Source organism: Streptomyces noursei (assembly GCF_016917755.1).
Lineage (GTDB): Bacteria > Actinomycetota > Actinomycetes > Streptomycetales > Streptomycetaceae > Streptomyces > Streptomyces yunnanensis.
In genome coordinates this window covers 230,686-288,356 of sequence record NZ_CP070326.1, presented here as the reverse complement: position 1 = coordinate 288,356, position 57,671 = coordinate 230,686, and the positions used below count along the sequence as shown (strand labels likewise).

The 57,671-nt window shown below is 70.9% G+C and carries 47 protein-coding genes, 1 pseudogene and 1 riboswitch (2 of these 49 only partly in view); of the genes and pseudogenes, 21 read left to right on the top strand and 27 right to left on the bottom strand.

Annotated features, from left to right (window positions below; all coding sequences use genetic code 11):
* The 12 genes from JNO44_RS00970 to JNO44_RS00915 form a co-directional block, all read right to left on the bottom strand.
* On the bottom strand, positions 1–1,138 hold the 5' portion of the coding sequence (locus JNO44_RS00970; RefSeq protein ID WP_205360495.1) for an AMP-binding protein. The gene continues 362 nt to the left of window position 1, outside the view; only the first 1,138 of its 1,500 coding nucleotides appear in the window; its start codon is at positions 1,136–1,138; its stop codon lies beyond the left edge, outside the window.
* The gene (locus JNO44_RS00965) at positions 1,135–4,437 is read right to left on the bottom strand and encodes a non-ribosomal peptide synthetase (RefSeq protein WP_205360492.1); all 3,303 of its coding nucleotides are present in this window, start codon (positions 4,435–4,437) and stop codon (positions 1,135–1,137) included. The genes JNO44_RS00970 and JNO44_RS00965 overlap by 4 nt, the downstream gene beginning before the upstream one ends.
* Positions 4,434–6,668: a class I tRNA ligase family protein gene (locus tag JNO44_RS00960; protein ID WP_205360490.1), complete on the bottom strand. Its 2,235-nt coding sequence runs from the start codon at positions 6,666–6,668 to the stop codon at positions 4,434–4,436. Before JNO44_RS00960 ends, JNO44_RS00965 begins: the two co-directional genes overlap by 4 nt.
* Complete coding sequence (locus JNO44_RS00955) at positions 6,665–7,732, bottom strand: NAD(P)/FAD-dependent oxidoreductase (RefSeq protein ID WP_205360488.1); 1,068 nt, start codon at positions 7,730–7,732, stop codon at positions 6,665–6,667. Before JNO44_RS00955 ends, JNO44_RS00960 begins: the two co-directional genes overlap by 4 nt.
* A 1-nt stretch (position 7,733) precedes the next feature.
* Positions 7,734–9,038, bottom strand: a complete 1,305-nt coding sequence (locus JNO44_RS00950; RefSeq protein ID WP_205360486.1) for a lysine N(6)-hydroxylase/L-ornithine N(5)-oxygenase family protein — start codon at positions 9,036–9,038, stop codon at positions 7,734–7,736.
* 184 nt (positions 9,039–9,222) lie between these two features.
* Positions 9,223–10,329, bottom strand: coding sequence for a cytochrome P450 (locus tag JNO44_RS00945; protein ID WP_205360484.1), 1,107 nt, complete (start codon positions 10,327–10,329; stop codon positions 9,223–9,225).
* On the bottom strand, positions 10,326–11,510 hold the full coding sequence (locus JNO44_RS00940) for an acyl-CoA dehydrogenase family protein (RefSeq protein ID WP_205360482.1): 1,185 nt from the start codon (positions 11,508–11,510) through the stop codon (positions 10,326–10,328). Before JNO44_RS00940 ends, JNO44_RS00945 begins: the two co-directional genes overlap by 4 nt.
* Positions 11,510–13,681, bottom strand: a complete 2,172-nt coding sequence (locus tag JNO44_RS00935) for an iron-containing redox enzyme family protein (protein WP_205360480.1) — start codon at positions 13,679–13,681, stop codon at positions 11,510–11,512. Before JNO44_RS00935 ends, JNO44_RS00940 begins: the two co-directional genes overlap by 1 nt.
* A gap of 35 nt (positions 13,682–13,716) precedes the next feature.
* Complete coding sequence (locus tag JNO44_RS00930) at positions 13,717–14,604, bottom strand: beta-ketoacyl-[acyl-carrier-protein] synthase family protein (protein ID WP_205360478.1); 888 nt, start codon at positions 14,602–14,604, stop codon at positions 13,717–13,719.
* Entirely contained in the window at positions 14,601–14,762 is a 162-nt protein-coding gene (locus tag JNO44_RS00925; RefSeq protein ID WP_205360476.1) for a hypothetical protein, read from the bottom strand. The genes JNO44_RS00930 and JNO44_RS00925 overlap by 4 nt, the downstream gene beginning before the upstream one ends.
* 28 nt (positions 14,763–14,790) lie before the next feature.
* Positions 14,791–15,510 carry a thioesterase II family protein gene (locus JNO44_RS00920; RefSeq protein WP_235091904.1) on the bottom strand — a complete coding sequence of 240 codons (720 nt, stop codon included), beginning with the start codon at positions 15,508–15,510 and terminating at the stop codon, positions 14,791–14,793.
* A gap of 576 nt (positions 15,511–16,086) precedes the next feature.
* A complete protein-coding gene (locus JNO44_RS00915) occupies positions 16,087–16,926 on the bottom strand; it encodes a patatin-like phospholipase family protein (RefSeq protein WP_205369313.1) in 840 nt (279 codons plus the stop codon).
* Positions 16,927–17,204: 278 nt separating this feature from the next.
* Here JNO44_RS00915 and JNO44_RS00910 point away from each other — a divergent pair, with 278 nt between their 5' ends.
* Positions 17,205–17,726 (top strand): hypothetical protein, encoded by a 522-nt coding sequence (locus tag JNO44_RS00910; RefSeq protein ID WP_205360473.1) that lies wholly within the window; start codon positions 17,205–17,207, stop codon positions 17,724–17,726.
* Between the two features lie 325 nt (positions 17,727–18,051).
* On the opposite strand, the gene JNO44_RS00905 is transcribed toward JNO44_RS00910, so the two are convergent.
* Positions 18,052–19,398, bottom strand: coding sequence for an NAD(P)/FAD-dependent oxidoreductase (locus JNO44_RS00905; RefSeq protein ID WP_275695728.1), 1,347 nt, complete (start codon positions 19,396–19,398; stop codon positions 18,052–18,054).
* A gap of 309 nt (positions 19,399–19,707) precedes the next feature.
* Between JNO44_RS00905 and JNO44_RS00900 the strand changes: the two genes are divergently transcribed.
* The 6 genes from JNO44_RS00900 (at position 19,708) to JNO44_RS00880 (ending at position 27,393) form a co-directional block, all read left to right on the top strand.
* A complete protein-coding gene (locus JNO44_RS00900; protein WP_205360469.1) occupies positions 19,708–20,463 on the top strand; it encodes an alpha/beta fold hydrolase in 756 nt (251 codons plus the stop codon).
* A gap of 191 nt (positions 20,464–20,654) precedes the next feature.
* Complete coding sequence (locus JNO44_RS00895) at positions 20,655–20,864, top strand: cold-shock protein (protein ID WP_205360467.1); 210 nt, start codon at positions 20,655–20,657, stop codon at positions 20,862–20,864.
* 667 nt (positions 20,865–21,531) lie between these two features.
* Positions 21,532–22,050 (top strand): helix-turn-helix transcriptional regulator, encoded by a 519-nt coding sequence (locus tag JNO44_RS00890; RefSeq protein WP_205360465.1) that lies wholly within the window; start codon positions 21,532–21,534, stop codon positions 22,048–22,050.
* Between the two features lie 234 nt (positions 22,051–22,284).
* The gene (gene lanKC / locus JNO44_RS00885; protein WP_205360463.1) at positions 22,285–24,957 is read left to right on the top strand and encodes a class III lanthionine synthetase LanKC; all 2,673 of its coding nucleotides are present in this window, start codon (positions 22,285–22,287) and stop codon (positions 24,955–24,957) included.
* 6 nt (positions 24,958–24,963) lie between these two features.
* Positions 24,964–25,068, top strand: a complete 105-nt coding sequence (norA, locus tag JNO44_RS45440) for a noursin family copper-binding tricyclic lanthipeptide (RefSeq protein ID WP_434060590.1) — start codon at positions 24,964–24,966, stop codon at positions 25,066–25,068.
* Positions 25,069–25,323: 255 nt separating this feature from the next.
* Positions 25,324–27,393 carry a prolyl oligopeptidase family serine peptidase gene (locus JNO44_RS00880; protein WP_205360461.1) on the top strand — a complete coding sequence of 690 codons (2,070 nt, stop codon included), beginning with the start codon at positions 25,324–25,326 and terminating at the stop codon, positions 27,391–27,393.
* Positions 27,394–27,466: 73 nt separating this feature from the next.
* On the opposite strand, the gene JNO44_RS00875 is transcribed toward JNO44_RS00880, so the two are convergent.
* From JNO44_RS00875 to JNO44_RS00860, 4 genes are all read right to left on the bottom strand, one after another.
* Entirely contained in the window at positions 27,467–28,333 is an 867-nt protein-coding gene (locus JNO44_RS00875) for a dioxygenase family protein (protein WP_240167352.1), read from the bottom strand.
* Between the two features lie 235 nt (positions 28,334–28,568).
* Positions 28,569–29,972, bottom strand: coding sequence for a xylulokinase (xylB, locus tag JNO44_RS00870; RefSeq protein ID WP_205360457.1), 1,404 nt, complete (start codon positions 29,970–29,972; stop codon positions 28,569–28,571).
* A gap of 40 nt (positions 29,973–30,012) precedes the next feature.
* The gene (locus JNO44_RS00865) at positions 30,013–31,011 is read right to left on the bottom strand and encodes a zinc-dependent alcohol dehydrogenase family protein (RefSeq protein WP_205360455.1); all 999 of its coding nucleotides are present in this window, start codon (positions 31,009–31,011) and stop codon (positions 30,013–30,015) included.
* Between the two features lie 74 nt (positions 31,012–31,085).
* Positions 31,086–31,886, bottom strand: a complete 801-nt coding sequence (locus JNO44_RS00860; protein ID WP_235091900.1) for a DeoR/GlpR family DNA-binding transcription regulator — start codon at positions 31,884–31,886, stop codon at positions 31,086–31,088.
* 145 nt (positions 31,887–32,031) lie between these two features.
* Here JNO44_RS00860 and JNO44_RS00855 point away from each other — a divergent pair, with 145 nt between their 5' ends.
* Entirely contained in the window at positions 32,032–33,354 is a 1,323-nt protein-coding gene (locus tag JNO44_RS00855; RefSeq protein ID WP_205360453.1) for an MFS transporter, read from the top strand.
* Positions 33,355–33,505: 151 nt separating this feature from the next.
* Here the strand turns inward: JNO44_RS00855 and JNO44_RS00850 are convergent, their stop codons facing one another.
* The 3 genes from JNO44_RS00850 to abc-f all read right to left on the bottom strand — a co-directional run bounded on the left by JNO44_RS00850 (position 33,506) and on the right by abc-f (position 37,209).
* Complete coding sequence (locus JNO44_RS00850; RefSeq protein WP_205360451.1) at positions 33,506–34,813, bottom strand: erythromycin esterase family protein; 1,308 nt, start codon at positions 34,811–34,813, stop codon at positions 33,506–33,508.
* A gap of 56 nt (positions 34,814–34,869) precedes the next feature.
* Positions 34,870–35,502, bottom strand: coding sequence for a CatB-related O-acetyltransferase (locus JNO44_RS00845; RefSeq protein WP_205369311.1), 633 nt, complete (start codon positions 35,500–35,502; stop codon positions 34,870–34,872).
* Positions 35,503–35,589: 87 nt separating this feature from the next.
* Positions 35,590–37,209, bottom strand: coding sequence for a ribosomal protection-like ABC-F family protein (abc-f, locus tag JNO44_RS00840; protein ID WP_205360449.1), 1,620 nt, complete (start codon positions 37,207–37,209; stop codon positions 35,590–35,592).
* Positions 37,210–37,365: 156 nt separating this feature from the next.
* On the opposite strand from abc-f, the gene JNO44_RS00835 reads away from it, so the two are divergent.
* Positions 37,366–38,010 (top strand): TetR/AcrR family transcriptional regulator, encoded by a 645-nt coding sequence (locus tag JNO44_RS00835; RefSeq protein ID WP_205360448.1) that lies wholly within the window; start codon positions 37,366–37,368, stop codon positions 38,008–38,010.
* Between the two features lie 109 nt (positions 38,011–38,119).
* Here JNO44_RS00835 and JNO44_RS00830 read toward each other — a convergent pair.
* Positions 38,120–38,572, bottom strand: a pseudogene (locus JNO44_RS00830) (SDR family NAD(P)-dependent oxidoreductase); the annotation flags it as partial.
* A gap of 474 nt (positions 38,573–39,046) precedes the next feature.
* On the opposite strand from JNO44_RS00830, the gene JNO44_RS00825 reads away from it, so the two are divergent.
* Entirely contained in the window at positions 39,047–39,487 is a 441-nt protein-coding gene (locus tag JNO44_RS00825; RefSeq protein ID WP_205360447.1) for an FAD-dependent oxidoreductase, read from the top strand.
* Between the two features lie 82 nt (positions 39,488–39,569).
* Here the strand turns inward: JNO44_RS00825 and JNO44_RS00820 are convergent, their stop codons facing one another.
* Positions 39,570–40,037, bottom strand: a complete 468-nt coding sequence (locus JNO44_RS00820; protein ID WP_205360446.1) for a MarR family winged helix-turn-helix transcriptional regulator — start codon at positions 40,035–40,037, stop codon at positions 39,570–39,572.
* A 168-nt stretch (positions 40,038–40,205) separates the two neighbouring features.
* Here JNO44_RS00820 and JNO44_RS00815 point away from each other — a divergent pair, with 168 nt between their 5' ends.
* The 8 genes from JNO44_RS00815 (at position 40,206) to JNO44_RS00780 (ending at position 47,062) form a co-directional block, all read left to right on the top strand.
* Positions 40,206–41,414 (top strand): MFS transporter, encoded by a 1,209-nt coding sequence (locus tag JNO44_RS00815; protein WP_205360445.1) that lies wholly within the window; start codon positions 40,206–40,208, stop codon positions 41,412–41,414.
* Positions 41,415–41,475: 61 nt separating this feature from the next.
* Positions 41,476–41,892 (top strand): GlcG/HbpS family heme-binding protein, encoded by a 417-nt coding sequence (locus JNO44_RS00810; RefSeq protein ID WP_073447090.1) that lies wholly within the window; start codon positions 41,476–41,478, stop codon positions 41,890–41,892.
* A 44-nt stretch (positions 41,893–41,936) separates the two neighbouring features.
* Complete coding sequence (locus JNO44_RS00805; RefSeq protein ID WP_205360444.1) at positions 41,937–42,761, top strand: aldo/keto reductase; 825 nt, start codon at positions 41,937–41,939, stop codon at positions 42,759–42,761.
* 98 nt (positions 42,762–42,859) lie between these two features.
* Positions 42,860–43,654, top strand: a complete 795-nt coding sequence (locus JNO44_RS00800; protein WP_205360443.1) for an SDR family NAD(P)-dependent oxidoreductase — start codon at positions 42,860–42,862, stop codon at positions 43,652–43,654.
* A 240-nt stretch (positions 43,655–43,894) separates the two neighbouring features.
* Positions 43,895–44,908, top strand: coding sequence for an aldo/keto reductase (locus tag JNO44_RS00795; protein ID WP_205360442.1), 1,014 nt, complete (start codon positions 43,895–43,897; stop codon positions 44,906–44,908).
* Between the two features lie 50 nt (positions 44,909–44,958).
* The gene (locus JNO44_RS00790; RefSeq protein ID WP_205360440.1) at positions 44,959–45,381 is read left to right on the top strand and encodes an SRPBCC family protein; all 423 of its coding nucleotides are present in this window, start codon (positions 44,959–44,961) and stop codon (positions 45,379–45,381) included.
* 212 nt (positions 45,382–45,593) lie between these two features.
* Positions 45,594–46,274, top strand: a complete 681-nt coding sequence (locus tag JNO44_RS00785) for an ABC transporter ATP-binding protein (protein ID WP_205360438.1) — start codon at positions 45,594–45,596, stop codon at positions 46,272–46,274.
* Positions 46,271–47,062 carry an ABC transporter permease gene (locus JNO44_RS00780; protein ID WP_205360429.1) on the top strand — a complete coding sequence of 264 codons (792 nt, stop codon included), beginning with the start codon at positions 46,271–46,273 and terminating at the stop codon, positions 47,060–47,062. Before JNO44_RS00785 ends, JNO44_RS00780 begins: the two co-directional genes overlap by 4 nt.
* Before the next feature lie 194 nt (positions 47,063–47,256).
* Here the strand turns inward: JNO44_RS00780 and JNO44_RS00775 are convergent, their stop codons facing one another.
* The gene (locus tag JNO44_RS00775) at positions 47,257–47,520 is read right to left on the bottom strand and encodes a hypothetical protein (protein WP_240167351.1); all 264 of its coding nucleotides are present in this window, start codon (positions 47,518–47,520) and stop codon (positions 47,257–47,259) included.
* A gap of 354 nt (positions 47,521–47,874) precedes the next feature.
* Here JNO44_RS00775 and JNO44_RS00770 point away from each other — a divergent pair, with 354 nt between their 5' ends.
* On the top strand, positions 47,875–48,291 hold the full coding sequence (locus JNO44_RS00770; protein WP_205360427.1) for an ArsR/SmtB family transcription factor: 417 nt from the start codon (positions 47,875–47,877) through the stop codon (positions 48,289–48,291).
* A 104-nt stretch (positions 48,292–48,395) separates the two neighbouring features.
* Here the strand turns inward: JNO44_RS00770 and JNO44_RS00765 are convergent, their stop codons facing one another.
* A complete protein-coding gene (locus JNO44_RS00765; RefSeq protein ID WP_205360424.1) occupies positions 48,396–49,766 on the bottom strand; it encodes an ABC transporter ATP-binding protein in 1,371 nt (456 codons plus the stop codon).
* Between the two features lie 45 nt (positions 49,767–49,811).
* Entirely contained in the window at positions 49,812–51,569 is a 1,758-nt protein-coding gene (locus JNO44_RS00760; RefSeq protein WP_205360422.1) for an ABC transporter permease, read from the bottom strand.
* A 486-nt stretch (positions 51,570–52,055) separates the two neighbouring features.
* A riboswitch (M-box (ykoK) riboswitch) is annotated at positions 52,056–52,229 on the top strand.
* A gap of 589 nt (positions 52,230–52,818) precedes the next feature.
* Between JNO44_RS00760 and JNO44_RS00755 the strand changes: the two genes are divergently transcribed.
* Positions 52,819–53,085, top strand: coding sequence for a hypothetical protein (locus tag JNO44_RS00755; RefSeq protein WP_205360420.1), 267 nt, complete (start codon positions 52,819–52,821; stop codon positions 53,083–53,085).
* A 41-nt stretch (positions 53,086–53,126) separates the two neighbouring features.
* Complete coding sequence (locus tag JNO44_RS00750; protein ID WP_205360418.1) at positions 53,127–53,804, top strand: winged helix-turn-helix domain-containing protein; 678 nt, start codon at positions 53,127–53,129, stop codon at positions 53,802–53,804.
* 324 nt (positions 53,805–54,128) lie between these two features.
* Here JNO44_RS00750 and JNO44_RS00745 read toward each other — a convergent pair whose 3' ends face one another.
* Positions 54,129–56,072: a CASTOR/POLLUX-related putative ion channel gene (locus tag JNO44_RS00745; protein WP_240167350.1), complete on the bottom strand. Its 1,944-nt coding sequence runs from the start codon at positions 56,070–56,072 to the stop codon at positions 54,129–54,131.
* Positions 56,073–56,229: 157 nt separating this feature from the next.
* Positions 56,230–57,671, bottom strand: the 3' portion of a protein-coding gene (locus tag JNO44_RS00740) for an LCP family protein (protein ID WP_205360416.1). It continues 124 nt past the right edge of the window; the window shows 1,442 of its 1,566 coding nt (coding positions 125–1,566); the start codon falls outside the window, past its right edge — the gene reads right to left on this strand; the stop codon is at positions 56,230–56,232.

The following is a 57,671-nucleotide window of genomic DNA, read 5'->3' as shown; positions in this document are numbered from 1 at the left end:
CGTGCACGAACAGATAGCCGTCCTCGTCGAGATGGCCGACGTCACCTGTGCGCACGACCCCGCCGGGCCGGAACATCTTCTCCGAGTCGCCCGCTTCCGCGTGCTCGTAGCGGGTGGCCACCGGATGTTCGCTGCGGACGTGGATCACGCCGTCCGCGTCGATGAGGACCTCCTTTCCCGGCAGCACCCGGCCGACGCTGCCCGGCCGGTGCCCGCCGGGATGGTTCTTGGTCACGATGCAGGTTTCGTTGAGCCCGTAGCCCTCGAAGATCGGCAACCCGGCGTCGGTGAAGTACCGCAGGGTGGCCGGGTTCGCGGGCGCCGAGCCGGTCCAGAGGTAGCGGATCCGGTCGCCGAAGACCTCGGTGGCCAGGTCGGCGGGCGAGGCCCCGGTGCGTGCGGCGCCGGCCTGCATGTGGGCGCGCACCGTCTCGTAGAAGCCGGGCACGCCCATCACCACCGTCGGCCGCGTCGTGCGCAGGGTGGTGAATGCCGCTTCGTAGGTGCTGATCGTGATGTCGTGGCCGAACACGAGCGCCGAGTACACCCAGTAGCGCTGCTGGAGCAGGGAGAGCGGGAGGAAGACGAAGAGGTCGTCGCCGGGGCCGTGGGCGAAGATCTCCTGCACCGCGGCGAGCGAGCTGTCGATGCTTCCCGCACTGGCCAGCAGCGACTTGGCGGGGCCGCTGCTGCCGGAGGTGAACTTCAGCGCCGGGGCCTCGCCGGGTTCCCACCGCACCGTCGGCAGCTCCGCCTTCGCGGGGGCGAGCCCGCGCAGCTCGGTGATCGGACGCACCCGCTCGGCCGTCTCGTGCTGGTCGGTGAAGAGCACCGCGAGGCCGTAGCGGGCGGCGAGTTCGGCCCCGGCCGAGTCGAACTTGCCCGGGTCGAATCCGGCGGTCACCGCCTTGATCCGCAGCGCGGCCAGATCGAGCAGCACCCACTCCAGCGAGTTCGCCGCGAGGACGCCGATCCGGTCACCCGGCCGGACGCCCAGGTCGAGCAGGTGCCCGGCGACCCGGCCCGACATCTCCCAGACCTCGGTCAGGTCCCATGACTCCAGGGCACCGAGCCGGGCCACGGACAGGCGGTTGCCCGGCTGCGGGGGACCGCTGATCACCTGGTTGACGACGCTCATGCGGCCCGTCCGATCCGCGCGGCCATGGCCCGCACCGTGTTGAGCCGGACCAGCTCCGAGAGGGGAATGGTGACCTTGTACCGCTTGCGCACCCCGGCCAGGATGCGTGCCGCGGCGAGCGAGTCGGCGCCGAGTTCGGTCAGCGGGGTCAGCGCGTCCACCTCGGGCAGCTTGAGCACGCCCGCCCACAGCTCGGCCAGTTCCTGTTCGACGCCCTCCGCCAGTGCGGTGTCGCCGGACGGGGCGGGGTCGGCGGGGAGCGCCTCGTCCGTGGCCAGCTGCGACCGGTCGACCTTGCCGTTCGCGGTCAGCGGCAGCCGCTCGTGCCACACCACGACGGACGGAACCATGTACGCGGGCAGTTGCTCGTGCAGCGCCGCGCGCAGCTCGTCCTCCAGGCGTCGCCGCTCGCCGTCGGGCACCGGATGATCCCCCTCGCCCGGCACCAGGTGCGCGACCAACTGGTCGCCGCGGCTGCCGGGCCGGCGGACCACCACCGCCTGCCGGACGCCGGGCAGCGCGACCAGGCGCGTCTCGATCTCGCCCGGTTCGATGCGGTAGCCGTTGAGCTTGATCTGGAAGTCCGCGCGGCCGAGGATGTCGATCTCCCCGGACGGCAGATAGCGACCGCGGTCGCCGGTGCGGTACAGCCGCACCCCCCGACGCCGGTCGTGGTGGAACTTCTCGCCGGTCGCCCGCTCGTCCTTCCAGTACCCGCGGGCCAGGCCGGTGCCCGCGGCGAAGATCTCGCCGGGTACCCAGTCCGGCAGGTCCAGGCCGTCCTCGTCGAGTACGTACGCCGTGTTGTTGTCGTTGGGCCGCCCGTAGGGAATCGGCTGCGAGCCGTCGTCGTCCGGGCCGATCGGGTGGACGACGTTCCAGATCGTCGTCTCGGTCGGGCCGCCGAGCGCGACCACGTCGAGATCCGGCAGGGTCGCGCGCAGGGCCGCCGGGAGTTCCGACGGGATCCGGTCGCCGCTCATCATCACCAACCGCAGGTCGGCGAGGGGCGCGAGGCCGTCCGCGCGTGCCTGGTCGTGCAGCAGCGCCACGATCTGTGGCACCGAGTTCCACACCGTGACCCTTCCGCGCTCGCACATCGCCAGCCAGTGCGCGGGGTCGGCGGCCCGGTCGTGGTCGGGCATGACCAGCGCGGCACCGGCGGAGAGCGCCCCGAACACGTCGTAGACGGAGAGGTCGAAGCTGAACGCGCTGATCGCGAACAGCCGGTCGTGCGGACCGACGCCGAAACGGCGGCTGCAGTCCGCGACGACGTTGGCCACGCTGCGGTGGCTGACCATGACGCCCTTGGGTGTGCCGGCCGTGCCCGATGTCGGCAGTACGTAGGCGAGGTCGTCGGGGTTCGCCCCGGGGAGGGGGGAGGGGGCCGGCCCGTCGCCGGGTGCGGTGTCGCGGTCCAGCGCCAGCACCGGGCGGCGGTCGGCCGGGTCGCTCCAGCCGGCGTTGGTGAGCACGCACCGCACCTCGCCGCCGTCGAGCAGCTCCTGCTGCCGGCGCGCGGGCAGATCTGCGTCGACGGGCAGATAGGCCGCGCCCGCCAGGAGGGTGCCCATGATGCCGACTACCTGCTCGGGGCCGCGCGTCATGACCAGGCCGACGAGCTCCTCACGGCCCACGCCGTGGTCGCGCAGCCAGGCCGCCACGGCACAGGCCCGCCGATACAGCTCGGCGTAGCTGAGCTCGCCGGTCGAGGTGATCACCGCCGGCGCCCGGGGAGCGCGGCGCACCTGGGCGGCGAACGGCGCGTGCAGCAGCTCCAGCGGCCGTGGCCGGTCGGTGTCGTTGGCGGCGTGCCGGCGCGCCCGCTGCTCGGCGGGGAGCAGGTCGAACCAGTGGTTGTGCCACGCGCCGCCGTCGGCGAGCCGGTCGAGCAGGCACTGGTACCCCTGCGCCAGATCGTCCAGCAGGCCCGGCGGGAACAGCTCGTCGACGCCGTCGAGTTGGACGACCACGCCGCCGTGCTGCTCCATGGCGAACACGTTCAGCCAGGTCTGCGGTGTCTGGCTGACGGTGTGCACCTCGGGCCCGAACAGCTCCAGCGCGGAACCGTCCACGTCCGCGAGCGGATAGCCGATGGCGCTGTTGAAGGTGAACGGCATGCGTGGCTGCCCGCCGCTGCGCAGGCCCAGTTCCCGCAGCACCTCGACGCCGGAGAAGTGGCGGTTGTCCACGTCGGTGCGCAGCCGCTCCTGCAGTGCCTTGGCCCGCTCGGCGAACGGCACGCCGCGGTCCAGTTCGACCGAGACGAGGACCGGGTCGCTGTACTGCCCGATCGACTCCAGGATGCGCGGGTGGATCGGCGGCCGGTTGGCCACCGTGGTGGTCAGCGTGAACCGCGGGCCGGCGCCCCAGCACGCCAGCGTCTCGGCATAGGCGGCGAACAACAGCCCGGACGGGGTGACACCGGCCGCGGCGGCGTGTTCCTTGAGGACCGTCCAGCGGGGCGCCGGCACCCGCACGACCCGCTGGGTGAAGCGCGGTGTGGTGATCGCGGAGGGGCTCTTGGCCAGCGGGAGTTCCGGGTGCCCGTACAAGGTGCCGCTCTCCAGCCGCTCCAGCCAGTACGCCTTGGCCCGGGCGTAGGGCTTGCGGGTGCGGGCGGCCTCCAGCGCGGCCACATAGGACTCGAAGGAGGCTTCCTCGTCGACCGGCGGCCGCTCCTGCCGGTAGTGCGCCCACCACTCGCGGAAGAACAGGAACATGCTGATCCCGTCCATGACCAGGCCGTCGTGCCCGACATGCAGCAGCATGCGGTCCCCGGCCAGCAGCGACACCTCGGCCGCCAGCAGCGGGGCCTGGACGGTCGGCAGCATCCGGTGGGTCCAGCGCGCGCGTTGCGCGGCCAGTCCGGTGCCGTCGTCGTCCCGCAGGTCGACCTGGTCGATGCGGACCCGCACCGGCGGCTGCCGGACCTGGGTCTGCGCCGGGGTGAAGCGGGAGCGCAGGCAGTCGTGCCGCGCGACCACGGCGTCGAGCGCCTCCTGGAGCCGGTCGACGTCCCAGCGCCCCTCGATCTCGTGGTAGACGTAACTGGCCACGTTGCCCAGCTCGAACACCTCGTCGCGGCCGGCGAGATAGCCCCGTTGCAACGGCGTCAGCGCGAACCCGGGGTCCGGGGTGAGATGGGCCAACAGCTCGGCCTTGACGGCCTTGATCCGGCCGACGAGATCGGCGTCCACGCGCTCGCGCGGCCCCTGCAGCCGCAGGTCCTGACCGGCCGCGACGAGGTTCAGACCGCGGGCGCCGACCTCCTCCAACACCGCCAGGTAGTCGCTCATCGGGCCACCTCCTGGGCCAGGTCGCGGCCGAGCGTGCCGATGTTCCGCTCGGAGAGCAGCTCCGCCATCGGTATGTCGAGGTCCAGTCGTTCCAGGATCTGGTACTGCACCGCGACCGCCTGCAACGAGGACGCGCCGAGTTCGAGCAGGGTCTTGTCGGCCACCACGGCCTCCGCAGGCAGGCCGAGCGTCGTGCGGACCAGGTCGGCGAGCCAGGGCAGCGGGTCCGGCGCCGCCTCCGCCGGCTGCGCGGAGGTCGGCTCGGCGGCGAAGAACACCTGCCCGCTCAGGTCCACTGCGGTCCCGGCCGGAACCAGGTCCACAGTGGTGGGCCAGGCCGGCTCGCGCTCGCCGAGCAGCGCGGCGAGGCGCTCGGCGAAGCGCGGCATGACCGGTGTGGCGACCTTGGACAGCAGCCGGGCCGCGGCGACTTCCAACGCCATCGCCGTGCGGTTCTCCGACTGCCAGCCGGCCGCGTCGGCGAGCCCCGCCTCACGCCCGGCGAACGCCCGCGCGTCGGTGACGATGCCCTCCAACTCGGCGGTGGCCGCCCGCAGGGAGAACCCGTCCTGGCCCAGGTGCGCGGTCACGGCTGCCAGGCGCCTGCCGAGCAGGGCGTAGAACGCGGTGTGCTCGGGCGTCCAGGTCCCGGCGTCCGGCACCACACCGCCGTAGCGCGCCTTCAGCCGCCGGTCGAGGTCGTCGAGCCAGCCCTGCCACCCCTCGATCAGCACCTCGCGCACGGTCGCGGTGTAGGCGTCCCGTTCGAAGTTGGTGCGCTCGCCCTCCGGGCGCGTACGGGAGAGGTAGAACCGCACCGCGTCCACCGTCTCCGGGCACAGCAGGTCCTTGCCCCACACCGCGTGCCGCCGGCTGGTGGAGAACTTCTGGTCGTCCAGCAGATAGAACTCGTTGACGTGGTAGTCGATGTCCGGCTGCCAGTGCGGGAACGCCAGCTGGTACAGCACCGGGTAGAGGATCGCGTGGTAGAAGCTGTTGTCGTAGCCGAAGAAGTGGACGATCTTCCAGTCCTGCTCCGGCTTGTGCGCCTGCCACTGCTCGCCGATCCGGGCGCCGAGCTGCCCGATGCCGTGCAGGAAGCCGTACGACATCTCCGGCCACACCCAGATCACCTGGTCATCGGCGTCCCGCGGGGGGACGCCCCACTGCGCGGGGTGGGTCAGCGGCAGATCGAAGGTCTCCCGGGCGAAGACCCGTTGGGCCAGTTCGCGCAGCCGGGCGGGGACCCGGCCGAGTTGGTGGTGCCGGGCGACGTCCTCGCGGAACTCGTGCAGCGCCAGCGCGTGCCGGGCCAGGCCCTCGGCCCGCACCGTGTCCGAGTCCCGGCTCCGTGCCTCGACGAGGTCGGCGACGGTGTTGGGCTCGCCGCACTCCTCGCAGATGTTGCCGTTGGTGCCGGCCTTGCAGGACGGGCAGGTCCCGGACACATCGACCTCGTAGAGGTAGCGGCCGGTCTTCCCGTCGAACAGCGCCGGCAGCTCGCGCCGGGCCACCTGGCCGGACGTCTCCAACGCGGCGAAGAAGTCGCGCAGCCCCTGGCGGTATCCGGCGTCCGTACGGGTCACCGTGAACTGGTCGGGCCGGATGTCCATCGACTCCAGCGTCCTGGCGATCTCGGCGCCGTAGTGCGCGGCGACCTGCTCGGGAGTGCTCCCCTCCTGCGCCGCCTTGGCCACCACATAGCTCTGGTGGTCGTCGCTGCCGGTCAGATGCCAGGCCCGCACCCCGTTCATGCGCTGGAACCGGACGAACGCGTCCGCGCCGAGGTACGGCCCGGACAGGTGCCCCAGGTGCAGATCGCCGTTGGGGGTCGGCGGGGTGGAGAAGACGAACACCGGACGCTGCCCGAAACGCCGCCGGCCGGGACGCGTGGCCACCTCGCCGGCATGCCGGGGCTCGCGCCAGTAGCAGGTCACGAACACCACGTCGCCGTCACCGGTGTTGTCGATCACGTGGGTCTCGAACGGGTCGAACTTGACGACGGTGCCCGGACCCACCGGATGGCGCGCCCCGTCCACCACGATCTCGCCGGTGCCGGACACGATGACGAACATCTCGATCTCGTCGTGCTGGTGCGGCTCGGAGCGCCCGCCCGGCGGCACCCGGCCCCACCCCGCACCCAACCCGGCGACACCGGGCAGGTCGATCGTGCTCATGTCGATCCCGAAGGCATCGCTGAGCGTCGCGGGGTCGAAGGTGTCGATTCTCAACGCAGACTCCCCTTCACACTCTGGTCGATCAACTGGACCGCCTCGGCGGCGATGGCCGGGGCGAGGCGATATCCGGATCCGTTGGCCGCGCCTGCGAACACCACCCGGCCGTCCGGGTCGAGTCGGCGCAGCAAGGGCTGCCGGGACGTGCTGTAGGCGTCGCAGAAGACGCGACCGGTCGTGCAGCGCGAGGCGAGCGAGGGCGCGTAGCGGCCCAGGCATGCGCGGGCCTGCTCCACGTCGTGCGCGGCCAGACCGACGCCGACCCGGTCGGGATCGACGTCCCAGTCCTGACAGGTGTAGCTGAACAGCCAGTGCCCGCGGTAGGCCAGCGGGAGCAGGAAGGCGTCCTCGTCGTGGAGGACGACCGCCCGGTCCTTCTCGTCCGCGGGGTGCTCGATGTGCAGGGCGACGATCCGCTTGACCCGGGCTCCCAGCGGTGCCACCCGCTCGGCCCACGCGGGCTCGCCCAGCCACGGTCCCGGCGCCAACACCACCCGGTCGACCGCCAACCGCTCACCCGTGCCGAGTCCGAGCCGCACACCGCCGTCGTCGGGCTCCAACGCGGTGACCCGGACCCCCTCGCGCACGTCGACGCGCGGGCGCAGCTCGGAGACCAGCGCCTGGACCAGGCGGTGCACATCGGCGTACTGCGCGCCCGGGACGTCCCACACCGACGTACTCGGTGGTACGCGGACCTCGGCGCCACAGGCGTCGAGCGCGGCCGGGGCGTCGTCCCGGCGGACCGGTCGGGCGTAGATCCTCTCCAACTCGTCGCGGTCGGCCCGCGACACCAGCGACATGCCGACCGGATGGATCGGCACGGCGGGCCGGTCGGCCCTGAGCTTCTCGTAGAACTCCTGGCTGTATTCCGACATGCGGCGCACGCGCTCGGTCGTGCCGCGGGGGAAGTGCAGTCCGGCCGAGCGTCTGCTGGCGCCGCAACCCACCTGATCCCGGTCCAGGAGCAGCACCGTGCTCGCCGGGTGCTCGTGGACGATCCGTCGGGCCACCAGGCAGCCGATGATGCCGCCGCCGATCACCGCGACCGTGCCCAGACTCATCTCACACCCTCCCTCGCAACTCGCCCTCCTCGCTGCCTTCGTCCGCCCATGCGACGAAGGAGGAGAGTTGTTCTTCCCGCTGCACACCGCGCAGACGGTCGACGATGCGCTGGCTGCGCCACGCCAGCAGGCTCAGGTTCTTGTCGGCGAGACCGCGTTGGGCGGGGGTCGCGTTCTGGACGAAGATGTTGCGGTCCGGCGGGCCGTCCCAGCGCACCGCGAAGTCCCGGTCCACCTGGTACTCGCCGTTGTCGCACTCCAGCCGGTCGGTCAGGGGGGCCAGCAGGTCCAGCAGCCCGGAGCGGAAGCCGGTGGACCAGACGATCACGTCGGCGGTCACGCGCTGCGGCTGGTCGGGGCGGTCGCTGTTGACCACCGTCAGCTCCCAGCCCGCACCGGTCCTGGCCACGCGGGTGATCTCACGGTTCGGGTACAGCCGGACCAGGCCGGGCGAGCGCGCGATGAACCGGTGGTGGTAGATGCGCTGGTAGATCGCGCGCAGCGTCGGCTCGGAGATGCCGTCGCTGGACAGCACGTTCTCCTGGTTGATCCGCTCACGGGTCGCGCGTTCCAGGCCGTAGAAGTACTCCGAATAGCACGGCATGTAGTAGTCGTTGGTGAACGGCGAGTCGTCGATCGGCAGGAAGTTGCGGCGTCGGGAGAACCACGAGACCCGGCTGGGCAGTTGGTCGCCCTCGCGGGAGATCAGGTCGAGGTACGCCTCGGCGCCCGACTGCCCGCCGCCCACCACCACGACGCGCTTGCCGCCGAGGTCGACGGCCCGCTCGACGAAGTCGCACACGTGGAACTGGCTGCGGGAGTGCCCGGCTTGTGCGGCCGGCGGGATCCAGGGCCGGTTGCCGACGCCCACGGCGATGTTGTCCGCGGTCAGCACCCGCTCGTCGGTGTGCACCCGGAAGACACCGTCGAAGTCGATCGACTGCACCTCCTGCCCGAAGACGATGTTCTTCATCCGCCAGCTCGCCCACTCCAGGTAGTTGCGGAACTCCTGTCGCGGCACGGCGTCGAACTGGGCGTTGACGAAGTGGTAGATCCGCCCTTGGTCGTGCAGGTAGTTGAGGAAGGAGAACTTGCTGGTCGGATCGGCCAGGCTGACCAGGTCCTTGAGCATCGTGACCTGCAGCGTGGTGCCGGGGATCTGCTGACCGTCGTGCCAGCTGAAGGCTTCCTTGCGGTCGAGGAACAGGCTCGGCAGGTCGCGGTGCGGATAGAGCAGCGCGGCCAGGCTGAGGTTGGCCGGTCCGACACCGATGCCGAGCACACTGTGGTGGTCCTTGTCGATCATGGTGCGTCGCCCCCGTTTCCGGTCGAGGACTTCGTGAGTCCGGTGGCGCTCCCGCTGGCGTGTGGGGAGGACGGCCGACGGAGCGCCGGGCAGGCGCCGGGCCACGGCTTCGCGGGCACGTCGGCCGGTGTCCGCGGCGCTCTTCGTGCGCTGCCGCGCACCGCGTGCCTGAGCCGTAATCGGGTCATGGGAACTGGCCTTTCAGGACGGGGATGCGGGCGTTGAACGAGGGATGGTGACCCTCGTGGACGGGCGCCGCGGTCACCGTGGAGGCCACGCCGACGGTGATCGCGGTGGCCAGGGCGCGGCCGGGGCACCGGTGGGCTCCCCGACCGAAGGTGAACACCTGCGGATCCGCCCTGCCGGGGCGGAAGGCGTGCGGATCGGGATTGGCCAGCGGGTCGCGGTTGGCCGCAGCGAGCAGCAGCACGATCGTCGAGCCCGCCGGGACGTGGTGACCGGCGACGGTGGTGTCACCGGCCGCGAACCGACGCGTGTTCTGGATGGGCGCGTCGTGCCGGACCACCTCCGCGACGAAGGCCGCCAGATCGTCCGGTCGGCCGTGCCGGGCCAGCGCGAGCAAGGTGTTGCCGACCAACCCCGCCGTGGCGTCGTAGGTCTGCGAGAGCAGACCGATCACATTGGCCAGGAGCGGGGCGGGCTGCGGCCAACCATCACGCGCGGACAAACGGACCAGCGCGCCGAGCAGACCGCCGCCCCCGGCACGCAGGTGCGGGCCGAGCAGGTCCAGCAGATGCCCGGCCGCTACGGCAGCGGCGGCCTGGTCCTCGCCGGTGGCCGAGGCCGGAATGCAGCGGACGAAGTCACCGATCAGCCGGGCCGCCTCGACCGGGACGTCCCCGCCCGCGCCCAGCAGCGCGGCCACCACCCGTACGGGAACGCCGAACTGCAGGTCCCACCAGTCGGTCGCACGGGCGGCCTGCTCCCCGGCCAGTGCGACGACCTGCTCCTCGGTGACCGCGTCCAGCGCCGTGATCAGGCTCCGCCGGCGCTGCGCCTGCGCGGCGCCGTCGGTCATCCGGACCAGCTCGCCGAACACGTCGCCGGCCGGGGTGCCCACGATGCCGCGCGGCACCGGCTCGGCGCTCGGCCGGACCCGGAGGACCGGATCGGCGAGCACCTCGGACACCGCCGCCGCGCCGGCCGCCACCCACAGCCCGCTGTCGGCGTCACGGCCGAAGGGCCGCTCGGCCACCAGATCGGCGTAGAACGGATAGGGATCGGGATGGGTGGCCGCCGCGCCGAGCGTCGCCGGACCCGGCCGCGTCACGATTCGCCCCGGGGCGTCCGGTCCGGATCGATCGCCGCCGCGATGATCGCCCGCTGGACCTCCGACGAGCCCTCGTAGATCCGCAGCGACCTGATCTGTCGGTACAGCCGTTCCAACAGGCTGTCGTGGACCAGTCCGGCCGCGCCGAAGACCTGCACCGCGCTGTCCACGATCTGCTGCGCGGCCTCGGTGGCGTAGAGCTTGGCCACCGAGGAGTGCCGGGCATAGCGGGGACTGCCCCGGTCGATCTCCCAGGCGGACCGGGCCACCAGCAGCGCGGCCGCGTCGAGCTTGACCTCCATCTCGGCGAAGGCGGCGCGCACGGTCGGCAGATCGAACAGCTTCCCGCCCTGCATGGGCCGCTCCCGCGACCTGGCCAGCGCCGCGTCGGCGGCCCGGCGCGCGAAGCCGAGCGCGGCGGCGCCGACCGTCATCCGGAACCGGCCCAGCACCTCCATCGCGATCGGGTACCCGCCACCGCGGGCGCCGAGCAACGCCTCCGGCGGCAATGCACAGTCGTCGAAGACCAGATGGCCGAGGGCTCGCGGGGCGATCATCGGCACCGGCTCGACGTGCAGACCGGGGGTGTCCGAGGGGACGAGGAACGCGCTGAGTCCGAACGCGCCCGGCCCCGGGCCGGTCCGCGCGATCACCGTGTACACATCGGCGATGCCCGCGTTGGCGATCCATGCCTTGGCACCGTTGAGCAGCCAGCCGGATGCGGTCTCGCGCGCCGCCAGCCCGATCGCGGCGACGTCCGAACCCGCGGCCTGCTCCGACACCGCGAAGGCGCCGCACAGGGTGCCGGCGGCCAGTCCCGGCAGATACCGGCGGCGCTGCTCGTCGGTGCCGAACCGGCGGAGCGGGGTGGCCGACAGTGCCTGGATGGAGAACGCGTAGTCGGCGAGGTCGTCGGCGTAGGCCAGCGCCTCCCGGGCCAGGCACAGTGCGCGGTAGTCGTCGGGGCCACCGTCGAGGAACGCCAGCCAACCTCCGTCCCCGAGCGCGCGCAGGATCCGCCGGCCGACCGCTTCCGGCCGCCCGGCGCCGGCCAGCACCTCCCGCTGCTCGGCGCACCAGGTCACCAGGCGTTGGGCCAGCTCGCGGTGGTGGTCCTCGTACAGGGGCAGGGCGAGGAGATGGGTGTCGAAGGTGCTGGGGACGGTGGTGGGGGAGGGCATCAGATGATCACGTCCGCGGACTCGTGCCGGGCGAGGCCGGCCACCAGTTCGTGCTCGATGAAGTAGGCGAAGGAGGCGTAACCGCGCCAGATGCGCCGCCAGTGCGCAGGCACCGCGTCGGCCCCGGACAACTGCGCCACGTCGTGCAGATAGGCGATGATGAGTTCGGCCGACTGGCGCGCGTGACCGGCGGAGACGTTGTCGATGGACAGATGCGCCTCCTCGTAGCCGACGTCGAAGCCGTGGTGGCGCAGCTTCTGCATCTCGTGCATGCGCATGGTGCCCAGTCCGAACATCTCGATGCCCAGGTTGTAGCCGAGGATCTCGTCGTAGCGGGAGTCCGGGAACAGCGCGAGACTGAGCTGGAACAGCGAGAACCCGTAGAGGTGGTCGGGCAGTTCGTCCTGGTCGAGGAAGGCGGCCTCGCGCAGGTGCGGCACCTCGATCCCCATGCTCGCGAGCACCTGGTAGATCAGCGTGATGTGGTTCTTGGTGACGTCGCCGCGGCCCATCTCGTCGGCGTAGATCGAGTACAGCATGCCGTCGCTGCGGCGGGTGAAGCGGCCCGTTGCGCCGATGCGGTGCGCCCACGCGCCGTCGATCATGCTGCCGAGCGCGAAGGTCTTCTGGCCGAAGACGACCTCGTCGCGGTCCGGGATCTCGGTCAGCGGCCGGTACGGGTCGACCAGCTTGTCCCAGTAGATGCGGTCGACGCGTGCGTTGAGCGCCGAGGGCGAGTAGTCGAACCAGCTCGCGTCGGTGAGGACGCCGTCGCCACCGTGGGTGAACAGCAGCTCGGCGCGGGCCAGTTGCTCATCGGCGTGGGTGCGCGCGAGGGCCAGGGCGTTGGGGAAGTTCTCGATGTTGACCAGCCGGTGCAGGAAGTCGCGGTCGTCGTTGCGGACCGCGGCCTTCAGACACACGTCGGGCGGGGGCGCGCCGATCGCTGCCGTAAGCGCGCGTGCGGCATCGTCACCGGCCGTGTTCGGGGTGAGTGCGACGCCGGGCAGCTCCCCGGCCGCGATCGCCGTGGCCCACTGCTCGAAGGTCGCCGCCTCCCGCGCGTCGAAGATGCCGAACATGGGGCCGCCGAACTTGATGGCCCGCAGGAAGCGGCAGCCACCCGCACGCGGCTGCAACTGGCGTGAGCTCCGGAAGTCGTCGACGAACGCGGCCAGGTCGAAGTCGGGATCGGCGAAGTGCTCGGTCAGCGGCCGGCCGCCGACGCGGACGTTGCGGTGCTGCTTGCCCGCGAACGGGGCATGCCTGGCCACGATCCGCGCGACCTGCGCGTCGAGCGAGAGGCCGGCATGCCAGGCGGCGACATCGACGAGCAGCCGTGCGTGCTCCAACTCCCTGGCCAGTGCCTGTGCGACCGCGGCCGCCACTCTGGCTCTGACCGGCGCCTGGGCCAGTGCGAGGTAGTCGGCGAGGGCGGCCCGCAGATCCGCTGCGTCGAGCATGGGCCGGGTGCCGAGCAGCAGTTCGTCGATGCCGAGAGCCGCCACGACGTAGTGGGTGCCGACCACCTCGGGCAGGAACGTCGCGGGCAGCCTGGCCAGGCTCAGGTAGTAGGCGCCGTGCCATGCGGTGAGCGGGCGCGACTCGGCCCGCTGCAGGAAGTCCGGGGCCGTGACGTCCGGCAGGTAGACGCCCAGTTCCTCCATGGCATGCCCGCGCACCTGGTGCAGGGCGCGCCGCGGATTGCCCTCGCCGCGCCAAGCAAACTGATGGCGTATCAGGTGGTTGACCGCGGCCGAAGGCTGGGTGGCGGGCTGGGACACCGAGTCCAGCCAGCAGCCGCCGATCAGCGCCAGGGGCGCCCGCTGGGCCACCACGGCCTCGCGCACCCGGGGTTCGGCGTCGCGCAGCGGTTGCAGCATCGTGGTGATCTGCTGACGCACCTGGGCCGTCCGCTCGGCGATCCGGTCGGCCTCGTGCGCCTCCGCTACGTGGTCGGAAGGCCCCCGGGCACAGGTGGAGAAACCATTCAGCACATGCCGGGCGAGGAGGAACGCCACCTCCGACTCCTGGTCGCCGACCAGTCGGTGGTAGACGGCCTCGGGGCCCGCGGCGATCACCTCGCCGGCCGCCGCGACGGCAGCCGGGTCGAACTCGGAAGTGGACAGGGGCGCTACGACGAACGTGTCGGGCAGGGCGAAAGCAGACATGGATACCTCCGGACACTGGCCTCGGACGGTGCGGATCAGGGCCGTGGTGGGGTCTTGCGCAGCAACATGGCGGCGCGGGACCCCGGCACGCTCGCGGCGAGCAGGTAGTAACCGCCCGGCTCGGTGCGGCGGTCGACGAGATTGATCAGCGGGTCGGCGGCGAAGCAGTGGCCGGTCCTGGCGGTGTTGGTGGTGTCGAGTTGCGCGGGAGTGAATCCGGCCAAACGTTCCTTCATCACGACGATCGGCACGTAGAGGTTGTTGTGCAACACGCCGGCCAGGTCGCCTGGGACCAGTCCGTGCGGAGCCAGCAGAAGCTCGTTGACCTGCCGCGACAGGTCCGCGCTGATCTCGTTGTGCCACTCCAGCGCCCCGGGGTCCTGTGCACTCGCCGAGCCGAGGACCTCGTACTCGCCCGGGTGCGCGGTGACCAGGCACCCGGCGGCACCGTCGCTGAAGAGGGCGAAGTTCTCCATCCGGGCGGACTCCGAGGCGCAGCGGTCCGCGGTGATCACCAGGACGTTGCGGTACGCGCCGCTTCGGACCAGGGCCTCGGCCACACCGAGCCCGCTCACCAGATTGGTGCAGCGGTTGAGGGTCAGGCCGAGGAACGGGCAGTCGAGGCCGAGGCCGTTCAGGACCGTCTCCATGAACCCGCCATGGGTGTGCGCGTCGCCGGGGAACCGCGTCGAGCACACCACCAGGAAGTCCACGTCCGCCGAGCCGGCGACCGCCTTGCCGGCCTCGACGACCAACTCCTCCAACGCTCTCTCGGTGCGATGGACCGTGCCCCAACCCCACAGCCCGGCGTCCGGCTGCATGCCGTACTCCCGGGCACGCGCGGCGAAGCCGGGAATCTCGTGATGTGCCTGCTCGATCTCGCCGAGCACATAGCCGGGGGAGACGAGGTGGACGGGGGTCATGACCCGCTCGGCAGCACGTTGGATTCGGCATGGCCCGCCTGGGAGCCTGCCTGGGGGCGGTGGGCGGCGTCGTCGAGGTCGGCGCGCCCCTGGAAGAAGTGGTCCGCTAATCGCTGCAGTTCGGCAAACGCGACGGCACTACTGTGTTGGTCGGTCATGCTTCCCTTTCTCACTCGCTGCCGGGACCTAGATCAGTTCGACCGGCAACGCCTCCGCCGCGCGGCGGATTGCTTCGGTGACCGCTTCGGGGTGGTCTTCGAAAAAGAAGTGCCCACCCGTCGCCCAGCGCGTTTCAGGCTTCCCCGTGCACTCCCGCGACCAGTCCACCAGGTCATCGCGGTGGACCAACGGATCGTCCTCACCATTGACGAGCGAGACACCGAACGGCAGCGCGGCGGCGGGGCGATACCGATACCTCGCGACCATTTCGAAGTCGGCGCGGATGTCGGGGAGTATGAAGTCCTGCAGTTCCGGGTCGGCCAGAATCTCCGGCCGCAACCCGCCGTAGACGGCGAGCGCTTCGGTGAGGCTCTGTCCGCTGAGCCCCGCCACCTCGACCATCCGCGCCGTCGGATGCAAACTCGGCGCCACACAGCCGGAAGCGATCAGATGCGCGGGCCGGTTGCCGAGCCTGCGGGCCACCTCAAAGGCGATCAGTCCCCCGAGGCTGTGCCCGAACAGCAGGAACGGGCCGGTGCGTTGCGCGGCGATCAGCTCGGCGACCCTGTCGCATACGGTGTCGATGTCGGTCCGCTCGGGCGGAGTCACCGCGACCAGTGCGGTCACTCCGGCCAACGCCTCCTGCCATTCCACAAACGCCTGCGCCCGGCCACCGGCATGCGCAAAGCAGTAGGTGCGGGGCCACCCCGATGGCACGGCACGGGCCATGTCGAACCACGATTCCACCGGTGTTCCTCGCTTCTGTCGCACAACAAGGTCGTGGTCAGTGCAGCGAACTCTGGCGCACACTCATCGGTCGACCGGGGGTCGACTGGCGGATGATCCGGGCACCGATTATTGATGGCCGCAGCACGTACGTGTCAAGACGTAGCAACCGTGTTTGTAAAGCTTCGGAGAAGACTCCAAGTCAGCAAATTCCGGCCACGGAGAGGAATGCGCAACCGGAATCCAGGAGTGAAGATCAAGCCATGATCAAAACGCTCACAGACGAACCGCAAGACGAAACATCCGCCGACGATCGACGTGGACCCCGCAGGTCGATGGCCGGCGGACGGCCGCCACCCGGCCAGTCACCCCGTGTTCCCCTGTGGTTCCCCCGCCACGCGAGCCGGCAGGGCGGCGCCCGCACAAGTCCACAAGATGGCTTGGTCGTTCGCTTGACAGCCTGGCGACGACGGAGCGCGGCCAGTGCGTACCGCCTGCGGCGGTGGCATCCACCGAAGCGTCCAAGTCACCTCGCCCACTGCCTGCACGCGTTGCGCGAGCCGCCCCCAGGCGCCGTCCGTTGCCTTTGGACGCGACCTAACGCCAGAACGCGCCTGCCGACGCCGCCACACGCAGCCCCTGCTCGTGACCGGCGCGAGCCGACGCCTCCCGCACTGCCGGGTCGAGCACGTCCGGGCCGATCGCCAACGCCGCGGCGTCGTCCGGGCGGATCACCGTGACCCTCGCCCCCCGCTCACGCAATGCGGCCACTTGCTCGTCGAGGTCGGAGTTGCCGGGAATCTGCATGACCTGGAGCACGAGGATCCGCTCGCATCCCGCAGCGACATCAGCGTTCTCCGCCGTGCGGGTACTGCCGTCGATGTAGCGACGCCCGTCGATCGTGACTGGCGGCCAGGCTCCGGGAACCGCGGAACTCGCCGCCACGGCATCCACGAGATCGACGCCCGAAGCCGCGTCAAACACCCGCTCCACACCGGTCTCCCCGTCCACGGCCACGATCCTCAGCCCGGACTCGGGCCAACGGCGGGACGGCAGCCGGGCCTCGATCACGGCACGCCGTTCGGCTTCCGTGATGGTCGGCGCCGCCAGTGCCATGGCTCCGATCCGACGCCGCACGTCGAGGGCGTCCGTGGCGCCGTCGTGCGCATCGAGCAACAGCATCAAGCGGTCGTCGGCGTCGAGGACGGGCGACAGTTCGGGAGCCTGAAGGGCCGGATCGACCTGGCGGGCGAGCAGATCTCCGAGCGGGAGTCCGCTGGTGATCTGTGCGGCCACCGTCGACCCGGCAGAGGTGCCGACGACCACATCCGCATCCAGGACCTCGACGCCACCTTCGAGAAGCCCGGCCAGCAGTCCCGTTTGCCACGCCACTCCCGCCACACCGCCGCTGCCGAGTACCAGCCCACGTCGAGTCATCCGCCGATGATATGCCTGGAATGCGGGAGTGGGAATGGCGCACACGACTGGCATGGATCACGCCCCGTCAGCTTTGCTGCCGGTCGAGTTCGATCTGATTCGACGCGAAAACATCTTACGTAGGGCATGAGTTGGCCAACAGTCGGCCACCAGACGGTCAGAAAACGGCATGGACATCTTTTGTTCATCACTAGCATCTACCCGCATAGACCGTGCGGCTGCTGCCATGGCGCCACGTGCCCGGGACCCTGCCGGGCCATCCCCCACATGGAGCACCCATGCGATCGAAGAAACGACTCTCCTCTGCGATAACGGCCGTCGCGCTCACCGTCGCCGGATTCACCCTCACCACCGGCAGCGCCCACGCGGCCACCTGCTCCCAGGCGTACCTGCCGCTGCCCGACGCCGCCTGCCAGCCCGGCGCCTACAACCCCGACGTCACCCAGTCCACGATCCAGTCGACGATCTGTGTGCCCGGTTGGACCAAGACGGTTCGCCCGCCGGTCTCCTACACCACCCCCCTCAAGATCAAGCAGATCGGCGAGTACGGCTACTCCGACACCAACACCGCCGACTACGAGGAAGACCACCTGGTCCCCCTCGAACTGGGCGGCGCACCGCGCGACCCGAAGAACCTGTGGCCCGAGCCCCGCTACGGCGATGAGCCGGCGGCCAGCAAGGACTCCGTGGAGAACCAGCTGAAGACGGCGGTGTGCAACGGCACCGTCCAACTCGACGCCGCACGCAGCGCCATCGCCACCGACTGGACCACCGCCCTGTCCAAGGTCGGCATCGGCTGACCCGGGATCGACGGGTAGGACCTCCGTCCGGCGCTGACGGCCGCGGAAGGCGGCCGTCAGCGCCAGACGCGACAACGCGGCGTCGGGCCGAAATCACCGTCCTGGCAACGGTGTTGTGGATTCGGCCGGTTCCGCGGCGAACCGCAGCCTATTGGTCAGCGAGGTCGGCAGCGCGGCCACCGGCGGCGCTGCCACAGCCCGCCGGTGCCGGACAGCCTGCCACGCCACCACGACCACCACCTCGCTTTCGATCGCTGCGCCGATCTGAGCGGACAACTGCCCGCCCGGATCCAGGACGCCGACCGCTCCACCTTTGGCAACGGATTCAGGCCGTGGCTGCGCGCAGGCTTGTGCCCGGGCGCGGGCCGATGAGCACCCGGGACAGTAGGCGCGGGTCGGCCAGTGTCAGGGGCCCCGCAGTCATGTGGAAGAGGCCGGAGAAGGCGGTGTAGAGCTGCGGATCGTGAGGGACGGTGTCGATCAGGCGGTTCATGAACCAGTTGCCGGCCTTGACGGGCCAGGCGGTCCGTGACCTTTCCCAGGCACGGTCGGGGATGGTTGCCATCAGCCATGAGGAGGCGGTGATGCGAGCCAGCCGCTGCTGGAAGACCCGCCCGTCGAGCGGAGTTCGGGTGCGCCGCCCGCGGAGCATCTGCTCCAGGAGGCGAGCTTCGAGGGCGGCGACGGTCATGCCTTGCCCGTAGGCGGGGTTGAAGGCGCACACCGAGTCCCCCAGGGCGATCAGCCCGTCAGGCCAGCGGGCAAGGCGGTGGTAGGCGACCCTGCGGTTGACCGTACGGGCGTAGCGGCGCACGGCGGAAGTGGGGGTGAGCGGGGCGATGACGTCGGCGATGGGGCCGCGCAACGTCTTGGCGTAGGCGAGGAAGTCCTCGTCGTCGCGCGGAAGTTGAGTCCCGTTGGCGCCGTGCAGAGTGACGTGGAGTGCCTTGTTCTCGATCTGGATCGCGTAGCAGCCCTTGTGGAAGTCGGGGGCGCGCAGGGGTTGCAGCACACCCATCCATGAGGGCAGGGCCTGTCCTTCCGGGAAGGAGTAGGTGCGTGAGGCGTAGCCGACCTGGGCGTCGACGGTCGTCGCACGGGGGCTGGGCAGACCGAGGGCGGCCAGCCAACGCGGCAGATGGGAGGAACGACCCGAGGCGTCCACCACGAGGTCGGCGGCGATCTCCTCCTCGACGTCGCCGTCCTTGACGCGCACGCCGACGACCTTGCCGGGGCCGGCGGTGCGCAGCCCGGTGACGGTCAGCCCGTCTCGTAACGTGACGGGCTCCAACGCCCTCACCCGGCGACGCAGGGCGTGCTCCAGGAAGGGGCGGGAGAACGTCTGGATCGGCATGCCCATCGGTGTGGGTGGCGGGGTTCCGTTCGGCAGCACGGCGCACAGACCTTCGCCCCAGTCCCACACCGGCGCACCGGCCTGCTCCAGCTCGGCTCGGAGTCCGGGGAAGTACCCCTCGAACACCTCGGCCCCAAGGGCCAGCAGGCCATGGACGTGGTGTCCCTGCGGCGCCCCGGCCCTGGGTGCGGACCCGCGGGGAAACGTGTCGCGTTCGATGACGGTGACGGCCTCGCAACTGTCGGCCAGGACACGGGCCGCGGCAAGACCCGCCATGCCCGCCCCAATCACCACCGCATGTCGAACGCCCCTACCCATGCGCATGCTGCTCCCTTCCCGCCACGGGGCGAACCCCACTGTTCCCAGGGGCCTTCCCTGCCCCGATGGGCCGACGGATATGCCGAAAGGCGTGAGCGTCTGGGCACGTTCCGTCAGCGCGGAAGCAAAGGGGCGCAGTCTCGGCGCCGTGAGCGCCGTCGCGCCCGGCAGCCTGGGTTCTGTCGCACGGGCCGCAGACCGGCCCGCGCCGACTCCGGCAGCAGGTCGGGCATCCGGGGGAGCGGCCGCGTAGCGGTGCGCTGAGGGGGAAGATATCGGCCGCCACTCCACGCGACGGGAGCTCTCGACATGACGATCAGTCACCGCGCCATCGGTTCCGGCGCGCACAAGGTCCTGGTGCTGCACGACTGGTTCGGCACCAGTGCGGCCTGGGGCCCGTTCCTCGATTACCTGGACCCGAAGGAGTTCGCCTACGCCTTCCTCGACTACCGCGGCTACGGAGACCGGCGGGACGTGGACGGTCGGTTCACCCTCGCCGAGATCGCCACGGACGCGCTCAACCTGGCCGACCAACTGGGCTGGGACACGTTCTCCGTGATCGGGCACTCGATGGGCGGCAAGGCAGCACAACGCATCCTGGTCGAGGCCCCGCGCCGGGTCCGCAAACTGGTCGGGGTCGCCCCGGTCCCGGCGAGTGCCTACGTACTGGAGGGCGACGCGTACGACCTCTTCCACGGTGCGGCGCAGAACCCGCCCAACCGGCGGGCCATCCTCGACCTGGTCACCGGCCACCGGGCCTGTGACCGCTGGCTGGACGCCATGACGACACGCTCGGTCGACGTCTCCCGGCCGGAGGCCGTCGCCGCCTACCTGACCGACTGGACCACCCAGGACTTCGCAGCCAAAGTCGCCGGCAACACCCTCCCGGTGAAGGTCTTCATCGGCGAACACGACCTCGCCCTCAACGCCGAGGCGATGCGCCGCACCTGGCTGACCCACTACCCGCAGGCCGAACTGGAGACGCTGCCCAATTCCGGCCACTACCCGATGTACGAACTCCCCGTGGCCTTCGCAACCGCCCTGGAAGCCTTCCTGCGCGCCTGATCACCAGGCGCGGCACGACCCCGCCGGGCTCATCGGGCAGCGGGCCCCCGACGAATCCGGCGAGGGCTGCAGCTGCCATCCCTTCTCGGGTGGTTTATGGGCTGTTCTGCCGTCTCGGGGGCAGTCGCGTGCCATGCTGCCTTTTGGCTTTGCCGATGCCGATGACTGCTTACTCGTGATTGGGGAAACCCGTGGCCGAACGCCAGAACGGAACCGTGAAGTGGTTCAACGATGACAAGGGATATGGCTTCATCACGCCGGAATCCGGGCCCGATCTGTACGTTCATTTCCGGGCGATCGAGGGAAACGGCTTCAAGTCCCTGAAGGACGGGCAGAAGGTCTCTTTCGAGGCCGTTCAGGGGCACAAGGGGATGCAGGCCGACAGGGTCCGCTCGGAGTAGGCGTCCCTCTGGGGCGGTGACGGGCCCGTACGGGGGTCAGCTGATCGGCTGGCCCCGGTGCGGGCCCGCTGTTCTGCTCATGTCCGACCGCGGTCGCGGAAGCGCGTGGTCACCGGCGACCTCCTCGACGGATTCGGGCCGGCATCGGTGACCACGTAGGTGATCGGGCGGGGTGCTGCGCCACGCGACAGCTCCGGGAAACGGGGGCGGGGCGCACGAAAGCCCGCCCCACCCCGGCTGCCACGAGACCTTGATCACCCATGCGGGTGAGATCCCCGGGAACGCCGGGCCACGTGGCCCGAGTCTTTGGTGAAGTGTCGACCGCAGGGCGTCTCTGCCTGTTGGCGCAGTGGGCCGGGAATTCCTTGAAAGTCATTCGCTTTCACCGACCCCTGACGAAGTAAGGAATTGCCACCGAGGAGCGGCCGGCCGATGGGACTCCGATCTGCCCCGCATGCCCCGGGGCGGTCGTGAATTCATCGCAAGGGAGCATGAGATGGTAGTGGAGCACGAGTCTTTTGGCTTACCTCGTCCGAGGGATCGGCAAGCCTGCCGGTACGCGGGAATCTCCGTCGCGGTGGTGGACGAGGCCCCGGTCATCCGCCGCGGAATCCCGCCGATGTTCGCATCCACTCCCGAGATCCGGTCGATACGGTGTTTCTCGGAGATGCCGGCGGTCGACGAGCTGTCCGGTTACGACGTGCTCGTCCTCGGCCTCCACTCGCGGCGGGACCTGGGCCTGCTGCGACTGGCCCATGACCTGGCCGTTGTCTGCCGTTTGGTGCTGCTGTGCACATCGGTCACCACGGCGGCTGCCCTGGCCCTGCTCGATGCCGGAGCCGACGGCTATCTGACCACGGACGCCGACGCGAAGGCATTCCGGGAGGCTGTGCTGCGCGTGGCCCGAGGCCGCACCTATCTGCACCGGCCGGTAGCGGACCTGATCCGCGGCAACAGCAGCCCGGTCACCCCCAAACTGGCGCCGCGGGAGGCGGAGTTGCTCGGCTATCTGGCCATCGGGCTCACCCACGCGCAGGCGGCACGTCGGATGGGCGTGGCCGTCGGCACGGTGGAGACATACGTCCGCCGGATCCGAACGAAGTGCGCCATCTCCGGACCCATGCGCCTGGCCCGCGTCGCCAGAGAGGCGCGGCTGCAACTGATGCTCGGCTGCCAGCCGAACTGACGGCGGTCAAGTCCCCGATTCCAGGACGTCGGGCGCGACATCATCTCGGGGCTTTCGTCCCACCGTTCTCATGCGCCCCGGACGGCAGTCGCGTTGTAGGGGCAACGGACACTCGACAGTGGCCGGACCGACCGGATTCGGCCACTCCGGTCCGTCGTGTGGGCACTGGCAAGTCCTCAGTTGTGTGGACTCACCCTTAGTCGGACGTACCGATAATCATGATTACTCCCGGCCGTGACTTCCGCGACCTTTGGGGGGCTGATTCCGATGGAGCTGGCGGCGTTCTACCTCGCCCACTGTCTGGCCGATCCGGACTTCTACGACACCGCGCAGCGCTGGGACGACTCGACAAGCCGATTCACGAGGGCCGGTGCCGAGCCGCCCGTCGGTTGGCAGCGGAGCGAGCAGGGGCTCTGGGTGCTCCAACTCCCGCCCGACCACCGCCTTCCCGAGCAAGGCTGGAAGGTCCATGTCTCGGCGGGCCTGGACAATGCCGAGGAGGTGTTGGACGTGGTGTGGGACCACTGCGTCGAGCGCCGGATCGCCTTCAAGTTCCTGCGCAGCCGGCAGGTTCTGCAACTGACCAACGCCAAGTACGCCGACCGCGGATCCAGCGGCAAGTTCTGCACGATCTACCCGGACTCCGCCGAAGAGTTGTCGGGGGTGCTCACCGAGCTGGGCGAGGCGCTCGACGGCCGGCCCGGTCCGTACGTCCTCAGCGACCTCCGGTGGCGCAACGGCCCCCTGTTCGTGCGGTACGGCGCCTTCCAGCACCACACCTGTCGCGGCCGGAACGGCGAGCCGGTCCCGGCGCTGACCGATCCACGGACCGGGCAACTGGTGCCGGACACCCGCGGGCCGGCCTTCCGCGTGCCGCCGTGGGTCGAGCCGCCCCCCTTTCTGGCCGAGGCGCTGGCCGCGCGCCACAACGGCGCCGGCACGTTCCCGTACCAGGTGCAGAAGGCGTTGCACTTCTCCAACGCGGGCGGCGTCTATCTTGCGACCGATCCGGACACCGGGCGGAGCGTGGTACTCAAGGAAGCCCGCCCGCTGGCCGGGTTGGACACCGACGGGGTGGACGCGGTGGCGCGGCTCCGGCACGAGCACGCCATCCTCGACCGGCTCGCCGGACTGGCCGTGGTGCCCCGGGTGCTCGGGGACTTCACCTGTTGGGAACACCACTTCCTGGTCCAGGAGCACATCGAGGGGGAGACCCTGACCCAGGCGGCGGCCGGCCGGCATCCGCACGTCACGCCCGAGCCGTCGGCCCGGGAGATCGCGGAGTTCGCCGCCTGGGCGGTGGAGGTCGTCGGGAAGGTACGCGCCGCGCTGAGCGCGATCCACTCCCGGGGCGTCGTGGTGGGCGACGTCCACCCCTCCAACATCCTGTTGCGTCCGGACGGCAGCGTCGTGCTGGTCGACTTCGAGCTGGCGCTGCCCATCGGTGCCGCGGACCGTCCGACATTGGGCGCGCCGGGGTTCGTTCCCCCGGAGGGCTGCACCGGCCCGGCCATCGACCACTACGGGCTCGCCGCCACGGCGTTGTGGGTGTTCGTGTCCGTCGCGCCCGTGCTGCAGACCGGGAACCCCGGCAAGTCCGAGCTCTTCCTCCGAGTGCTGGCCGACCGCTTCGGAGTCCCCGAACCCTTCGTCGCCGCCCTGCGCCGCGACCTTCGGCCTCAGCATCAGTACGAGACCTCCGGAACGACGGTCGACCACCGCAACCACCCCGTTCTTCAGGCACTCGGCGACCCGAAGCCGGAGGACTGGCCGCAGCTGCGGCGGTCCATCGCCGAGGGCATCCTGGCGGCGGCCACTCCGCAGCGATCCGACCGGCTGTTCCCGGGGGACGTCGAGCAGTTCCGCACCGGTGGATTCAACATCGCGCACGGCGCGGCCGGTGTGCTGCTCGCCCTGGCCGAGGCCGGTCTGCCGGCCGACCCCGAGCATGTCGACTGGCTGATCCGCGCGGTGAAGCGCTGGGAGGCGCCCCAGCCCGGCTTCTACGACGGGCTGCACGGAATCGCCTACGTCCTCGACCGGTTGGGGCACCGCGTCCCCGCACTGGCCGTCCTGGACCGGGCGGTGGATCTGATGGATGCCGAACCGCCCCTCGCCGGCCTCCACTCCGGGCTCGCCGGAATGGGGCTGAACCTGCTGTACTTCGGCACCGCGGACGCCGACTGCCGACGCCGGGCACTGACGATCGCGGAGCGGCTGGCCGACACAGTGCGCACCGGCACACTGCGGCCGGACCGGCCCACCGCCGCCGGGCTGATGTACGGGTCGACCGGCGTCGCCCTGTTCTTCCTGCACTGCTTCCGCGCCACGTCGGACCCCGAGTTCCTCGACCTGGCGTGGGCCGCGCTGCACCGGGACCTGGCAGACTGCGAGACCGGCCCGGGCGGCACCTTGCAGGTCCGCGAGCAGCACCGGTTGATGCCCCATCTGGGCATCGGTACCGCGGGCATGGCCCCGGTGCTGGGCGAACTGCTCCGGCAGCGTGACGATGCCCGACTCGCCCACGCGTACGAGCGGATCCGCCATACCTGCCGGGCCGAGTCCGGGATCTTCCCAGGGCTGTTCACCGGCCACGCCGGGGTGCTGGCGTCTCTGGCGGCCACCGGCTCCCGTCCCGCCCTGGACGACCCCGCCGTGCGCACGCACCTGCACCGGCTGTCCTGGTACGCCGAGATCCGCCACGGCCGGCTGCTCTTCCCGGGCGAACAGCTCTACCGGCTCTCCACGGACCTGGCGACCGGGGCGGCAGGCGTGCTGCTCGCGCTCACCGCGGTCTTCGACGGCCGCCACGACTTCCTGCCCTTTCTGCCGGCGGACACCGCCGCGCGCCGGCAGACCCCGACCTGCGATCCCGCAGGAACGACTAGAGGAAAGGAGAGGAGGTGAACTGCCATGGCCATGATCCTGGAGCTTCAGGAGCTCGAGACCCCGCACGGTCCCTCGCTTGCCCCGAGCAACGTGCTGAGCACGCTTCTCCACGGCCGCGCCTGTGTGTGACACATCGCGCGACGCCTGACGCAACGCCCTACGTCACACACCGCGTGACGCGTCGCTGATCACAGGACCGCTGGGTGGGGCAGGCCATCACATCGCCCCACCCAGTGGCTGCGGTCGCCACCGGAACGCAGCCGGTGGCCCGCACCAGCCGCCCCGCCCGATCCGGTCGATTCCCCCTTTCCCGATGGCCTCGATCTCCCGATGGCTCCGCTCTCCCCGATGGCTCCGCTCTCCCCGATCCGTACGGAGGCCGCAGTGCCTGACCGGTTCCGGTTTCCGCCCACACCGACCTGCCCGGAGTTCAACGAGATCGGCGGGATCGGCTTCACCGACCCGTACCAGTGGCTGGAGGAGGACAGCGGCGCAACGCTCGCCTGGGAGGCGGCCCAGGACCGGCTCGCCCGCGACCTGCTGCACACCGACCCACCCTGGAGCCTGGCGCTCGCCACCGCCCGACGGTTCAACGCAAGTGCGCTGCACCACCGCCCGCCGGAACTCCACGGGCGCCGCTGGTTCGTGGAGCACGTGCCCGAGGGCCACCCGCTGCCGGTGCTCGACGTCGCCGATTCCCCTGATGTGTCGACGACTTCAGCATCGGCCCGCCGTGTACTGGATCTCGCCGTGGAGACCGCGGGACTGCCCCTGCACGAGCCGGCCACCATGCAGTGGCAGCCGTCGCCCGACGGCGGGTTGCTCGCCTACCAGTTCTCCGGCCCCGGGCGGGAATCGCTGTTCCGTGTCCGCGACGTGGATTCCGGTGAGGTCCTGGTCGACGGGTTGCCCGAGGCAGGCGTCTACCGGGTCGGCTGGCTTCCGGACGGTCGGCGGTTCTTCGTCGTGGTCATCGACGCGGAGCGGCCGCAACGCTGCCCGGGCCTCTTCCAGGTCACCCTCGCCGCGTCCGGCTCGCGGCCGACCGTCTGCCGCCAGGACCTGCCGTCGGAGTTCCCGGCCCGCGGGGTGAGCGTCTCCGCCGACGGCCGGTGGGCGCTGGCCCATGGCCCCGGCAGGCCGTACTACGTACGCGACCTCGCGGCGTCCGACGCGGAGTGGCGGCCGTTCCTCCCAGGTTCCCGCTCGGTGTTCCGCGGTGGGATCGTCGGCGACGAGTTCATCGCGGTCACCGACGACGGCGCACCGCGCGGAAGGGTCGTCGCCCTGCCGCTGCCCGGCCCGGGCCGGGACCGCAGCGGCTGGCGCGAGCTCCTCCCACCGGGCGACACGGTGTTGTTCTCGATCACCCCGGTGGGCCGGGAACTGGTCCTGGCCGAGCTCGCGAACGGCGCGACCCGGCTGCGCCGGATCTCCTGCCAGGGCGCACCCCTGGGCGAAATCCCGCTCCCCGAACCGGGGATGGCATGGCCAGGAGGAGGCCGGGACGGTGGACTGGTCACACCGGCCGGCAACGGTTGCACCTTCGCCTTCTCCTCCCTCACCCGGTCTCCGGCGGCCTATCGGTACGATCTGGCCACCGAGAGGCTGGTGCCGCTCAGCGAGCCGCGAGCCGTCGTCGCGGATGCCGTGACCCGCAGCGGAACCGTACACAGCGCCGACGGAACCGTGATCCCGTACAAGATCGTCGCCCGCGCCGACGTCGATCTCGGCATGCCGCAACCGCTCATCATCAGTGGCTACGGCGCCCTCAACATCGCCTGGCTACCGGCCTACCTGTTCGCGCTGCCCGCGGCCTGGGTCGAACTGGGCGGCGTCTACGTCCACGCGCACCTGCGCGGCGGCGGGGAGTTCGGCACCGACTGGTGGCGCGCGGCCCGCCGCGACACCAAGCAGCGCACGTTCGACGATCTGCACGCGGTGGCCACCGACCTGATCCGCCACGGCCACACCACACCGGGTCGGCTCGGGGTCTTCGGCTACTCGATCAGCGCCCTGACCGCAGTCGTCGCGGTGACCCAGCGCCCCGACCTGTACCGGGCGTGCGTGGCCGCGCTCCCCGTACTGGATCTGCTGCGCTGCAGGCGGGATCCGGTCACCATGGCCGACATCGTCTCCGTGGACTTCGGGGACCCGGACGATCCCACCGACGCGGCCGTCCTGCACCGCTACTCCCCGTACCACCAGGTGCGCGACGCCGTCGACTACCCGGCTGTACTCCTCGACTGCGGCTCCGCCGATCGCAGTTGTCCCGCCTGGCACGGCCGCAAGATGGCAGCCCGCCTCCAACGGGCCACGTCCGCACGGCATCCGGTACTGCTGCGGATCCGGCAGGCCGGACATACCGTGGAGACCTCGCCGGACGATGCGCTACTGCGCGAGGCCGAGCACCTGGCCTTCCTGATCGGCGAGCTCGGCCTCGACGTCACATAGCGTGGCGACGAGGCGGTCTGCCCCGGTCCGATGGCAGGTCCGCCGCCGACAGGCACCCGGCCCTCGACGTCGCTCACGAGGAATTTCCTGCCGGGACGAGGCGGATGGGGAAGTGGGCGCGCCGGAACGGCACCGCCACGCCGTAGCGCGCGGCCTCGTCGGGATCGACGGACTCGGCGAAGTCGCGCACCAGGCTCTGCTTGACCGCGAACACGGCGTCGCTGTCGAGATAGGGACTGTCGGCCACGAACATGTGGGTGGTCAGCGGGGTGAAGCCGGGGGCGTCCGCGATGACGTGCACGTGCGCCGGGCGGTAGGGATGGCGTCGGCTGGCCTGGAGCAGCCGGCCGACCGGGCCGTCGATCGGGATCGGATAGTGCGAGGGCACCACGGTGCGGAACCAGAAGCCGCCCTCGTCGTCGGTGCGGAACAGACCTCGACCGTTGCCGGCCGGCTGGACGCCCGGTTGCTGCACGTCGTAGAAGCCGTTCTCGTCGCACTGCCACACATCGACGACGGCGCCCGGGACCGGCACCCCGTCGAGGTCGGTGACGGTGCCGGTGATGACACAGGGGGCGCCGGTGCCGACCTCGTCGATGGAGTCGCCGAGCTCTCGACGGGGCGATTCGGTCATGTGGAAGGGGCCCAGGACCGTGCCCTCGGTGCCGTGCGCCTCGCCGTTGATGGTCTCGACCAGCATCGACACCCCGAATACGTCGGAGAGCAGCACGAACTCCTGCCTGCTGTTGTCACACATCCGGCCGACGGCGGTGAGGAAGGCGATGGCGCTCTCCCACTCGGCCATCGTCGGCCGCAGCTCCTGCACCAGCGCATGGAGGTGCCGGGCGACCGCGCCCACGACCTCGCGCAGGCGCGGATCGGGGGTGTCGGCGAAACTCGCCAGCACGGCATCGATCGCGGTGTGCTCCTTGTAGTCCACGGTGTACTCCCCTTTGCCACGTAGGTGGTCGATAAACCGGTCGGCCACGTGGGCCGTCCGGTCGTCGACGTGGTGGTGGATCGTGGGCTCGCCGTCGTCCCGCAGGCGCAGGGGCGATCCGCCGAGTCCTGCTTCAAGGAACGGTTGTCGGACTCCAAGAGTGACGATCGGTTCCGCTCGCGCGTGCAGCACCGGTACCGACCACGGACAGGTCGGTATCGGTGCTGCACACCGCTCACCCGTACACCATCGACCGCGCCTCGGCATAGGCCGCGCGGATGCGGCGGCCGGCGGTGTCCTCGGACGGGGCGCTGACCTGCCGTGCCGCAGCGAGCGGCCAGCGCGGCGGCTCGGGAGTGCCGGCAAGGGCCCAGGCGGCCTGGCGGGCGGCGCCGAGGGCCACGTACTCCTCGGGTTCGGGCACGGTGACCGGGGTGCCGAAGATCTCCGCGGCGATCTCGCCGACCACCGGTGCCTTGGCCGCACCGCCGATGATGAGCACCCTCCGGGTGCTGACGTCCTGGGCCCGCAGTCTGTCGAGGGCGTCGGCCATGTTGCAGAGCATGCCTTCGACGGCTGCCCGGGCCAGGTTCGGCGGGTGCATGTTCGCCTTGCGCAGGCCCATCAGGCTGCCGGCGGCGTCGGGGAGGTTGGGGGTGCGTTCGCCGCCGAGGTAGGGGAGGAACACCAGGCCGCCGGCGCCGGGTTCGGCCTCGCGGGCGAGTGGCCCGAGGCCATCGAGGGTGATGTCGAGCATGCGGGCGGTGGAGCTGAGGACCCGGGCGGCGTTGAGGGTGCAGACCAGGGGGAGGTAGCGGCCGGTGGCGTCGGCGAAGCCGGCGACCGCGCCGGTGGGGTCGCTGGTGGGGTGGTCGGTGAGGGCGAAGGCGGTGCCGCTGGTGCCCAGGGAGATCACCACGTCGCCTGGCTCGATGCCCAGGCCCAGGGCTGCCCCCATGTTGTCGCCGGTCCCCGCCGCCACCAGGGCGCCGTGCGGGGTGCGCCCGGCAACCTCCAACGGACCCAGTACGCGGGGGAGTCGGGGGGTGCGGCCGTCGAAGGCGCGGGACAGCAGATCGTGGCGGTAGGCGCCGTGGGCGGGCGACCAGTAGCCGGTGCCGGAGGCGTCGCCGCGGTCGGTGACCGGCTCGGCGGCGGAGCCCGGCCCACCGCACAGCTGCCAGGTCAGCCAGTCGTGCGGCAGCAGCACCCGCGCGGTGCGGTCGGCGCGCTCCGGTTCGTGCTCGGCCAGCCAGCGCAGCTTGGCGACGGTGAGGGCCGCGACCGGTACGGTGCCGACCGCCTCGGCCCACTTCTCCGGTCCGCCCAGTTCGTCGACGAGGTCCGCGGCGGCCCGCGCCGAGCGGGTGTCGTTCCACAACAGCGCGTCGCGCACTGGCTGTCCGGCCGCGTCCAGGGCCACCAGGCCGTGCTGCTGGCCGGCGACCGCCACCGCATCGACGTGTTCCAGGAGGCCGTCGCCGGCTTCGCGGAGCGCCCGCCACCAGGCGCCGGGGTCGACTTCGGTTGCGTCGGGGTGGGCGGCGCGGCCTCGATGGAGGATCTTCCCGGTGTCGGCGTCGCAGACAACGACCTTGCAGGACTGGGTAGAGGAGTCCACCCCGGCAACTGTGGGCATGGCGAAGGCGCTTCCGTGCAATGAGTCGGGACGGTGAGGGTCAGGCTTGCGGGCAGATTTGGATCTTGCGGCCGGTGCCCTGGCGGAAGGTCTGGAGGGCGGTGCCGAAGTCGTCCAGGGCGTAGCGGTGGGTGATCATGGTGTCGGCGTCGATGACGCCCTTCGCCATGAGGTCGACGGCCCGTCCGAAGCTGTGCAGGACGGCCATCGAGCCGACGATGGTGATCTCGTCGTTGTAGACCTTGAACGGGGAGAAGGAAGCTGTGGCTGCGGACGGTGCGACGCCGAACTGTTGGAAGGTGCCACCGCGGCGGACCCGGGTGAGGCCGTCCTCGATGACGGGGATGGCGCCGGTGCAGTCGATGACGGTCTCCCATCCTTGCGGGCGGTCCAGCTGTGCGGCGCTGACCGCCGTGGCGTCCGCGCCGAGTTGTTCGGCGACCCGCAGGCGGTCGGTGTTGAGGTCGACGACCGACAGGGATGCCGCGCCGGCGGTTCGGGCGAGCTGAAGCATCATCAGGCCCATGGTGCCGGCGCCGTAGATGAGGTAGTGGTCGCCCAGGCGGCGGGGCAGTACGTCGAAGCCGCGCACCGCGCAGGACAGCGGTTCGATGAGCGTGCCCTGGGAGACCTCGATGCCTTCGGGCAGGCGGTAGCAGTTGGCGGCCGGAACTTTGACGTACTCGGCCATGGCGCCGTCCACGGTGTCCCCGATGGCGCCCCAGTTCTCGCAGAGGTTGCCGCGACCGATGGCGCAGAAGTGGCAGGCGCCGCAGAACAGGGAGGGGTCGACGGCGACCTGTTCGCCGGTGCGCAGGCCGGCGACGCCGGTGCCCAGCGCGACGACCTCGCCGGTGAATTCGTGGCCGGGGACGATCGGGTAGGGGGTGGGGGCGAATTCCCCGTCGACGATGTGTGCGTCGGTGCCGCAGATGCCGACGGCGGCGGGGGCTATGACGACCTCGCCCGGGCCCGGGGTGGGATCGGCGACGGTGGTGACCTCGTAGTGCCCGGGAGTGTGGACGACGACAGCACGCATGGGGCGGGGCCTTTCTCGGGGAGGGGATGTGCTCGGGGAACGCCGGAGCCCGGCTCCGGCTCGGACGGCTCGGCTCAGCCGCGGGGATCGACGGTGCGGACCCGCACGCCGAGGTCCCGGACGGGCCGGAGTTCGCTCTCCGGGGTGTCGGCGTCGGTGACCAGCAGGTCGTAGCCGCCGACGTCGCCGTACGGGTAGGTCGCGGTGCGGCCGAACTTGCTGTGGTCGACGGCCAGTACGGAGCGGTCGGCGGCCTGCAGATACGCCTGCTTGGTCTCCGCGTACTCGCGGACCGGGTGGAAGAGCCGGCCGTCCCGGATCGAGGTCGCGGTCACGAACGCGATGGAGGCGCGGATGTCGTGGAGCTGGCGGCGGGCCTGCGGGCCGGCGCAGGACTCGAAGTCCTCGTAGTAGCGGTCGCCGAGGAGCGTCACCTCGGCCGGTGCGGCCGACAGCAGGTAGGCGATCCGCAACGAGTTGGTGATCACGCGGATGCCCTGGACGGTGGCGAGCCGGCGGGCGAGCGGGAAGAGGGTCGAGCCGCAGTCGATCAACACCGTGTCGCCGGGGGAGACCTCCTCCGCGAGGGCGTCGGCGATGGCGGACTTGATCTCGACGTTGGCGTGCTCGCGAAAGCGCAGCGCGCTTTCCATGGCGACGTTGGAGAAGGCCGTCGCCACGCCGCGGCCCTTGCGCAGCAACTGCCGCTCGTGGAGGTTGTCGAGATCGCGGTGCATGGTCATCACGCTGACGCGCATCCGCTCGGCGAGATCGGCGATGCGGATCTCGCCTTCCTCGGCGACATGGCGCAGCACCGTCTGCCGGCGCTCCTCTACCTCGGCCTCGGAGCCGCGACTCGGTCGCATGGTGGGCATCCCGTTCCTTCCTCGGCGGTCGTGTCCGCCGCGCTCGCACTCTAAGACATCACACACTTTATGTGAAGCTCTTGAAATTTTCTGAGAGGTTGTTCAGTCTGATGGCCGTCCACGGGCGCATGCCCGGCCCATCAGGAGGTCTCCCGTGCTCCACCCACCCCAACAGCGCGAACCGTCGCTGCCCCGTCCCGCCGTCCTCGGCATCCCCCGGGCCCTGATCTGGGGCTATGTCGGCGTGCTGCTCTTCATGGTCGGCGACGGCGTGGAGACCAGTTATCTGCCGACCTTCTTCAAGACCGACCTCGGCTTCGCGGAGGCGAGCGTCGGCATCATCTTCACGGTGTACGGAGTCACCGCGGCGGTGGGCGCGTTCCTGGCGGGCGGGCTCTGCGACCTGTGGGGGCCCCGCCGGGTGATGATGGCCGGCGCCGCCTGCTGGGCCGTCTGCCACACCCTGATGCTCGCGGTCGCCGTGCCCGCCCACTCCTACTGGCTGATCCTCTTCACCTACGGTCTGCGCGGCTTCGGTTATCCGCTGTTCGCCTACGGGTTCATGGTCTGGATCATGGCGGGTGCGCCGGAGCGACAACTCGGCAAGGCGCTCGGCTGGTTCTGGTTCTGCTTCACCATGGGCTACCCGGTCCTCGGCTCCGCGCTGGTCTCGCTCCTCAAGCCCACGATCGGCTTCTACCACACCCTGTGGGTGTCCCTCGCCATGATCGTCGCGGGCGCCCTGGTCGTGCTGCTCCTGCTGCGCGAACGCACCGGTTTCCAGGGCCTGTCCAGGCAGCCGGAGCGACACGGACTGTCGCGCACCTTCCTGGGCTGCTTCACCGTGATGTTCACCAAGCCCAGCGTCGGCATGGGAGCCCTGGTCCGGCTCATCAACACCACCTCGCAGTTCGGCGTCTGGGTCTTCATCCCGCTCTTCCTGGTCGACCGGATCGGCTTCAGCGCACAGGAGTGGGCGTCACTGCTGATCGTGATGATGGTCAGCAACCTGGCCTGCGTGGTGCTCTTCGGTGCGCTCGGTGACAGGTGGAGTCGGCGCAAGACCGTCGCCTGGCTCGGCGGCGCGGTCTCGGCCCTCGCCTGCCTGGCGCTGTACTACGTACCCCAGGCCGCGGGCCACGACTACCCGCTGGTCGCCGTCGCCGCGGGTGCACTGGGCGTCGGCATGGCCGGCTACGTCCCCCTGCCCCCGCTCATGACCTCGCAGGATCCGGAGCGCAAGGGCCAGATCATGTCGGCCTACACGCTGGGCGCCGGCGCCAGCATGGCCCTGGGTCCACTCATCGGCACGCTCTTCATCGGCTCGATCGGTATCGGGGGAGTCATGTGGATCTACGCCGTCCTGCATCTGATCAGCACCGTCCTCGTACTGGCCATGAAGTCGCCGGGGACGCGCGCGGAGCCCGCTGCGCCCGTCGCCGCGCCGCTGAGGGAACGGCGGCCGGTCGAGCGTTGACGGCGACGCGCGGCGATCCCCGAGGGGGGAAAGCGGCTGAATGCGGCTTATCTCCCCCTAGAGGCAATCGCTGTCGTGCTCAGTCGTGCTCAGCGGTGCCGAATCCGGAGCCGGGTGTGCGCGGACGTACGGCCTCGGCCCGCGTCCTGTCTCACAGGTAGTCGAGGACGTCGAGGTTGTCGGCGACGGTGGAGGTCGGGGTGTGGAGGATGGCGTCGAACGCGTCGAGGACGGGGGTGTGGAGGTAGGCGCTCTGGATCCGGATGCGGTCGGGGCCCGGGGCGACGTCGGCGTTTCCACGGGTCTCCGGGCGTGCCTGGTGGAGATCGGCGATGCTGAGCCCGAGCTCGGCGTCGGCGAAGGCGGCTTCGACGCTTCCCGGCTCGGCCGGCTCCAGCGGGGTGGCGGCGACGGTGAAGCCGAAGCGGGTGTTCTCGTCGCGGGGCATGTCCGCGGTGTGTCCGGTGGTGCTCGTCAGTCCGAGGGCGACGTAGCCGTCGCCGAGCGCACGGTGCAGGTGCTGCCCCATGGGGAGTCCCGTCAGGTGGCCGTCGAAGGAGACCGGTGTCTTCTGGATGTGGGCGTTGTGCGCGGCCAGCACGACGCGGGTCCCGGGTGCGAAGCGCTCCAGGTGCCACAGGACCGACTCCGCCATGTAGGCATCGCGGGCCGAGGTGTCGGCGGTCAGCCCCTTTCCGGCGAAGAGGTCGGCCATGGCGCGGAAGGTGTAGTCGCCATGGCAGGCGCCTTCGAGGCGTCGCACGGCGATGTCGTAGCTCTGCTGGTCGCTGCGGGAGACATACAGCGGTTCGACGGAGCGGAAACGGATGAGCAGGCGTGTCAGGATCGCGCTGAGCGCGTCCTGTTCGGCGGTGGCCAGGCGTGCCCAGGCGGGCGCGGCGACGGCCCCGGAGCCGCCGGCGAACGATCCGGAGATCCGCATCGCCTCCTGAATTGCCGGCAGGGTCTCGGGATCGATCCGGCGCAGGTAGTCGGCGACCGGGGCCAGGGCGGGAAGCAGGGACCCGCCGGCCGCGGGGATGTCGACGCCGGCGAAGCGCACCGGCCGTGAGGCCGTGCGGTTGTGCCGGCGTAGCCAGTGCAGCGGCTCCTCGGCCCCCACGGGGATCGCCGCGGCGAGGTGGGCCGACAGGTCATCGTCCGTTCCCTCGCCCTGGACCCAGGCATCGAGGGGGATGCCTTCGCTGAAGCCGTATTCGAAGGCGAGGGCGGTGAAGCCGCAGCGTTCGACCAGGAAGCGCAGGATGCGTTCGCGCATGAGGGCGAACTCGTTGATGAAGTGGGAGCTTTCGCCGATCGCGACGACCCGGGCGTCGCCGATGACGGCGCGCAGCGGCTCCAGGTCGTCGAGCGGCGCCTCGGGGTCGAGGTGGGTGAGCGGATGGGCGTGGGTGCGCAGCCAGTCGGCGAAGGGGGTGTGGTGGGGGGCGGCAGGCATGTTGGTGGCTCGACTCTCGGTGTGGGAAGGGGGTGGGTACGCCGGTGAGGGGCCGTTCACCGGTCCGTCGTGGTGCGGGGCGGGGTCTGCCCGGCCGCGGCGTTCTCCAGGTCGTCGATGCTGCCGGACATGATCGTGCGGAGGTGTTCGGTGATCTGCTGGAGCGGCCAGTCCCACCAGGCCAGTGCGAGCAGGCGGTTGATGTCGGCGTCGCTGTAGCGGCGGCGGATGAGGCGGGCGGGGTTGCCGCCGACGATGCCGTAGTCGGGGACGTCGTCGACGACGACGGAGCCGGCGGCGATGATCGCTCCGTGGCCGATGCGGACGCCGGGCATCACCATGGACCGGTATCCGAACCAGACGTCATGGCCCACCACGGTGTCGCCCCGTCCGGTCAGGCTGCTGATGAGGTCGAAGTGCTCGGACCAGGACCCGCCCATGATGGGGAAGGGGAACGTCGAGGGGCCGTCCATGCGGTGGTTGGCGCCGTTCATGATGAACCGCACGCCCTCGCCCAGCGCGCAGAACTTCCCGATGACCAGCTTTTCCGGGCCGTAGTGGTACAGCACGTTGCGGGTTTCGAACGCGGTCGGGTCGTCGGGGTCGTCGTAGTAGGAGAACTCTCCCACCTCGATCAGCGGCGAGGTGATCAGCGGCTTGAGCAGCACCACCCGCGGCTGTTCGGGCATCGGGTGCACCACGGTCGGGTCGGCGGGAACAGGCGGCGTCACGAAGTGTTTCCTCTCCGAAGGGATGTCTGCGGGGCCGGAGGGCCCTCAGCACGTGGTGGCAGCTGTGGCAGTCGCCTGCACGGCCAGGTGGGCGCCCCGCCAGCGCCGCCGCAGCCGGCGATCGTGGCTGACGATGACGAGGGCGCCGTCGTACCGGGCCAGAGCGGTTTCCAACTCCTCGACGAGGGCAGGCGAGAGATGGTTGGTGGGTTCGTCGAGCAACAGGACGTCGGACGGCTCGCTGAGCAATCGTGCCAGGGCGAGGCGCTGCAGCTGCCCGGTGGACAGCCGGCCGACCGGCACCGTGAGCTGGTCGCGGTCGAACAGGCCGAGGGACAGCAGCCGTTCGGCGTGTCCGTCGGCCTCCCCCGCCCGTCCACGGGCGAAGGCGGCCAGCACGGTCTCGTCCGCTTTCCCGGGGCGCGGCTCCTGAGGGAGATGGCCGACCCTGCCGCGGCAGGTGACGCTGCCGCTGTCGGGGGTGACGTCCCCGGCCAGGACGCGGAGCAGGGTGCTCTTGCCCGCGCCGTTCGGCCCCGTGATCAGCAGGCGCTGGCCAGCCGTGACCGTCAGACTCGTGCGGGCGAGCCGGTCCGTGACGGCGATGCCGGCGGCGTCGAGCACGACGCCCTGCAGACCACGGGCCCGCAGTACGGGGGTGAAGCGCAGCGGCTCCGGCGGGGTCGGGACCGGGTCGGCGAGGAGGCGGCGCAGCCGTTCCTCGGCGTTGCGGACCCGGCTGGCCAGCGACTGCTGCACCCGGCCGCCCGCCCGGTCGTAGGCCAACTTGTTGCCGTCCTTCATCGGACGGCCCGGGGCCACCTGGCGGGCGGTGGTCGCGGCGGCCTCGCGGAGCCGGTCGATGTCGGCCCGCCACCGGTCGTGTGCCTGGGCCCAGCGCTGCCGGGCAGCGGCCTTCTCGGCGAGGTAGCCGGTGTAGCCGTTGCCGTACCGCACGACGCGGCGCCGATCGGCGTCCACCTCCAGCAGGCTGGTGGCGACCCGTTCGAGGAAGACCCGGTCGTGGGAGACCGCCACCGTGGTACCCCGTCGGGTGCGCAGGTGTTCCTCCAGCCAGTGCAGGGCGCCGTCGTCGAGATGGTTGGTCGGCTCGTCGAGCAGCAGCACCTCCGGCGCGGCCGCCAGGACGGCCGCCAGTCGCAGTCTGACCCGCTCTCCGCCGGACAGGCTGCCCACGGCACGGTCACGGCCCACCAGGCCCAGACCGAGACCGTGCAGAGCGCGTTCCACGCGGGCGTCGGCGTCGTAGCCGCCGCGCAACTCGAAGACCGTCATCAGCTCGCCGTACTCGGCCAAGCCCGACGCGTCGCCGTCGGCCATCGCGGCCTCCAGGCGGCGCATGCGCTGCTCGACGGTGCGTAGATCGCTCAGGGCCCGGTCGATGACCTGCTGGACGGTCGCCTGCGGCGCCATCCGCTCGTCCTGGGAGAGATAGCCCACGCCGCCGGTGGCCTGGACGACGACCTCGCCCTGATCGGGGCGTTCACGACCGGCGAGCAGGCGCAGCAAGGTGGTCTTGCCGGATCCGTTCTCGCCGATGATCCCGGTGCGCTCGCCCGCGGCGAGCGAGCAGGTCACCGAGTCAAGGACGGGCTTGCCGCCGAAGGACTTGCTGACGCCGAGCGCACTGATCTGTGTAGGCATACGGGGACTCCAGAGCATTCGAGAACGAGGCGGCCGTCCTGGGCCGCATGGCCGGGTGAATGCTTTGGAAGAACATCGATCACTCCACTAGTGCGACAACTGCTGCTTTAAGATGCTGCCATAACGTTGTCCCTCCGAGCAACGGACTATTCAGCGATGCCCCCCACCGACCCAGAACCAGAAGTCGCCGGCCCGCCGACCCGGCGCCGCCCGGGCGGCCGCACCGCCCGCATCCGTCGACAGGTGCTCGACGCGGTCCTCGCCGAGCTCGGCGAACACGGCTACGACGGGCTCACCACCGACACCGTCGCCGCCCGCGCCGGTGTGCACCGCACCACGGTGTACCGGCGCTGGGGCGACGTCGGCGGCCTGCTCGCCGACGTCCTCGACGCGGCGAGCGACGATGACTGGCAACCACCGGACGCCGGCTCGTTGGAAGCCGACCTGACCGCACTGAACCAGGAGATCCAGACAGCCCTGACCGCCCAACCGCCGATCGTGACCGCACTGATCGCCGCCTCGTTCCGCTCCGAGAAGGCCGCCCACGCCCAACAGCGGCTCTGGGAGGACCGGTACGCGCGCTGCGAGATCGTCGTCGACAGGGCCGTCCGGCGCGGCGAACTCCCGCCGCACACCGACGCTCGGCGGCTGCTCATCGCCGCCACCGCGCCGCTGTACCACCACCTGGTGCTGCTGCGTACCCCCCTCGACCCGCAACTGCCCTGCCAGGCAGCCAGAACCGCCGCCCTCGCCGCAGGCGCCGGTGCGTTCGCCGAACCCCCGCCGGCGAGCGGCACCTGAGCGAGACTTCACCGGTCCCGCACCTCCTCCGAGGCTCGAACGCCATGCCGGGGAACCACACGGTCTCGACCCCGCCGGACGCCGGGTGGTCGAGACCGTGCGGAGCTGGTCAGCGAACCCAGGCGCCGGTGAGGGCCTGAACGGCCGAGCCGTCGCGGTCGGCGAGCTTGCCGCCGACGAACTCGCGGGCCCATGCGGAGGTCTGGATCCGGAAGGCCGGGCGGTCGCCGGTCAGGGCCTCGACGATCGGGGCGGCGGCCTCGGCCGGTGTCTGGGCGTTGCCGAAGGACTGCTGGGTACGGGCGATGTATGCCTGGAGAGCCGGGGCGTAGGGCCCGGCCGCGGTGAGCAGGGCGTCGACGTCCAGGCCGAGGTTGGCGACGAACTCACTGGCCACCGCGCCCGGTTCGACCACGGCGACGTCGACGCCGACGGTGGCGGCGACAGGGGCAAGGGACTCCATGAAGCCCTCGACGGCGAACTTGGCCGCGCAGTACGCCTCGTTGAAGGGCTGACCCACGCCGCCGCCCACGCTGGTGACGGTGATCACGCGGTCCCGGCTCTCTGGCGTCGCACTGGTCACCGGCGCTCCCGCCCAACGTGAACGAGCCGGCCGCCTCCTCGACCCGCTCCTCGACGGCCTTCGCTACGGGACACACCGGTAACTCCCATCGCAACAGCCGTGTCTGTTGCGGCGATCGGCGAAGGGAAGATGGGTGGCCCCGGCGCCAGCCCCGTGGCTGACCTCGCCACCTATGAACCAGCGGCAGCACACAAAGCCCTTCCGGGACCGCCTCGGAAGGACTCCGGTCGGTGACACCGCCCGCGTGAAGGCGCTGCTGCCTTGCGGAAGTCGCCCCGGCGCGAGGCGACCGCGAGGGCGCCCGCCTGCCCCTGGTCGCAGGAGCCTCCCCGAGTGCGACGGGGCCAAGCCGGACCTTCGCGCGGCTCAGGGCACGAGCTGCTCGCCGTCGGCCTGGACGCGCTACCGTCCGCCGCTGCCCCCACCCACCCCTTCTCCGGTCGGAGGGCCACCATGTCCTCCACCACCCGCCGCATCGCGATCGTCGGGGCGGGCCTCGGCGGCTTCGTCTGCGCCCGCACGCTGCAGCAGCGCGGCATTCCCGTCGCCGTCTTCGAGCGCGAGGCCAACCCCGACTCCCGCTCGCAGGGGGGCACCCTCGACATCCGTGACGACACCGGCCTGGTGGGCCTGCGTGCCGCCGGACCCTTCGATCGCATCGGCTTCCGCGGCCCGCTCGACTGGCGCCAGGGCGTCGACCTGGCCGACACCGAGGCCGTGCGCGCCCATCCGCTCGGCAGGTTCGAGGGCTTCGACGAGGGGTTGTGCGACCTGATGCGGCACAACGGCGGCGCGTTCATCAACCGGCCCGTGGTCTGTCGTCGGGCTCTCGCACCCCTCTCGAAGCGGGAGGGTGTCGTCCGGCACGGAGTCGGCACCGTCGCCCTCCGGTAGGGAGAGGCAGGAGGAAGGGCGCCGGGCGCTCGACGGGGTGGGGGTGCCGCCGAGGCGTCCACGCTTCACCCGCGGCGGGGTGTCATGCCGGCGGGATGTCGCCCTGCAGTTGGTGGACGGCGCGGACCAGGGGCGCGAGCACGGGCTCGGTGGCTGCCTGGTCCAGGGCCTTGCGCAGGGCGGTGTTGTGGGTGGGGCGGGCCTCCTCCAGCAGGCGCAGACCGTCGTCGGTGACGTCGGTGTAGATGCCGCGACGGTCGGTGGGGCACAGGTAGCGCGAGAGCAGCCCGCGGTCCTCCAGCCGGGTCACCAGTCGTGTGGTGGCGCTCTGGCTCAGGACGACGGAGTCGGCGACCTGGCGCATCTGCAGGTGTCCGCCCTCGCCGTCGTGCTGGCGGCTGAGCACGTCCAGCAGCGAGTACTCGCGTGCGCTCAGCCGGTGCTCGGTCTGCAGCGCGCGTTCGACGCTGGCCTCGATGCGTCCGTGCAGCAGTGAGAGCGCCGACCAGCTGTGCGCCAGTGCGGTCATCGCCGGGTCGGTGGCGGTCATGAGCGGCTCCCTGGGTCGGGTCGTGCAAGCGGAGGCACCGGCAGGAGACCTGCCCCTATCACACACTCCACTATACCCGCGTTTGCCATTAGTCGGCGTACGCAACTATTGTTGGAGCTTGTAAGGCGCTTGCGCATCTTTTTCTCGGCACGTCAAAGGACCCTCGTCATGCCGCTCGCACTGCTGGCCCTGGCCATCGGGGCCTTCGGAATCGGCACCACGGAATTCGTGATCATGGGGTTGCTGCCCCAGGTCGGAGCGGACCTCGGAGTGTCCGTACCGACGGCCGGCTTCCTGGTCACCGGCTACGCCCTCGGCGTCATGATCGGCGCACCGATCATGACCGTCCTCGGTACCAGGATCTCCCGCAAGAACATGCTCATGCTGCTCATGGGCCTGTTCATCCTCGGCAACCTCATCTCCGCCGTCGCCCCGGTCTTCGCCGTCATGCTGATCGGCCGCGTGGTGGCCTCGCTGGCCCACGGTGCCTTCTTCGGCATCGGCTCCGTCGTCGCCGCCGAACTGGTGGCGCCGGAGAAGAAGGCCGGCGCCATCTCGATGATGTTCACCGGCCTGACCGTGGCCAACGTCGTCGGCGTGCCCCTGGGCACGTACGTGGGCCAGAGCGCCGGCTGGCGGGTGACCTTCCTGATCGTCGCCGCCCTCGGCGTACTCGGCCTGGCCGGCGTCGCCAAGCTCGTACCCGACGTGCCCAAGCCGGCGGGTGTGCAACTGCGGCACGAGGCCGCCGCCTTCAAGAACACCCAGGTCATCTTGGCCATGGCGATGACGGTGCTCGGCTTCGGAGGCGTGTTCGCCGCGATCACCTACATCGCGCCGATGATGACCGAGGTCGGCGGCTTCGCGGAATCCTCCGTCACCTGGCTGATGGTGGTCTTCGGGCTGGGCATGGTGGCCGGCAACCTCATCGGCGGCCGTTTCGCGGACCGCAAGCTCATGCCCATGCTCTACACCGCCCTGGGCGGCCTGGCGCTGGTCCTGCTGCTGTTCACCTTCCTGGCCTCCGGCAAGCCCGCGTCCGTGGTCGCCGTCTTCCTCATCGGCGCGCTCGGTTTCGCCACCGTCCCGCCGCTGCAGAAGCGCGTCCTGGACCAGGCCCACGGCGCGCCGACGCTGGCCTCGGCGGCCAACATCGGCGCCTTCAACCTGGGCAACGCCCTGTCTGCCTGGCTCGGCGGCCTGGTGATCTCCGCCGGCCTCGGCTATGCCGCGCCCAACGCCGTCGGGGCCGTCCTGGCCGCCGCCGCTCTGGTGCTGGCCGTCCTCTCGCACCGGCTCGAACTGCGGCGCCCCCGCACCACCACGGCCGCCGACCACGGCTCCGCTCCCGTCGCGGTCGGAGCCGTCCGCTCCTGATCCCCCGTACCCGCGCCACACCGGCCGCGAGTCCCCTCCCCATCGATGCAAGGAAGTTCCCATGAGCACCACCACCGTGGCCCCGCTGACTGCCACCGACGCCGACACCCTCGTCCTGGCCGCCCGCCGCGCCGCCGAGGAGGCGGGAGTCCCCGTCAGCATCACCGTCCTCGACGCCGGCGGAAACCTGCTGGCCTTCCGTCGTGACGAGCGCGCCGTGCTGATCTCCGGCGAAACCAGCACGGCCAAGGCGTACACCGCCCTGCAGTTGAACGCGCCGACGGCCGACCTGGTCGACCTGGTCAAGCCGGACGGGCCCTTCCACTCCCTGCCCACCGCGCTGGACAAGCCCCTGCTGTTCATCGCCGGCGGCGTCCCGATCCACCGCGACGGGCAGCTCGTCGGCGCCCTCGGCCTCGGCGGTGGCGCCCCCGAGCAGGACCACGGCTTCGCCCGGACCGCCCTCCGGGCCCTGTGACCCACCCCGTCCCCTGGCACAACAGCACCGAAGAAAGGCCCCCGATGACTTCCGTACCGAACGTGACGCTCAACAACGGCGTGACCATGCCGCAGCTGGGCTTCGGCGTCTTCCAGGTACCCGACGAGGAGACCACCGCCGCGGTCGCCGGCGCCCTGGAGGCCGGCTACCGCAGCATCGACACCGCCGCGATCTACGGCAACGAGCGCGGTGTCGGCAAGGCCTTCGCCGCCTCCGGCCTGCCCCGCGAGGAACTGTTCGTCACGACCAAGCTGTGGAACGCAGATCAGGGCCACGACCAGACCCTGGCCGCTTTCGACGCCTCGCTGGAAAAGCTCGGCCTCGACCACGTCGACCTGTACCTCATCCATTGGCCCACCCCGGCCCGCGACCTGTACGTGGAGACCTACCGGGCGCTGGAGAAGATCCTGGCCGACGGGCGTGCCCGCGCCATCGGCGTCTCGAACTTCCAGATCCCGCACCTGCAGCGGCTCCTGGAGCACACCGGCATCACCCCGGCGGTCAACCAGGTGGAGCTGCACCCCGGCCTCCAGCAGACCGCGCTGCGCGCCTTCCACGCCGAGCACGGCATCGCCACAGAGGCGTGGAGTCCCCTGGCGCAGGGCGCGGTCCTCGGGGACGAGGCGATCGTGCGAATCGCCGCAGCGCACGGCGTAACCCCGGCGCAGGTCGTCCTGCGCTGGCACCTGCAGACCGGCAACATCGTGATCCCCAAGTCCGTCACCCCCGAGCGCATCCGGCAGAACCTCGACGTCTTCGGCTTCGCGCTCATCGACGCCGACCTGGCCGCCCTCGCGGGCCTCGACCGGGGGCTGCGCACCGGCCCGGACCCCGACACCCTCAACTGACACCGAACGGTCCCGGAGCGCCCGTCCACACAGGATGGGCGCTCCGGGGCGCGCACGCCTTCGCAGCAGCTCCCTAGCCTCGAAGAGGGGAACGCTTCATGCAGATCGATCTCTCCGGCCGTACCGCTCTGGTCACCGGCTCCACCCAGGGCATCGGCCACGCCATCGCCACCGGCCTGGCCCGCGCGGGTGCCCACGTCGCCGTCAACGGCCGCGGCGAGGAGCGCGTCGCGGGCGCCGTCCGCACCGTAAGTGCCGACTCCGGCAGTGACAACGTCATCGGCGCCGTGGGCGACCTGGCGACGGAGCGGGGCACCGCTGCCGTACTGGAGGCCGTGCCGACGGTCGACATCCTCGTCAACAACCTCGGGATCTTCGGCTCCGCCCCACCGCTGGAAATCGACGACGCCGAGTGGCGCCGCTACTTCGAGGTCAACGTCCTCTCCGCCGTCCGCCTCATCCGCGCCTATCTGCCCGGCATGAAGGAACGGGGCTGGGGGCGCGTCCTCAACCTCGCCAGCGACTCGGCCGTGGTCATCCCCGCCGAGATGATCCATTACGGCATGACGAAGACCTCGCTGCTCGCGGTCAGCCGCGGGTTCGCCAAGGACGCCGCCGGCACCGGGGTCACCGTCAACTCCGTCATCGCCGGACCGACCCACACCGGCGGCGTCGAAGGGTTCGTCCGCGAGCTCGTCGGCGACGAGCTGCCCTGGGACGAGGCGCAGCACGAGTTCATGGTCAAGTACCGCCCACAGTCCCTGCTGCAGCGCCTCATCGAGCCCGAGGAGATCGCCAACCTGGTCGTCTACCTCGCCTCGCCCCACGCCTCCGCGACCACCGGCGGCGCCGTGCGCGTCGACGGCGGCTACGTCGACTCCATCCTGCCCTGAGCCGGGCCCCGGCTTCCCACCCTGTGGCCGGGCCGCCCTCCACGGCGGACGGCCCGGCCACAGGGCGTTTGCGCAGTTCGCGCCGGCCTGGGAGCACGCTCGGCACTGCTTCCGTGCACCCTTAGTGCGCGCTTGCATCAATCAGCGTATGCAAGTACCTTCGTTTGCAAGTAAGGCTGCGAAAGGGCGCGTGGGGGGAGGCGCCGGGCGGCCACCACCCACACACAAAGGGAACCCCTGATGAGCCTCATCCACCTGCTGCCCGGTTCGCTGGGCTTCGGCACCGCCCCCATGGGCAACATGTTCCGCGCCATCCCCGAGGACGAGGCGCAGGCCACCCTGCAGGCCGCCTGGGACCAGGGCATCCGCTACTACGACACCGCCCCGTTCTACGGCGCGGGCCTGGCCGAGATGCGACTCGGCGAGTTGCTGTCCCAACAGCCGCGGGACTCCTTCGTCCTGTCCACGAAGGTCGGCCGGGTCATCCACGACGAGGTCGAGGATCCCGCCACCCGCGACCTGGGCGAGAAGGGCGGCCTCTTCGAGCACGGCCGACCCAACAAGATGACCGACGACTACAGCGCCGACGCCACCAAGCGCTCCGTCGAGGACAGCCTCAAGCGGCTGAACACCGACCGGCTGGACATCGTCTGGGTGCACGACATCGCCCAGGACTTCCACGGCGACCGCTGGCTCGCCCAGTTCGAGACCGCCCGCACCGGCGCCTTCCGGGTCCTGGACGACCTGCGCGACCAGGGCGTGATCAAGGCATGGGGCCTGGGCGTCAACCGTGTGGAGCCCGTCGAGCTCACCCTCGCCCTGGACGAGCCGCGCCCCGACGGATTCCTCCTGGCCGGCCGCTACACCCTGCTGGACCACCGTCAGGCGCTGCAGCGGCTGCTGCCCGCGGCACAGGAGCAGGGCGTCGACATGGTCGTCGGCGGTCCCTACAGCTCCGGGGTCCTGGCCGGCGGTACCCACTTCGAGTACCAGGAAGCCCCGGCCCACATCCTGGAGACCGTCCGGCGCATCCGGGAACTGGCCGAGCGGCACGGCGTGTCCGTCAAGGCGGCCGCGCTGCAGTTCGTCCTCGCCCACCCGGCCACCGCCGCCGCGATCCCCGGCGCCACCCGCCCCTCCCGCATCGCCGAGGACCTCGGCGCCCTGCGCGAGGAGATCCCCGCCGCCTTCTGGCACGACCTGCGGGAGACCGGCCTGCTCGACCCGGCCGCCCCGCTCCCGGCCGGCGCCTGACCGGCCCGGCCCCCCGCAACACCCCAACCCCGCGCACGAAGGACCCCACCATGGCATCCACTTCCGTGAGCCGCGTCGTCCATGCCTCCCCCGAGGTGGTCTGGAACCTGATCGGCGGCTTCCACTCCCTGCCCGACTGGCTGCCCTACATCCCGGAGAGCCTCTCCGAGCAGGGCGGCCGGGCGCGCCGGCTGACCAACGCCGACGGCGAGGTCATCATCGAGCAGCTGACGGCGTACAACCTGCAGGAGCGCTCCTACAGTTACGCCATCCTGCAGGCCCCGTTCCCCGTCACCGGCTACCTCTCCACTCTCCGCGTCCACGCCCTGCCCGGCAGGCCGGAGGCCGCCGAGGTCCAGTGGAGCGGACGCTTCGTCCCCGAGGGCGTCAGCGACGAGGAGGCCGAAGCCCTCTTCGCAGGCATCTACCGGGACGGCCTCGACGCCCTGGCCGCGGCAATCCAGACGCGCTGACCCAGGGCCTGTGTCATCCCGCCACAGGCCAACCGCCCGCGCCGCTCCAGCCGGCAGCGGCCGGCCGGGAGGAGAACCGTCGCAGGTCCGGCAGGCGGAATCCCGATCAGCAACATCACCCGGACCGCCGGTCTGGGTTTTCATCGAAGGCCGGGCAGGAAGGATGCCTCGATCCGCCGTCGGATCCACCAGGTGGAGGAGGAAGGCAGACGATGGCCCCAGACGAGCTGTTCGCGCTGGATCAGGTGACCGTGCGGCGTGGTCGTGCGGTGCTGCTGGACGAGGTGACCTGCCGGCTCTCCGCGGGGGTGTGCACCGCGCTGATGGGACCGTCCGGGGCGGGCAAGTCCACCCTGCTGCGGCTGCTCAACCGGCTGGAGGAACCCACCGCCGGCCAGGTGCGCCTCCACGGCCGCCCCCTCGCCGACGGCGACGTCCTCGCCCTGCGGCGCCGGGTCGGGCTGGTCGGACAGCAGCCGGTCCTGCTCACTGACCATGTCCCGGACGAACTGCGCGTGGGCCGCCCCGACCTGGCCGAAGGCCAGGCGCGGACGCTGCTGGAGCAGGTCGGCCTGCCCGCCGCCATGCTCACCCGCCAGACGGCCGGGCTGTCCGGCGGCGAGGCCCAACGCCTCTGCCTGGCCCGGGCGCTCGCGGTCGGCCCCGAGGTGCTGCTGCTGGACGAACCCACCTCCGCGCTGGACGCGGCCAGCGCCAAAGCCGTCGAGCAAACGGTGCGCCGCCTGGTGGCCGCAGGGCTGACCGTCATCCTGGCCAGCCACAACATCGCCCAGGCCCGCCGGATCGCCGACGAGGTCCTGGTGCTGCGGGCCGGGAGACCGGTGGCCCACGGAGCCGCCGCGGACATCGACTACCTCAAGGAGGAGTCATGAACCCCGCCGTCCCCACCTGGGCCGGAGTCGCCGCTTCGGCCGCACTGGTCCTGCTGGCCGTGGCGGTGGCCTGGCACGGTCGGCTGCGCCTGGCCCGTGACATCGCCATCGCCGCGACCCGCGCCGGCGTCCAACTGGCCGCCGTGGGAGCAGTGTTGCTGCTGGTCTTCCAGCACACCGGCCTGGTCGGGGCGAGCGGCTGGCTCGCCCTGATGGTGCTCGTCGCCGGCCAGGTCGCCGCCCGCCGCGCCCGGGGTCTGCCCCGCGCGCTGCCCATCGCCACCGCCGCGATCGCCGCCGGGGCCGCCGCGACGCTCGGCGCCCTGCTCGCCCTCGGCGTGATCGCCGCCCAGGCCCGGGTGGTGATCCCCGTCGGGGGCATGGTCGTCTCCGGCGCCATGCAGGCCACCGCCCTGGTCCTGATTCGCCTGCGGGACGAAGCCCGCACCGCGCGGCCCGCCATCGAGGCCCGCCTCTCCCTCGGACTGCCGGCCACCGACGCCTTCGCGCCCTACCTGCGCACCACCCTGCGCACCGCGCTGATCCCGGCCGTCGACTCCACCAAGACCGTCGGCCTGATCAGCCTGCCCGGCGCGATGACCGGCCTCATCCTCGCCGGCGTGGACCCGTTCACCGCCATCCGCTACCAGATCGTCGTGATGTACATGCTGCTCGCCGCAGCCGCCCTCGCCTCGCTCACCGCCGGCCGCCTGGCCGAACACGCCCTGTTCGACGACGCCCACCGGCTGCGCCCCCTCACCACCGAGCCCCGGCGGGAACGCGTATGACGGACACCCAGCTCCGTTCGCCTATGCCCACCTATGCCCACCTATGCCCACCGCGGGCTGTCCGGGCGGCAGTCGACACCGCCTCAGGCTCCGGCAGGGGAGGGGCGTCTGCTCGACAACCACCACTGACTGCACGCCCGTACGCGCTGCTTCGGGCACCGACAACGCCTCCCCGTCGGAGCGGAACCTCGCCGCTACGCCCTGCCCTTGGAGCGGGCCAGGTGCCTCCAGCCGTCGCCCGTGGCGAACGCCGCCACCAGGTCGGCGCCGCGCGCCGCCAGAAGGCGCCGGCGCTCCCAGCGCGAACGCGGCCGGACGCTTCCCCGGGTGCCCTGCGGTGGTTGTGTGAGAGCGGTGAGGCGCCGACCGGCCTGGGCAAGGTCTGCCAGGATGCGTTCCCGATGACGCTCGTTGCGCGCGCTGCGCAGCGCGGTGTACAAGCCCTCGATCTCTGCCACGGCCGCTCCGACGTGCAGATTGGTGCTGCCTGTCGACGGCATCCCGCCCCCCGTCACCTATGACCTCCTTGATACGAGCTATGGGCCAACGTGGGAGACACTTGCCCAACTGCGCAACCCTGCAACCCTGATGTGTGACACGAAGACGTGTGTGGAGCGTTCCGCCGCATGTCTTTCGTGTGAACACCGAGCCGTCTGCCGATTTGTCGACTGGTCCGGGTCCGGGCACCGGAGAGCGATGAGCAGGCCGTGACACCACGTTGACGGGGGTGGTGTGGTCTGCCGTAGCGAGGGCGAGGGATCAAGGGCGCCGTTGGCCTGCCCGGCGGCCGCGGACCGGGTTAGGGTGTTTGCATGGATGCGCAAGTCGGGGCGTGGGATTCAGCCGGTGCGGAGCGGGCGATCGCGGTTCTCAAGGCGGTGGCGGATCCGACGCGCTACCGGCTGTTGTGGGCGTTGAGCCGACAGGAGTTTCCGGTGGGGAGCCTGGCGGAGATGGCGGGCGCCCATGTGGCCGCCATCTCCCAGCACCTTGCCAAGCTGAGGGCGGCGGGGCTGGTGGTGTCCCGCCGTGAGGGGACACGGATCTACTACCGGGCGGCGGGACCGCATGTGCGGGGGCTGCTGGAGGAGGCGGCCCTGGTGGCGTCGGCGCCGTCCGGAGGCGGGGTGACCGGTGCCGCGGACGAGGCGGTGGAGGCCGCCACCGCGGAGCAGCCGATACGGGCGGTTCGCCCGGTGCGGGCCCGGCGGCCCGTGGCCGAGCAGTAAGCAGCGGCCGCCGCTCGGCGGTCGGTTCGCGGCCGCTGGCCGGACCAGGGCGTGTCCGCAACGTCCTGCCCTCCGGGCGGACGACGGGACTTTGCGGACACGCCCTAGTCCGGTTCGACCCGGCGGTATTCGCGGGGGCCTGCGTCGTAGGCGTAGAGCTCGGCGTAGCGGCCCCAGTCGGTGGCGGTCTCCAACTGCTGGTCGACCTGTTCGCTGGTGTAGTGGTGGGCGAGCAGGTCCCGGAAGAAGCCGGCCCGAAGGGTTCGGTCGGGATTCTGTTGCAGGCTGGTGGCGATGAGCCGGACGAGGGGGAGGTCGGCCGCGCCCTCGGCGAAGATCTCCTTGGAGTGCTGAACGTCGGCGCCGGCGAACGCGGTGCCCCGTTCGGTGAGGACGAGATCGTCCTCGCTGATCTTGCCGAGGCCGAGGAGTTCGAGGGAGTCGACGAGGGGGAGAACGTCGTCGATTTCGAGACCCAGCTCCTCTGCCAGGTCGGCCAGGTCGCAGGCGCCGCCGCGGTGGGCGACCATCTCGGCGAGACCCGAGAGACCGTCGACGCTGGCTTGCGGCAGCGGGGTGTTGCCGACGGTCCGCTTTTCGGATTCGAGGGCTTCGGTGCGGCCCGGGAGGCGGGTTTCCTTGGGGCGGCCGGTCATGGTGCGGTAGACGCGGTCGATGAGGTCCTCGAAGCCGGTGGAGTCGCGGTCGCGGGGGCGATCGAGGGCGACGTCGAAGGTTTCCCGGATGGTGCCGGGACGGGAGCCGAGCACGATGATGCGGTCGGCCATGAGGACGGCCTCTTCGATGTTGTGGGTGACCACGACGATGGCGCGGGTGGGGAACTGGCCCGATTCCCACAGCTCCATCAGCTCGCCGCGGAGGTTCTCGGCGGTGAGGACGTCGAGCGCGGAGAAGGGCTCGTCCATCATCAGGACGTCGGGTTCGACGACGAGGGCGCGGGCGAAGCCGACGCGCTGGCGCATGCCGCCGGAGAGCTCCTTGGGGTAGGCGGTCTCGAAACCGTCGAGGCCGATGAGGTCGATGGCCTGGAGGGCGGCCTCGGAGCGCCGGTCTGCCGGGACGCCGCGCGCTTCGAGGCCGAGCTCGACGTTCTGCTGGACGGTGAGCCAGGGCAGCAGTGCGAAGGTCTGGAAGACCATGGCGGTGCCCGGGTTGGCGCCCGTCAGGGGCGTGCCCCGGTACGTGACGGTGCCGGTGCTGGGCGGGATGAGGCCGGCCAGGCAGCGCAGCAGGGTGGACTTGCCCGAGCCGGACTTGCCGAGCAGGGCGACGATCTCGCCGGCGCGGACGGTGAGATCGATACCGGAGAGCACGGGCAGTTCGCCGTCGGCGCCCGCGTAGGACTTGGTGACGGCCTCGGCGGTGAGCAGGACGTCGCCGTCGGCTGCTCTCGCCGGCCGGCACGCGGCGGTGGTGCGGCGGGCGCGGAGGTTGCGCAGCGTGCTCAGGAGCATGGGACGTCCTCGCTGGTTCGGGCGGTGGTGGCTTCGCCGGGGAGGTCAGGTGGTGTAGCGGGTTTCCGCGAGCCGGTGGAGTCGGCGCCAGAAGAGGCGGTTGAGCCCCACGACGTAGAGGCTCATCACGGCCACGCCCGCGAGCAGGCGCGGATAGTTGCCGTCGGCGGTGGCGTGGGAGATGTAGGCGCCCAGGCCGGTGGCGGTCAGGGTGGTGGTCCCGAAGGGAACGATCTCGGAGACGATCGAGGCGTTCCAGGCACCGCCGGAGGCCGTGATCCCGCCGGTGACGTACGAGGGGAAGATCCCGGGCAGGATCAGCCGTCGCCACCGCTGCCAACCGCGGACGCCCAGGTCGTCCATGGCCTCGCGGAGGTCGGTGGGGATGGACATGGCTCCCGCGATGGTGTTGAAGAGGATGTACCACTGGGCGCCCAGGGCCATCAGCAGCACACCGCCCACATCGAGCGAGAGCCCGGTCCTGAGGAAGAACCACACGGCGAGCGGGAAGAGGAAGTTGGCCGGGAAGCTCGCCAGGACCTGCACCAGGGGCTGGGCGATGCGGGTCAGTCTCGGTGAGAAGCCGATGTGCACCCCGATGGGCACCCAGACGAGGGTGGCCCCCACCACGACCACGATCACCCTGGCCAGGGTCGCCAGGCCCAGCAGCAACGGTTCCCCGAAGACCCCCAGCCCGCTTCGATCGCGGAGATAGCCCAGGAGGTCGGCCAGCCCCCACAGGATCAGGCCGCCCGCGACGACGGCGAATGCGATGTCGCCGGTACGCCGGTGGCGCGGGGAAACGGTCAGGGGCCGGTCGTCGATGCCGAAGATCCGCCCCGCCCGGGCCAGGCCGCGCCCGAGCGGGCGCAGCAGGGGTCCGAGCAGGTGGGGCCAGTGGGAGCGGCGCAGGAAGTCCAGGATGACGCTGCGCTGGATCTCGCTGGCCTCGGACTGCTCGTACTTGAACTTCTCGATCCAGGCGGTCAGCGGTCGCCAGAAGAAGAAGTTGACCCCGACGACCATCACGGTCATGGCCAAGATGGCCCAGCCGACCTTGCCGAGGTCGCCGTCGATGATGGCCGCGCCCGCGTAGGAGCCGATGCCGGGGAGCGCGAAGTTCTTGTTGCCGACGCTGATGGCCTCGGAGGCGACGAGGAAGAACCAGCCGCCGCCGAAGCTCATCATCCCGTTCCACACCAGCCCGATGGCCCCGGCCGGCAGCTCGACCTTCCAGAAGCGCATCCACCGCGTGAAGCGGAACGAGCGGGAAAGCTCGTCCAGTTCGCGGGGGAGCGAGGCCAGCGAGTGGTAGAACCCGAAGGCCATGTTCCATGCCTGCGAGGTGAAGATCGCGAAGACCGACGCACACTCCAGACCCAGCATCGAGCCGGGGAACAGGGCGACGAATCCGGCCACCGCCACGGTGAGGAAGCCGAGCACCGGCACGGACTGGAGGATGTCCAGGGCCGGGATCAGGATTCGTTCCAGGCGCCTGCTGCGGGCGGCTGCCAGGGCGTAGACGAAGGTGAAGACGGTGGAGAGCGCGAGCGCGACGCACATCCGCAGCAGACTGCGCGCGGCGTAGTAGGGCAGTTGCCAGGGGTCGGTGTCGATCTTGGCGGACTGGCTGGTGGAGAAGCGGACGGTGGTGCCCTGGCCCACCCGTACGGTCATGTACAGCAGGACCAGCACCGCGGCCGCCACCGCGATGTCGACCCAGGTCATACGGGACATCCGGCCTGCCAGCCGCGACGGCAGCGACTTCCGCGAGACGGCGGGACTGGTCCGGAACGACGACATGACAGCAACCTCCGACCGCACGGTGGACATCGATGCTCTCGCACGGCGCCCCGGGCGGGCACGCCGGCGGCGCGAGTGAGGGAAATGCGCCCCGGTAGTGGGGACGGGCCAGGCGGGCGCGCAACGCCCGCGCCACGTCGCGCGAGGCCGGCGCGGCGCTGCCGCCGGGCGGCACCGGGCGAGGGTCGGAAGGCGGGGCGGTCCTGGGCGTGATGGGGTGTCAGCGGTTGCCGGCGAGGCAGCGCGGACTGGGTGGGTCGTCGCCCATGGCTGCCTCCCTTCGGCGCCGGTTGCTCGGGCCCTGGGGCCCTGGGGCCCGTCCGTGGGGGAGGAGCCTGGACGCGAGAAGTGTGCCCGTTATTGCATCAATGTGCAAATATGGAAGGGGTGGTTGCGTGGTTTCCGTTGCCTCCGGGGGCCAGTCAAGGTTGCGCCAAGTAGTTGCGTCGATATGCAAGTAGAGTGCACACTCGTAGAGGTTTACGAAGGGCACCTCGTTCGGTGAGGCGTCTTCACGGACACAGGCCACTGACCCCACGACGTCGAGAGACGCCCAGGGTCAGGACAGGTCTCCCCGGCCTAAGGGGTGACCCCAAGTGGCTACCCCGCCAAGGGGGTTACGCCGTGGAGTGCCAAAGCTCTGACGAGTTGGGGTGAGCCGGCCGCGTGCGGCCCGGTCCGCTCCTTGCCGGTCCGTCACGGCGCTCGGGCGCCCCAGCCGGGAGGAGGCGAGAGACATGGATGATCATTGCAGTAGTCCGGGCCGCAGTCGGCCCCGTACCCACCTGTCCTCGTTGACCTCCGGTACGCGGTAACCACCTCCCCTGCGCGTCCGCGCATCACAGACCTCGTACGTCACCCGTGCGGCACCACGCCGCCTCGGGTTCTCGTGCTGCCCGCTCGCAGGGGGATCGCTGCTGCGTGCCCCAATCCTCCCCCGGACGGGGGACCGGGAGGCTGCCATGACCGACCTGACCATCACCAGCACCACCACCCCACCCGTTCAAGATCGGCCTGGCCGCCCTGCGCACCTACCTGCTGGCCGCGATGGTCCTCGTGATCGTCCGCATCGTGCAGCTCGCCGTCCCCCACTGACGTCCCCGGGCGACGGTCACCTCACCGCCGCCGCCCGGGGCACCCTGCGGGCTCGCCGCCGCAACGGCCCGCGGCATTCCCGAAACCACACCCCTTCACCGCTGCCCGGCCGTGCCCACGGCTTCGGCACGCGTGGCCTCACGGAGGTGTCCCCATGTCCGTCCTCACCACCCTCGCCATCCGCCGCCCCGAGCGCCGCGCGGCCCTCGCAGCCGCGTTCGCCGTGCTGGCCCGAGCCTCCCGGCGGATCGCCGACGGCGCCCTCGACAACACCGTCCTGCAGGCCCTCTCCGCTGAAGGGACGGCCCCCTCGACGGGGACCGGCGCCCGGCGCGGACACCATCTGCGCGCCCACTGGCACACGGTGACCGGCCCCGACGGCCGGCGCCACATCGAAGCAGTCTGGCGCCGGACGTCCTGACCCCGTCGACCCAGCGCCCTTGGCGCAAAGGAGAAGCCACGATGTCTTTCCCCACCAACCTGCTGCTCAACTCCGTCGAGAGGCTTGCCGCAGTCTCTCCGAACACCACCGGAGACGGCACGCGGCGCGGTGTCGCGCACGTGCAGTGCGACACCCCGGCCGCGCCACGCGTTCGGGCCCGGCTCGCCCAGGCGTTCACCGGTCCGGACATCCAGCTGACCGACCTGGCCGGCCGGAGCGGCACGGCCGACACGACTCATCTGGAGGCCGCCTTCGCCACCCATGGGCCGGTCACCGCCGCCCTGACCCAGCTCCTCTCGCTGGTGTGGCTGGAGCCCGCCGTCAGCAGCCTGCACTGGCACCTGGACCAACACGAGGCAGCCCACTGCGACCGCACCGACACGCCCCAGGCACCCGTCCACACCGTGCACGACCTCGTGGTCGACCTGGGCTGCCGCTGTGTCTCCGTCGACGGACGGCGGGTCCGGCTGACCGGTATGGAGTTCGAACTCCTCGCTCACCTCATCGCCCACCCGCAGCAGTTCTTCAGCCACGACCGGCTGATGGAACTCGTCTGGCAACAGTCCGCCCCCTATGCCCGGCAGACCCTCGCCAGGCACGTCACCGCCCTGCGGCAGAAGCTCGGAACCCGCTACGGAGCCATCATCACCACGACGCCGGACGGCTACCTGTGCGACCCCACCGCAACGGCGCTCTGAACCCGGTGGGCGGCGCAGCGGGAGGCTACGTCGCGTCGATGTCCACGGGCGGGTGCCTGGGCGGTGTGCCTTGTGCGTCCTTCGTCAAGTTCACTCGGGGCGCCGCTGCTTCAGGCGCCGCGGTGGCATCCGCCGGGCGGCGGACCGCTTCCATGACCGCGGCCAACTCGGCCCTCGGGTCCAGGGCGTTGCGGATCTCCTCCAGGGGCAGGGCGTCGCCGTCCGGGCGCCCGACCGCCGTCGAACGTCCGCCCGCGCCAATATGTCGTCAGTTGCGCAACCAAAGAAATCATGGCGCGGGCCTCGAAGGCTTCCAGGCCCGGTCTACGGCCGTGGTCGCCTCGGTGTCGACTTGCTGCACGCGCCCCTCGGGCCGGGGATGTTCGCCGTCACCCGGCCGTCCTCGGCGAGCACCACGATGGTGTCGCCCTCGCCCAGCGACAGCGGCGCGGTCTTGGAGGGGTTGAGGACGACCCCGTAGGCCGGTGGTTCGTCGCTGCGCCGGGCGAGCCGGTAGCCGATGGCGGTCTCTCCGCGCTGCCGGGCGGCCTCGATGACGGTCGCGAAGTTCGCCGTGGTGCCCGGGGTGAGATAGCTGGTGGCCGGCTTGAGGTAGATCTCCGAACCTTCCGGGTCGAAGAGGTCGGTGAACACGGCGTGCAGGTCGCGGTCCTCGGTCAGCTGGGTCAGCAGAAGGCTGATGATCTTGGTGCTGACGATGAAGTCGTCCGCCTTGGTGACCTGGGCGATCTCGCGGTTGGCGTCGCTGTTCATCTCGGTGACGATCGAGTACGGATGGGTGGACCGGAGGGCGATGTCGCGCAGGTGGAGCAGGGTCACCAGGGTGCGGTCGTCGGAGCGTTCGGGGGCGATGTCGTCGTCGGTGAGGACGATGATGTGGCGGTAGCGGTCCAGGCCCAGGGACTCCAGGGACGGCCGGAGGGTCGGCTCGCAGGGCTTGTATCCCACCGTGAGGTTCTCCAGCTGGTCCCGGAAGTCGTCGGCGGGGCGCCGCGAGGCCGCGATGTCGATCAGTGAACCGGGCTCGACCAGGCGGTCCAGCAACCTGATGATTTTGGCGCCCCGGGAGTTCCAACCGATGACGAGGGTGCGGTCGGAGACCGGCGGCCGGTCGGCGGGCGGGGCGATCGCCGGCTCGACGATGTCCGGGCGGGTGTCTGCCAGCCGGATGAGGATGTCGTCCTCGGCGACCACGAGCACCTGGTCGTCGCGGCCGATGACGGTGCCCATCGGGGGGTTGATGAGGGTCTCGCCGTCGGCCCTGCGCAGGCCGACCGGAATGCCGAGGTCGAAGCGGTTGAGGGCTTGCCCGTAGGTGGCGCCGGCCAGCGCGGTCGCGGCGTACGGATAGAACTCGTTGCCGACGAAGCTGAGCAGTTCGTCGAAGACGGTGGACAGGCCGGACTGCCGGTGCGACTGCACGATGAGGCGGACGGCGATGTCGTCGGCGTCGATCACCAGCGCGTCGTCGCCCGCGGCCAGTCGGGCCGCCGCCAGGTTCGGGGAGTTCTGCACGGCCGCCACGATGTTCGGGCGGGCCCCCTTCCAGCGGCGGCTGTTGAGGAGCAGCAGCACCTTGATGACGTCGGTGTCGCTGTCGTCCCCGACCGGAGGCAGCACCATGATGGACTTGGCCGCGTCCAGGCTCACCAGTTCCAGGTCGGCACGCTGGAGCGGACTTCCGGAGCGGCAGATCACCCGCGTGCGGCCGGTCTCCGGGATCCGTCGGCGGATCTCGTCCTCCATCGCGAACTTGTCGCGGTCGGCGAGGATCACCACACAGGAGCGCCGTTGGCTCTGGTTGGCCTCCACCAGCTCCGCGATGACCGTGAAGACCTGTTCCGACCAGCCGAGCACGATGGTGTGCCCGTGCTCGATCAGCCGTGACTTGCCTTTGCGTAACTCCTGGATCCTGGTTTCGAGGCCGGTGGTCAGCACACCGATGAGGGCGCTGACGATGAAGATCCCGCCGATCGTCACCGTCAGCATCAGGCCCAGGAACACCGGCCCACCGGTGTCGCCGCCCATCGTGCCGGGATCGAGGGTACGCAGCAGGCTCATCCAGGCCACGCCCGGCCAACCGCCGTTCTTCTCGGTGTCCGAGTCGGTGAAGACCACCACCAACACGGTCACCACGGCGATCAGCGCGACCGAGGCCAGGCCCAGCCAGCCGATCAGGGCCGGCGTCCCCCGGTCCATCGTGCCGTCGAACCAGTATCGCAACCGGTCCCGTAGTCTCGCACGCACTACAGAAGACCTCCCCCTCCGTCGATGTGGCCGCCGTACTCCTGCGACCTCGCCAAATCTACTGATACAAAGTCGAGTTGACTCAGTGTCATGTCTCACCCTCGTCGTTCGGATCGCGTTCCTCGCTGTGACACCTCTGCACGGCGGTGCTCGAAGCTCATCCGTACGAGAGGTTGGAACAGGGGTTGTCGTCGGCGGAGCGGACCTTGTCCGACACCGCCGAGGGCACGTGGCCGGAGGCGTCGGACGCGCCGGCGTGCGGGTCGTTCGCGTATGACTGGCCGAGGGTGACGCTGATGCCGGGGGCGCCGGAGCTGGTGGCCTGCTGGACGTCGGCGCCCGCGAAGAGACGCGCGAGCGTGCGTGCCTGGCTGTACCGCCCCGGTCCGTAGGCGATCACCGTGGTGGCGTGGTCCTGGGACGGGGCGGTGGCGGTGCCGGTGACGGTGAAGCCCACGGTCTTCAGCTCGTCCGCGGCGCTCGCGGCCAGCCCCGCGACCCGGGTGCCGTTGTAGACCACGACGCTGATGCCCGCTCCGGACACCGGGGCACCGGTGCTCGCGGACCGGGCCGAGCTCTTCCCGTGCGCACCGTGCTTCCCGTGGCGGGACCTGCCGCTGGCGTCCTCGCCGTCGATGGTGCGGTCCGCCCTGAGCGCCGCCCACAGGGCGTCCGCGTCCGGGTGCACGATGGCGACCCGTGCGCCCTGGTAGCGCCAGGGCATGGTGACGAACTTGGTGTTGTGCAGGTCGATGTCCTTCAGCGACATCGCAAACGAGATCAGTTTGTTCGCGGTGCCCAGTCCCGGGTCGACGGTCATCGACTCGGCGGCGGCGTTCGCCAGCGGCAGCAGCGTCGAGGGGTTCACCCCCTGCGACTTGATCTTCTTGATGAGGCTGGAGACGAACGCCTGCTGACGCTTGATCCGCCCCATGTCCGAGCCGTCGCCGATGCCGTGTCGGATGCGCACGTAGTCCAGGGCCCGCTGCCCCGAGACCGTCTGCGGTCCCTTGGGGAAGATGACCTTCCCCGGCGCGGCGCGGTTGGGGTTGAGATCGCCCTGACGGATGTCCTTGGGCAGGCACACGGGCACACCGCCGACGGCGGAGGTCATCCTTGAAAAACCCTCGAAGTCGACGACCACGGTGTGGTCCACGCGCAGACCGGTCAGCCTCTCGACCGTGTTCTGCGTACAGGCGGGATTGCCCTTCGCCGTCTGCCCGACGGTGAACGCGGCATTGAACATGACGTTGTGCTGCGACTGGGTCCACGTCCCGCCCGGCAGCTTGCAGGGCGGGATGTCGACCAGGGTGTCGCGGGGGAGGGACACGGCGACCGCGTGCTGGCTGTCGCCGTAGACATGCAGCAGGAACGCGGTGTCGGAGCGCCCCACGTCGCCTTCCCCGCCACCGAACCTGCTGTTGCCGCCCGCCCGCGAGTCGGAGCCGATGACCAGCACGTTGCTGCCGCCGGCGCCCGCGGCGGGCCGGTTGTCGCTCACCCCGTCCGCGCCGAAGGTGGTGATGTTCCCGTTCAGCTGGAGGTAGACGCACCCGGCCCCGACGGCGAGCAGGGCGAGGACGGAGAGCGTGAACGCGG

Coding starts and splice junctions, on each gene's coding strand:
- JNO44_RS00930 (WP_205360478.1), bottom strand. CDS start 14,604: ATGACCCCCGTCCACCTCGTCTCCCCCGGCTATGTGCTCGGCGAGATC.
- JNO44_RS00780 (WP_205360429.1), top strand. CDS start 46,271: ATGAACCCCGCCGTCCCCACCTGGGCCGGAGTCGCCGCTTCGGCCGCA.
- JNO44_RS00755 (WP_205360420.1), top strand. CDS start 52,819: ATGTCCGTCCTCACCACCCTCGCCATCCGCCGCCCCGAGCGCCGCGCG.
- JNO44_RS00815 (WP_205360445.1), top strand. CDS start 40,206: ATGCCGCTCGCACTGCTGGCCCTGGCCATCGGGGCCTTCGGAATCGGC.
- JNO44_RS00820 (WP_205360446.1), bottom strand. CDS start 40,037: ATGACCGCCACCGACCCGGCGATGACCGCACTGGCGCACAGCTGGTCG.
- xylB (WP_205360457.1), bottom strand. CDS start 29,972: ATGCCCACAGTTGCCGGGGTGGACTCCTCTACCCAGTCCTGCAAGGTC.
- JNO44_RS00925 (WP_205360476.1), bottom strand. CDS start 14,762: ATGACCGACCAACACAGTAGTGCCGTCGCGTTTGCCGAACTGCAGCGA.
- JNO44_RS00865 (WP_205360455.1), bottom strand. CDS start 31,011: ATGCGTGCTGTCGTCGTCCACACTCCCGGGCACTACGAGGTCACCACC.
- JNO44_RS00915 (WP_205369313.1), bottom strand. CDS start 16,926: ATGACTCGACGTGGGCTGGTACTCGGCAGCGGCGGTGTGGCGGGAGTG.
- JNO44_RS00955 (WP_205360488.1), bottom strand. CDS start 7,732: ATGAGTCTGGGCACGGTCGCGGTGATCGGCGGCGGCATCATCGGCTGC.
- JNO44_RS00810 (WP_073447090.1), top strand. CDS start 41,476: ATGAGCACCACCACCGTGGCCCCGCTGACTGCCACCGACGCCGACACC.
- JNO44_RS00765 (WP_205360424.1), bottom strand. CDS start 49,766: ATGCTCCTGAGCACGCTGCGCAACCTCCGCGCCCGCCGCACCACCGCC.
- JNO44_RS00890 (WP_205360465.1), top strand. CDS start 21,532: ATGCCGGCGGTCGACGAGCTGTCCGGTTACGACGTGCTCGTCCTCGGC.
- JNO44_RS00900 (WP_205360469.1), top strand. CDS start 19,708: ATGACGATCAGTCACCGCGCCATCGGTTCCGGCGCGCACAAGGTCCTG.
- norA (WP_434060590.1), top strand. CDS start 24,964: ATGGCCATGATCCTGGAGCTTCAGGAGCTCGAGACCCCGCACGGTCCC.
- JNO44_RS00850 (WP_205360451.1), bottom strand. CDS start 34,813: ATGCCTGCCGCCCCCCACCACACCCCCTTCGCCGACTGGCTGCGCACC.
- JNO44_RS00785 (WP_205360438.1), top strand. CDS start 45,594: ATGGCCCCAGACGAGCTGTTCGCGCTGGATCAGGTGACCGTGCGGCGT.
- JNO44_RS00910 (WP_205360473.1), top strand. CDS start 17,205: ATGCGATCGAAGAAACGACTCTCCTCTGCGATAACGGCCGTCGCGCTC.
- JNO44_RS00860 (WP_235091900.1), bottom strand. CDS start 31,886: ATGCCCACCATGCGACCGAGTCGCGGCTCCGAGGCCGAGGTAGAGGAG.
- abc-f (WP_205360449.1), bottom strand. CDS start 37,209: ATGCCTACACAGATCAGTGCGCTCGGCGTCAGCAAGTCCTTCGGCGGC.
- JNO44_RS00905 (WP_275695728.1), bottom strand. CDS start 19,398: ATGGGTAGGGGCGTTCGACATGCGGTGGTGATTGGGGCGGGCATGGCG.
- JNO44_RS00940 (WP_205360482.1), bottom strand. CDS start 11,510: ATGCCCTCCCCCACCACCGTCCCCAGCACCTTCGACACCCATCTCCTC.
- JNO44_RS00770 (WP_205360427.1), top strand. CDS start 47,875: ATGGATGCGCAAGTCGGGGCGTGGGATTCAGCCGGTGCGGAGCGGGCG.
- JNO44_RS00790 (WP_205360440.1), top strand. CDS start 44,959: ATGGCATCCACTTCCGTGAGCCGCGTCGTCCATGCCTCCCCCGAGGTG.
- JNO44_RS00950 (WP_205360486.1), bottom strand. CDS start 9,038: ATGATCGACAAGGACCACCACAGTGTGCTCGGCATCGGTGTCGGACCG.
- JNO44_RS00935 (WP_205360480.1), bottom strand. CDS start 13,681: ATGTCTGCTTTCGCCCTGCCCGACACGTTCGTCGTAGCGCCCCTGTCC.
- JNO44_RS00800 (WP_205360443.1), top strand. CDS start 42,860: ATGCAGATCGATCTCTCCGGCCGTACCGCTCTGGTCACCGGCTCCACC.
- JNO44_RS00825 (WP_205360447.1), top strand. CDS start 39,047: ATGTCCTCCACCACCCGCCGCATCGCGATCGTCGGGGCGGGCCTCGGC.
- JNO44_RS00795 (WP_205360442.1), top strand. CDS start 43,895: ATGAGCCTCATCCACCTGCTGCCCGGTTCGCTGGGCTTCGGCACCGCC.
- JNO44_RS00965 (WP_205360492.1), bottom strand. CDS start 4,437: ATGAGCGACTACCTGGCGGTGTTGGAGGAGGTCGGCGCCCGCGGTCTG.
- JNO44_RS00750 (WP_205360418.1), top strand. CDS start 53,127: ATGTCTTTCCCCACCAACCTGCTGCTCAACTCCGTCGAGAGGCTTGCC.
- JNO44_RS00835 (WP_205360448.1), top strand. CDS start 37,366: ATGCCCCCCACCGACCCAGAACCAGAAGTCGCCGGCCCGCCGACCCGG.
- JNO44_RS00760 (WP_205360422.1), bottom strand. CDS start 51,569: ATGTCGTCGTTCCGGACCAGTCCCGCCGTCTCGCGGAAGTCGCTGCCG.
- JNO44_RS00845 (WP_205369311.1), bottom strand. CDS start 35,502: ATGCCCGAACAGCCGCGGGTGGTGCTGCTCAAGCCGCTGATCACCTCG.
- JNO44_RS00805 (WP_205360444.1), top strand. CDS start 41,937: ATGACTTCCGTACCGAACGTGACGCTCAACAACGGCGTGACCATGCCG.